The organism is Cryobacterium sp. TMT2-42-4 (assembly GCF_004402645.1).
Lineage (GTDB): Bacteria > Actinomycetota > Actinomycetes > Actinomycetales > Microbacteriaceae > Cryobacterium > Cryobacterium sandaracinum.
The window spans coordinates 1-57,414 of the sequence record NZ_SOFT01000042.1 but is presented as its reverse complement, the minus strand read 5'-3'; the positions used below and the strand labels follow the sequence as shown (position 1 = coordinate 57,414).

The 57,414-nt window shown below is 68.2% G+C and carries 51 protein-coding genes, 1 pseudogene and 1 riboswitch (1 of these 53 only partly in view); of the genes and pseudogenes, 24 read left to right on the top strand and 28 right to left on the bottom strand.

Going from position 1 to position 57,414, the window contains the following annotated elements; genetic code table 11:
• Positions 1 to 331 carry the 3' portion of a GtrA family protein gene (locus E3O18_RS14250; protein ID WP_134395249.1) on the top strand. The gene continues 161 nt to the left of window position 1, outside the view, so only the last 331 of its 492 coding nucleotides appear in the window; its start codon lies off the left edge, out of view; it ends in the stop codon at positions 329 to 331.
• On the opposite strand, the gene E3O18_RS14245 is transcribed toward E3O18_RS14250, so the two are convergent.
• Both E3O18_RS14245 and E3O18_RS14240 read right to left on the bottom strand, forming a co-directional pair.
• Positions 328 to 885 carry a PH domain-containing protein gene (locus tag E3O18_RS14245; RefSeq protein WP_241976566.1) on the bottom strand — a complete coding sequence of 186 codons (558 nt, stop codon included), beginning with the start codon at positions 883 to 885 and terminating at the stop codon, positions 328 to 330. The two genes, E3O18_RS14250 and E3O18_RS14245, sit on opposite strands and share 4 nt — an antisense overlap.
• A 6-nt stretch (positions 886 to 891) precedes the next feature.
• Positions 892 to 1,734, bottom strand: a complete 843-nt coding sequence (locus E3O18_RS14240; RefSeq protein WP_134395250.1) for a biotin--[acetyl-CoA-carboxylase] ligase — start codon at positions 1,732 to 1,734, stop codon at positions 892 to 894.
• 195 nt (positions 1,735 to 1,929) lie between these two features.
• On the opposite strand from E3O18_RS14240, the gene E3O18_RS14235 reads away from it, so the two are divergent.
• Positions 1,930 to 3,534: an acyl-CoA carboxylase subunit beta gene (locus E3O18_RS14235; RefSeq protein WP_134395251.1), complete on the top strand. Its 1,605-nt coding sequence runs from the start codon at positions 1,930 to 1,932 to the stop codon at positions 3,532 to 3,534.
• Between the two features lie 9 nt (positions 3,535 to 3,543).
• Positions 3,544 to 3,867 (top strand): hypothetical protein, encoded by a 324-nt coding sequence (locus tag E3O18_RS16660; protein ID WP_241976567.1) that lies wholly within the window; start codon positions 3,544 to 3,546, stop codon positions 3,865 to 3,867.
• A 293-nt stretch (positions 3,868 to 4,160) separates the two neighbouring features.
• Here E3O18_RS16660 and E3O18_RS14225 read toward each other — a convergent pair whose 3' ends face one another.
• From E3O18_RS14225 to E3O18_RS14210, 4 genes are all read right to left on the bottom strand, one after another.
• Positions 4,161 to 5,201, bottom strand: coding sequence for a hypothetical protein (locus tag E3O18_RS14225; RefSeq protein ID WP_134395253.1), 1,041 nt, complete (start codon positions 5,199 to 5,201; stop codon positions 4,161 to 4,163).
• A complete protein-coding gene (locus E3O18_RS14220) occupies positions 5,198 to 6,496 on the bottom strand; it encodes an ATP-binding protein (protein ID WP_134418377.1) in 1,299 nt (432 codons plus the stop codon). Before E3O18_RS14220 ends, E3O18_RS14225 begins: the two co-directional genes overlap by 4 nt.
• Entirely contained in the window at positions 6,483 to 7,169 is a 687-nt protein-coding gene (locus E3O18_RS14215; RefSeq protein WP_104171437.1) for a response regulator transcription factor, read from the bottom strand. Before E3O18_RS14215 ends, E3O18_RS14220 begins: the two co-directional genes overlap by 14 nt.
• A gap of 79 nt (positions 7,170 to 7,248) precedes the next feature.
• The gene (locus tag E3O18_RS14210; RefSeq protein ID WP_134395255.1) at positions 7,249 to 8,562 is read right to left on the bottom strand and encodes a TRAM domain-containing protein; all 1,314 of its coding nucleotides are present in this window, start codon (positions 8,560 to 8,562) and stop codon (positions 7,249 to 7,251) included.
• Between the two features lie 45 nt (positions 8,563 to 8,607).
• Here E3O18_RS14210 and E3O18_RS14205 point away from each other — a divergent pair, with 45 nt between their 5' ends.
• Together E3O18_RS14205 and E3O18_RS14200 are read left to right on the top strand one after the other, a co-directional pair.
• Positions 8,608 to 9,261: a Maf family protein gene (locus E3O18_RS14205; RefSeq protein WP_134398840.1), complete on the top strand. Its 654-nt coding sequence runs from the start codon at positions 8,608 to 8,610 to the stop codon at positions 9,259 to 9,261.
• Positions 9,262 to 9,370: 109 nt separating this feature from the next.
• Positions 9,371 to 11,158: a biotin carboxylase N-terminal domain-containing protein gene (locus tag E3O18_RS14200; RefSeq protein WP_134395257.1), complete on the top strand. Its 1,788-nt coding sequence runs from the start codon at positions 9,371 to 9,373 to the stop codon at positions 11,156 to 11,158.
• 86 nt (positions 11,159 to 11,244) lie between these two features.
• On the opposite strand, the gene E3O18_RS14195 is transcribed toward E3O18_RS14200, so the two are convergent.
• Positions 11,245 to 12,681 (bottom strand): NAD(P)H-quinone dehydrogenase, encoded by a 1,437-nt coding sequence (locus tag E3O18_RS14195; protein ID WP_134395258.1) that lies wholly within the window; start codon positions 12,679 to 12,681, stop codon positions 11,245 to 11,247.
• Positions 12,682 to 12,872: 191 nt separating this feature from the next.
• On the opposite strand from E3O18_RS14195, the gene E3O18_RS14190 reads away from it, so the two are divergent.
• On the top strand, positions 12,873 to 13,706 hold the full coding sequence (locus E3O18_RS14190; RefSeq protein ID WP_134395259.1) for a purine-nucleoside phosphorylase: 834 nt from the start codon (positions 12,873 to 12,875) through the stop codon (positions 13,704 to 13,706).
• The gene (locus E3O18_RS14185) at positions 13,703 to 15,610 is read left to right on the top strand and encodes a phospho-sugar mutase (protein WP_241978200.1); all 1,908 of its coding nucleotides are present in this window, start codon (positions 13,703 to 13,705) and stop codon (positions 15,608 to 15,610) included. Before E3O18_RS14190 ends, E3O18_RS14185 begins: the two co-directional genes overlap by 4 nt.
• Positions 15,611 to 15,723: 113 nt before the next feature.
• Here E3O18_RS14185 and E3O18_RS14180 read toward each other — a convergent pair whose 3' ends face one another.
• From E3O18_RS14180 to E3O18_RS14135, 10 genes are all read right to left on the bottom strand, one after another.
• Positions 15,724 to 15,996, bottom strand: a complete 273-nt coding sequence (locus E3O18_RS14180) for a PTS sugar transporter subunit IIB (protein WP_104100338.1) — start codon at positions 15,994 to 15,996, stop codon at positions 15,724 to 15,726.
• Positions 15,993 to 16,457, bottom strand: a complete 465-nt coding sequence (locus tag E3O18_RS14175) for a PTS sugar transporter subunit IIA (RefSeq protein WP_134395260.1) — start codon at positions 16,455 to 16,457, stop codon at positions 15,993 to 15,995. Before E3O18_RS14175 ends, E3O18_RS14180 begins: the two co-directional genes overlap by 4 nt.
• Positions 16,458 to 16,498: 41 nt before the next feature.
• The gene (locus E3O18_RS14170) at positions 16,499 to 17,620 is read right to left on the bottom strand and encodes an adenosine deaminase (RefSeq protein WP_134395261.1); all 1,122 of its coding nucleotides are present in this window, start codon (positions 17,618 to 17,620) and stop codon (positions 16,499 to 16,501) included.
• Positions 17,621 to 17,717: 97 nt separating this feature from the next.
• Positions 17,718 to 19,031: a thymidine phosphorylase gene (locus E3O18_RS14165; protein WP_134418375.1), complete on the bottom strand. Its 1,314-nt coding sequence runs from the start codon at positions 19,029 to 19,031 to the stop codon at positions 17,718 to 17,720.
• Between the two features lie 2 nt (positions 19,032 to 19,033).
• Positions 19,034 to 19,471, bottom strand: coding sequence for a cytidine deaminase (locus tag E3O18_RS14160; protein ID WP_255570047.1), 438 nt, complete (start codon positions 19,469 to 19,471; stop codon positions 19,034 to 19,036).
• Entirely contained in the window at positions 19,468 to 20,697 is a 1,230-nt protein-coding gene (locus tag E3O18_RS14155; protein WP_241973497.1) for an ABC transporter permease, read from the bottom strand. Before E3O18_RS14155 ends, E3O18_RS14160 begins: the two co-directional genes overlap by 4 nt.
• Positions 20,698 to 20,759: 62 nt before the next feature.
• Entirely contained in the window at positions 20,760 to 22,028 is a 1,269-nt protein-coding gene (locus tag E3O18_RS14150) for an ABC transporter permease (protein WP_166784597.1), read from the bottom strand.
• Positions 22,025 to 23,545 carry an ABC transporter ATP-binding protein gene (locus E3O18_RS14145; protein ID WP_134395263.1) on the bottom strand — a complete coding sequence of 507 codons (1,521 nt, stop codon included), beginning with the start codon at positions 23,543 to 23,545 and terminating at the stop codon, positions 22,025 to 22,027. Before E3O18_RS14145 ends, E3O18_RS14150 begins: the two co-directional genes overlap by 4 nt.
• Before the next feature lie 177 nt (positions 23,546 to 23,722).
• Positions 23,723 to 24,817 (bottom strand): BMP family ABC transporter substrate-binding protein, encoded by a 1,095-nt coding sequence (locus tag E3O18_RS14140; protein WP_134395290.1) that lies wholly within the window; start codon positions 24,815 to 24,817, stop codon positions 23,723 to 23,725.
• 211 nt (positions 24,818 to 25,028) lie between these two features.
• Positions 25,029 to 26,150 (bottom strand): mannose-1-phosphate guanylyltransferase, encoded by a 1,122-nt coding sequence (locus tag E3O18_RS14135; protein WP_134395264.1) that lies wholly within the window; start codon positions 26,148 to 26,150, stop codon positions 25,029 to 25,031.
• 79 nt (positions 26,151 to 26,229) lie between these two features.
• On the opposite strand from E3O18_RS14135, the gene E3O18_RS14130 reads away from it, so the two are divergent.
• From E3O18_RS14130 to E3O18_RS14090, 9 genes are all read left to right on the top strand, one after another.
• A complete protein-coding gene (locus E3O18_RS14130) occupies positions 26,230 to 27,384 on the top strand; it encodes a glycosyltransferase family 1 protein (protein ID WP_134395265.1) in 1,155 nt (384 codons plus the stop codon).
• A 113-nt stretch (positions 27,385 to 27,497) separates the two neighbouring features.
• Positions 27,498 to 27,911 (top strand): succinate dehydrogenase, cytochrome b556 subunit, encoded by a 414-nt coding sequence (gene sdhC / locus E3O18_RS14125; RefSeq protein ID WP_134395266.1) that lies wholly within the window; start codon positions 27,498 to 27,500, stop codon positions 27,909 to 27,911.
• Between the two features lie 13 nt (positions 27,912 to 27,924).
• Positions 27,925 to 28,377, top strand: a complete 453-nt coding sequence (locus E3O18_RS14120) for a succinate dehydrogenase hydrophobic membrane anchor subunit (RefSeq protein WP_104100347.1) — start codon at positions 27,925 to 27,927, stop codon at positions 28,375 to 28,377.
• Positions 28,378 to 28,394: 17 nt separating this feature from the next.
• Positions 28,395 to 30,209, top strand: a complete 1,815-nt coding sequence (sdhA, locus tag E3O18_RS14115; RefSeq protein ID WP_134418374.1) for a succinate dehydrogenase flavoprotein subunit — start codon at positions 28,395 to 28,397, stop codon at positions 30,207 to 30,209.
• 55 nt (positions 30,210 to 30,264) lie between these two features.
• The gene (locus E3O18_RS14110; RefSeq protein WP_134395291.1) at positions 30,265 to 30,993 is read left to right on the top strand and encodes a succinate dehydrogenase iron-sulfur subunit; all 729 of its coding nucleotides are present in this window, start codon (positions 30,265 to 30,267) and stop codon (positions 30,991 to 30,993) included.
• Between the two features lie 97 nt (positions 30,994 to 31,090).
• The gene (locus E3O18_RS14105; protein ID WP_134418373.1) at positions 31,091 to 32,191 is read left to right on the top strand and encodes a YihY/virulence factor BrkB family protein; all 1,101 of its coding nucleotides are present in this window, start codon (positions 31,091 to 31,093) and stop codon (positions 32,189 to 32,191) included.
• Positions 32,192 to 32,200: 9 nt separating this feature from the next.
• Complete coding sequence (locus E3O18_RS14100; protein ID WP_134418372.1) at positions 32,201 to 33,127, top strand: exodeoxyribonuclease III; 927 nt, start codon at positions 32,201 to 32,203, stop codon at positions 33,125 to 33,127.
• 64 nt (positions 33,128 to 33,191) lie between these two features.
• A complete protein-coding gene (trpS, locus tag E3O18_RS14095) occupies positions 33,192 to 34,196 on the top strand; it encodes a tryptophan--tRNA ligase (protein WP_134395270.1) in 1,005 nt (334 codons plus the stop codon).
• Positions 34,197 to 34,293: 97 nt separating this feature from the next.
• Complete coding sequence (locus tag E3O18_RS14090) at positions 34,294 to 35,079, top strand: HAD family hydrolase (RefSeq protein ID WP_134418371.1); 786 nt, start codon at positions 34,294 to 34,296, stop codon at positions 35,077 to 35,079.
• A gap of 510 nt (positions 35,080 to 35,589) precedes the next feature.
• Here the strand turns inward: E3O18_RS14090 and E3O18_RS14085 are convergent.
• The 4 genes from E3O18_RS14085 to E3O18_RS14070 form a co-directional block, all read right to left on the bottom strand.
• Positions 35,590 to 36,480, bottom strand: a complete 891-nt coding sequence (locus E3O18_RS14085) for a hypothetical protein (protein WP_134418369.1) — start codon at positions 36,478 to 36,480, stop codon at positions 35,590 to 35,592.
• A gap of 341 nt (positions 36,481 to 36,821) precedes the next feature.
• Positions 36,822 to 38,336 (bottom strand): glycerol kinase GlpK, encoded by a 1,515-nt coding sequence (glpK, locus tag E3O18_RS14080; protein WP_134395273.1) that lies wholly within the window; start codon positions 38,334 to 38,336, stop codon positions 36,822 to 36,824.
• 68 nt (positions 38,337 to 38,404) lie between these two features.
• Positions 38,405 to 39,169, bottom strand: coding sequence for an MIP/aquaporin family protein (locus tag E3O18_RS14075; protein ID WP_134395274.1), 765 nt, complete (start codon positions 39,167 to 39,169; stop codon positions 38,405 to 38,407).
• A gap of 216 nt (positions 39,170 to 39,385) precedes the next feature.
• Positions 39,386 to 41,074, bottom strand: coding sequence for a glycerol-3-phosphate dehydrogenase/oxidase (locus E3O18_RS14070; protein WP_134395292.1), 1,689 nt, complete (start codon positions 41,072 to 41,074; stop codon positions 39,386 to 39,388).
• A 169-nt stretch (positions 41,075 to 41,243) separates the two neighbouring features.
• Between E3O18_RS14070 and E3O18_RS14065 the strand changes: the two genes are divergently transcribed.
• A complete protein-coding gene (locus E3O18_RS14065; protein WP_134395275.1) occupies positions 41,244 to 42,212 on the top strand; it encodes a sugar-binding domain-containing protein in 969 nt (322 codons plus the stop codon).
• 55 nt (positions 42,213 to 42,267) lie between these two features.
• Here the strand turns inward: E3O18_RS14065 and E3O18_RS14060 are convergent, their stop codons facing one another.
• The 4 genes from E3O18_RS14060 to dhaK all read right to left on the bottom strand — a co-directional run bounded on the left by E3O18_RS14060 (position 42,268) and on the right by dhaK (position 47,853).
• Positions 42,268 to 43,413 (bottom strand): glycerol dehydrogenase, encoded by a 1,146-nt coding sequence (locus E3O18_RS14060; protein WP_134395276.1) that lies wholly within the window; start codon positions 43,411 to 43,413, stop codon positions 42,268 to 42,270.
• Positions 43,414 to 43,751: 338 nt separating this feature from the next.
• Positions 43,752 to 46,202 (bottom strand): phosphoenolpyruvate--protein phosphotransferase, encoded by a 2,451-nt coding sequence (ptsP, locus tag E3O18_RS14055; protein WP_134418368.1) that lies wholly within the window; start codon positions 46,200 to 46,202, stop codon positions 43,752 to 43,754.
• 3 nt (positions 46,203 to 46,205) lie between these two features.
• Positions 46,206 to 46,850, bottom strand: coding sequence for a dihydroxyacetone kinase subunit DhaL (gene dhaL, locus E3O18_RS14050; RefSeq protein WP_134395278.1), 645 nt, complete (start codon positions 46,848 to 46,850; stop codon positions 46,206 to 46,208).
• 4 nt (positions 46,851 to 46,854) lie between these two features.
• Positions 46,855 to 47,853: a dihydroxyacetone kinase subunit DhaK gene (gene dhaK, locus E3O18_RS14045; RefSeq protein ID WP_134395279.1), complete on the bottom strand. Its 999-nt coding sequence runs from the start codon at positions 47,851 to 47,853 to the stop codon at positions 46,855 to 46,857.
• Between the two features lie 207 nt (positions 47,854 to 48,060).
• Here dhaK and E3O18_RS14040 point away from each other — a divergent pair, with 207 nt between their 5' ends.
• The 6 genes and pseudogenes from E3O18_RS14040 to E3O18_RS16650 form a co-directional block, all read left to right on the top strand.
• Positions 48,061 to 48,846, top strand: coding sequence for an IclR family transcriptional regulator (locus E3O18_RS14040; protein ID WP_134395280.1), 786 nt, complete (start codon positions 48,061 to 48,063; stop codon positions 48,844 to 48,846).
• A gap of 81 nt (positions 48,847 to 48,927) precedes the next feature.
• Positions 48,928 to 49,059, top strand: a riboswitch (FMN riboswitch).
• 98 nt (positions 49,060 to 49,157) lie between these two features.
• Entirely contained in the window at positions 49,158 to 50,174 is a 1,017-nt protein-coding gene (gene ribD / locus E3O18_RS14035) for a bifunctional diaminohydroxyphosphoribosylaminopyrimidine deaminase/5-amino-6-(5-phosphoribosylamino)uracil reductase RibD (RefSeq protein WP_241978199.1), read from the top strand.
• A gap of 7 nt (positions 50,175 to 50,181) precedes the next feature.
• Complete coding sequence (locus E3O18_RS14030) at positions 50,182 to 50,814, top strand: riboflavin synthase (RefSeq protein WP_134395281.1); 633 nt, start codon at positions 50,182 to 50,184, stop codon at positions 50,812 to 50,814.
• Positions 50,811 to 52,073 (top strand): 3,4-dihydroxy-2-butanone-4-phosphate synthase, encoded by a 1,263-nt coding sequence (ribB, locus tag E3O18_RS14025; protein WP_134395282.1) that lies wholly within the window; start codon positions 50,811 to 50,813, stop codon positions 52,071 to 52,073. The genes E3O18_RS14030 and ribB overlap by 4 nt, the downstream gene beginning before the upstream one ends.
• Entirely contained in the window at positions 52,070 to 52,549 is a 480-nt protein-coding gene (ribH, locus tag E3O18_RS14020; protein WP_134418367.1) for a 6,7-dimethyl-8-ribityllumazine synthase, read from the top strand. The genes ribB and ribH overlap by 4 nt, the downstream gene beginning before the upstream one ends.
• Positions 52,550 to 52,597: 48 nt before the next feature.
• Positions 52,598 to 53,037, top strand: a pseudogene (locus tag E3O18_RS16650) (hypothetical protein); the annotation flags it as partial.
• Between the two features lie 152 nt (positions 53,038 to 53,189).
• On the opposite strand, the gene E3O18_RS14010 reads toward E3O18_RS16650, so the two are convergent.
• The 3 genes from E3O18_RS14010 to E3O18_RS14000 are packed head-to-tail and all read right to left on the bottom strand — an operon-like array spanning position 53,190 to position 55,770.
• On the bottom strand, positions 53,190 to 54,014 hold the full coding sequence (locus E3O18_RS14010; RefSeq protein WP_134418366.1) for an ABC transporter permease: 825 nt from the start codon (positions 54,012 to 54,014) through the stop codon (positions 53,190 to 53,192).
• Complete coding sequence (locus E3O18_RS14005) at positions 54,011 to 54,847, bottom strand: ABC transporter permease (RefSeq protein WP_134398856.1); 837 nt, start codon at positions 54,845 to 54,847, stop codon at positions 54,011 to 54,013. The genes E3O18_RS14010 and E3O18_RS14005 overlap by 4 nt, the downstream gene beginning before the upstream one ends.
• Entirely contained in the window at positions 54,844 to 55,770 is a 927-nt protein-coding gene (locus tag E3O18_RS14000) for an ATP-binding cassette domain-containing protein (RefSeq protein ID WP_134418365.1), read from the bottom strand. Before E3O18_RS14000 ends, E3O18_RS14005 begins: the two co-directional genes overlap by 4 nt.
• A gap of 157 nt (positions 55,771 to 55,927) precedes the next feature.
• Between E3O18_RS14000 and E3O18_RS13995 the strand changes: the two genes are divergently transcribed.
• Positions 55,928 to 57,414, top strand: a 1,487-nt coding sequence (locus E3O18_RS13995) for an ABC transporter ATP-binding protein (protein ID WP_241976572.1), incomplete at its 3' end; no start/stop codon positions are given.

Sequence of the window (57,414 nt, the reverse complement as noted above, 5' to 3'; positions counted from 1 at the left end):
CTACGCCAAAGTCGTGTCGACCACGCTGGCCATCCTCGTGAACTGGATCGGCAACCGCTTGTGGACCTTCGGGGCCAACCGGCAGTCGCGCACGCTGCGCGAGGCGGCCGAGTTCTTCGCGGTCAGTCTCGTCGGGATGGCCATCGGCCTCGCCTGCCTCTGGGTCAGCCGCTACGGGCTCGGCTATACCAGCCTGCTCGCCGACAACATCTCGTCGAACGTGATCGGGCTGGGCCTGGGCTCGGCCTTCCGTTTCGTGCTCTACCGGCACTGGGTTTTCTCCCCGCGGCGCACGGCGAGGGCCGCGTCGGAGCGGGCGCTGGTTGCCTAGCGGGAGCCCCAGTGCGCGGTCTCGTCGGCGAGTGCTGACTGTTCCTGGCGGCGCAAGCCCATCAAGGTATGCGAGGACTCCATCAGGTCGTGCAACACCTGTTGCACCAGGGCGGCGTTAGGCACGTCTTTCAAGACGAGCGGATGCTCCAGCCCGGCGTTGATCAGAACGTCACCCGAGTGGGCCAGCGACTGCAGCCAGTTCTGGCGCACCGTCACGTCGTAGCCGCGGCTGTGCAGCAATTCCTGGCGGGTGCGCACGAAGAATCCGTGGCGGAAGATGATGCGCCGGGTGGTGATCGTGTAGCGGTTGTTCAGCCACGACGCCAGCGGCAGCAGCCAGAGCAGCAGCACGAGGGCGGCCGCGGCTGCCAGCAGTGCGATATTCTGCCACGGCTCCGGCAGGGAACCGTAGAAGTACCCGGTCGCCGCGGAAATGGCCAGCAGCGCCAGGGTGGGCCAGAACAGAACTCGGGCGTGCGGCCGGAGCCCGGCCACGACCGACTCGGCCGGGGGAAGCGCCTCGGCCGCCCCGAAGCCCGCTGTCTTTGTCATAACCTATTAATACCGCAGGTGGGTGACATCCCCGGCGGCGACAGCCTGCAGTTCACCGTTCGCCTGGTCCTCGACGATGAGCCGGCCGCTTCGGTCGAGAGCAATCGCGGTGCCGACCAGGTCGGTGCTACCGGGAAGTTCCACCCGCACGACCCCACCGAGTGTGCCGCACACTTCGGTCACCGCGTGCAGCAGCCCGCTTTGGACCGGGTCGCCCTCCGCGTCGAGGAATGCCCGGGTGAGCTGCCGCAGTTCGGTGAGGTAGCGGGCGAGCACGGCATCCGGGTCGGGGGCCGAACCGGTCACCAGCAGCAGCGACGTCGAGGTGAGCGTGGGCAGATCGTGCTCGTCGAGGGACACGTTCAGGCCGGCGCCGATAACCAGCCCCTGCGCGTCGGGCAGCAGCTCCGAGAGGATGCCCGACACCTTGTAGCCGTCGATCAGCACGTCGTTGGGCCATTTCAGGGTGACCTCGTGCCGGGGCGCCTCCTCGCCGGCATCGTCCACCCGGGCTGCCAGGCTCGCCTCGACGACCGCGCGCACGGCCCGGGTCATCGCGACTCCAGCGAGCAGGGGAAACCAGCCGAAATGGCCGATCGGGAGCGGGGCGGCCGAGGCCCTCGGGCGGAGTAGCACCGAGATGGCCAGCGACTTTCCGGTGGGGGCGAGCCAGGTGCGACCCAATCGGCCGCGACCGCGAGTCTGGGTGTCGGTGACGACCGTCGACAGGTCGGGCCAGGCTGCGGCATCCTCGCCCGCAGCGTGGGCGACGAGCACGTCGTTCGTCGACCCGGTCTCGGGCAGGTACTCGAAACGCGGCACGACCTCGCGGCTGAGCGGAAACTCCATCTGGTTCTCTCTCCCTGTGGCTAACTCCTGTAATTCTGGCGAATACGGGCGCAAATGGCACAATTTCCGGCCCGAATCCGCCAATCCTCAGGAGTTGGCCACAGGAAGGCAGACGCACCCGACCAGCAAACCGGCCGGTTTTTGTAGACAATCGTCAACGATCGGGAGCAGGGGCTGGCCGGTAGAGTGAACCGCGTGACTGAGAACTCGCCCCTTGCGGGCCCCGACCTGTACACGACGGCTGGAAAGCTCGCCGACCTCAAGCTGCGCTATCACGAAGCCGTGACCGCCAGCGGCGAGGCCGCGATCGAGAAACAGCACGCCAAAGGCAAGATGACCGCGCGGGAACGCATCGACCTGCTGCTCGACCAGGGCTCCTTCGTCGAGATCGACGAGTTCGTGCGACACCGCACGCACGCATTCGGCATGGAGAAGAAGCGGCCCTACGGCGACGCGGTCGTCACGGGCACCGGCACCATCCACGGCCGCCAGGTCTGCGTCTACTCGCAGGACTTCACCATCTTCGGCGGCTCGCTCGGCGAGGTTGCCGGCGAGAAGATCATCAAGGTGATGGATCTCGCCCTCAAGACCGGTGTGCCCATCATCGGCATCCTCGACTCCGGCGGAGCGCGCATCCAGGAGGGCGTCGTCGCCCTCGGCAAGTACGGCGAGATCTTTCGCCGGAACACGGCCGCGTCCGGCGTCATCCCGCAGATCTCGATCATCTGCGGCCCCGCCGCCGGCGGCGCCGTCTACTCCCCTGCCCTGACCGACTTCGTGATCATGGTCGACAAGACCAGCCAGATGTTCGTCACCGGTCCCGACGTGATCAAGACCGTCACCGGTGAAGACGTCGGCATGGAAGAGCTCGGCGGCGCGCTCACGCACAACACGATCTCCGGTGTGGCGCACTACCTGGCCAGCGACGAGCCCGACGCCCTCGACTACGCCCGCACCCTGCTCAGCTTCCTGCCGGACAACAACCTGGCCGACCTGCCCGTCTTCGACAGCGACATCGAGCTCGAGACGACGGATGGCGACCGGGGCCTGAACACGATCATCCCCGATTCCGCGCACCAGCCTTACGACGTGAAGACCGTGATCGAGCACATCGTCGACCACGGCGACTTCCTCGAGACGCAGCCGTTGTTCGCCCCGAACATCGTCGTCGGCTTCGCCCGCGTCGAGGGACGCTCGATCGGCATCGTCGCCAACCAGCCCAACGCCATGGCCGGCACGCTCAACATTCCGGCCGGCGAGAAGGCCGCCCGGTTCGTGCGTTTCTGCGACGCGTTCTCGATTCCGATCCTCACCCTGGTCGACGTGCCGGGCTTCCTTCCCGGCACCGACCAGGAGTGGACCGGAATCATCCGCCGCGGCGCCAAGCTGCTCTACGCCTACGCGGAGGCGACCGTGCCTCTGGTCACCGTCATCCTGCGCAAGGCCTACGGCGGCGCGTACATCGTGATGGGCTCCAAGCAGCTCGGCGCGGACATCAACCTGGCCTGGCCGACCGCGGAGATCGCCGTGATGGGCGGCCAAGGCGCCGTGAACATCCTGTACCGTGCCGAGATCAAGAAGGCCGAAGCAGCCGAGGAGGATGTTGCCGCCGTGCGCACCCGGCTGGCCAACGAGTACACCTACAACGTGGCGAGTCCCTTCCTGGCGGCCGAGCGCGGCGAACTGGACGGCATCATCGAGCCGGCCACGACCCGCGTCGCGGTGACCAAGGCCCTGCGCGCCCTGCGCACCAAGCGAGCGAGTCTGCCGCCCAAGAAGCACGGAAACATTCCGCTGTAGGCGGGTGCTATGACCGATTCATCGAATGTTGCGAATGACCCGAGCTCCCCGAGCTCTTCGAGCTCAACCGAGGAGACCGAGGAGACCGAGGAGACCGAGGAGACCGAGGAGACCGAGGTTCCCCCGGTGCCCGGGCTGCGTTTCCTGACCCGCGGCGTCTCCCCCACAGAGGCGGCCGCCGTGTCGGCCGTTCTGCACGGCCTCGTGCGCGAGGAGAGCGACAACCTGCGCCAAGCACCCGTGCGCGGCCAGAGCGCCTGGCAACGCAGCCAGCGCAGTGTCCGGGTGGCTCTGACCCCCGGCGCAGGCCGCTGGCGCGGATTCTCGGCCTGAACCTTCGGTTCCCAGCCGTCGGGGGCTCCCGGTCCCCCTAAATGCCGACTTTTTTTACCGAACCGGTTAGACCAGTGTTGTTATTGCTCGGTGATGCTCTCTAGAGTTCACAACTAAAGCCCGTCGACTAGGGTAAGCAGTCGGGTTTTGGGGGCGCGTCAGGGTGACATTCGGGTTGTCGCCCTGGCACGAAAGTCGAAAGGGATCAACCACGGTTGGTCCCTTTCGCATTTGCCGGCGTGACCCCGGCGTGGCAATGGCGTTGCCCGGGTGTAACCTCGCGTGCCGACCAGCTAGCCCGGGCTGGAGGACGTCAGGACCGGGTCGCGCGGGATCTCCAGCCACAGGTGCACCTCAGGCTCCGGTGACTCCTGGCCGAGGGCGCTCAGCTTCGCGTCTGCGCTGCTGAGACCCACCACGGTGACCGCGGTCGCGGACCCGTCGCCGGCGGTCCGGGCGATGATCGTGTCCGCCAGGGTGGAGTCGATCGCGGCCGCCAGAGTGTTGAGCACCGATTCCAGCTCCGCGCCGCGGATGTCGTCGATACTGCCCTCGTCGAGCAGGGTGACGATGGCGCCGCGGCGACGGGCGGCCATGACCGCGTCACGCACGGCGTCATTGAGCAGCTTCCGTCCGCGGATCTCGTCCCGCACTGCCGCCTCCAGGTAGCGAGACTCCTGACGCTGCTCGTCGTTCAGCATCCCGCCCTGGTCGATGATCCGGCGCAGCATCGGTGCCGCGAGCCGGATGGTCTGGGCGAGCCGCACCTGGCGCTCGTAGAGGTGCGCGTCCTGGGCGGCCTGCCACTCGGTGGCCTCCTGCTCGGCCAGGGCGTACTGCCGGGCGTCGCGACCCGCCTTGGCCAGCGCCCGCACCAGGATGACCGCGACCGCGACCCAGACCACACTGCCGATGACGCCCATGGAGCCCAGGGCCGCCGGGCCGGCCCAGAAAATCGTGTGCACGACCAGCGCCGCGGCGCCGACCCAGGCCAGGCCCGAGCGCCGGCGGGTGGCGGTAATGGTCATCAGGGTGCCCACGGCCGCGACATACCAGGTGGCGTAGCCGTTGTCGACGGAGCCGTCGAGCTGGCTCCCCACGAGCAGCGGCAGCATCGCACAGACAGCGACGTTGAAGAACGCCAGCCACACCGGCATCCGCATCGGGCTGGTCGGCCAGAGGCTGAGCACGGTCGCCACACCGTAGACGAGCAGCGCCAGGATCGTCGGCACCGGGCTGCGCGGCTGGCCCAGCGAGTAGAAGCCGAGCACGACGTGGTAGGCGGAGAACATTGCGGCCAGGGAGAGCACGAGTCCGCGCGGAACGGTGATCACTCGGGACCTCCTTCCGGGGCCGGCGGCCATTCGATGGTGATCGTCGTTCCGCGGCCCATCCCGGCGCGTACGCGCACGGATCCGCCGGCGCTGGCCACCCGGTCCTGGATCGAGATGCGCAGTCCGAGCCGTTCCGCCGGCACAAGCTGGGGGTCGAAGCCCACGCCGGTGTCGGCGATCGTGATCGTGCAGCCCCCGCGAGCGTTCCCGCTCATCGTGAGGGCACGGTCGGGCTCGAAGCTCGGCGTGCCGGCATGCTGGGCGCTGTTCACCATGGCTTGCACGCTCGCGGCGAGGATCGCCTCGCTCGCGTGGACCGGGAGGCGCAACCCGTCGATCTCGCACTCGTCGACGGTGAACGGCACCGGCAGCCGGTCGGCGGCGGCCCGGATCTGCGCGCTGAGCTCGCTGAAGGCAACCGTACTGTCGTCACCGGCAGGCACGATGGCGGCGTCGTTGAGCCGGGTGAGGGCATCAGAGGCCATGCCGGCGGCCAGCTCGGCCGCCTTCGGGCTGCCGGCCGCGGCCGCGGCGAGGAACGTGGCCAGCACGCTGTCGTGCACGATCGAGTCGACCTGCACGCGCTCGACCTCCGTCGCGTGCTGCCTCACGGCGTTCCCATACTGGTGCAGCGCGTTGGTCTGCGCGTTGTCGACCGCGAGGGCCGTCTGCCGCAGCATGAAGATGATGATCAGGATGACCTGGCCGAGGATTATCGCGTAGACCGTGTCCAGGGACGACAGTAGAACATCGGCGTTACCGCCGGACGGTGTCGACCGCACCACGCCGTAGACGATCGGCACGACCACCGTGTAGATGACGGCCGAGAACACCGGGAAGGCCAGAGCGGCGCAGGCCGTTGCGATGGTGCATATGTACCAGAGCCACGGTTTGCCGTCGAGCACGGCCGCGGGGTCACGCATCAGCATGGGCCAGGCCAGCAGCGCCGCCAGATAGAGCATCGCCACGGTTCCGGCGGATGCCCGCACCCCGACCTTGGTCACGGCGGCCACCACGACCGCCGCCAGCGACAGACCGAGCAGCAGCGGCGCGAGCAGACCCATCACCGGCACCCGCACCGGGGCCTGCGCGAGCATGATCGGCATCGCCTGGAGGGCGAAGACCACGCCGACGCCGGCGACGGAACGCGAGGCCACGACTTCGATCCGGGTGCGGCTGATCGGGTTGCGCGGCTGTTTGGGCCCCACGATCGGGTCGGAATCGAGCAGCTCGGCAGCCGAGTGCGCCGCGGTGGAGCCCAGAGGGCCGGAGCCCGCTGGCTTACCCGCGGGCATCTCCGCCATCCGGGTCGAGGCCCGGAAGGATTCCGTCTTCGACGGCGCGCCGGAGCAGGTCCACTTTGGTGGGTGCCGGACGGCCGACCTCCACGTATTTCACCCGAATCCGGTCGAGGTACTCACGGGCGGTCGAGTGAGCGATGCCAAGCTGCATCGCCACCATTTTCAGCGGGAGCCCCGACGCATAGAGGTGCAGCACGTCACGTTCGCGCCGCCCGAGCTGGGCCTTGGCGAAGTCGCGGTCGGCGTCGATGGCCGTGGCCCACTCGAGGTTGTTGAGAACGTCACCGCGGGCCACGGATGCGACGGCCGCCATGACCGTGGTGGTGGGGGACGATTTGGGGATGACGCCGGCCGCGCCCGCGGCAAGCGCCTCGCGCACCAGGGCGACCCGATCGGCGATGCTGTGCACGAGGACCGACGCGCCCGTGCTCTGGGCACGGTGCACATTGTCGGTGACGCGGGATCCATCGCCCAGCGACAGATCCAACACGATGACGTCCACGGCGCGGCCGTCGATGCCGTCCACGAGTTCCTGCACGGTGGGCGCGGTGAAGACGACCTCGTAGCCGACGTTCTCACAGGCCGCCTTGATGCCCAGGCGCACCGACTCGTGATCGTCGGCGATGCCCACCCGCACGGGATGGCCGAGTTCGAGGGCGCCGGGAATCCCCGGGGCCGAGGGGAGAGGTGTTGCTGGCTGGTTCACGGTTCCTACGTCCTCACGTTGTCGTACAGGTCAACGATAGCTACCGGGACAGGAGCGCGACGGCTTCGACATGGTGGGTATTGGGGAACAGGTCGAAGGCACGCAGCCGGCGCAGGGTGTACCCGTGTCCGGCGAGGAGGGCGATGTCGCGGGCCAGGGCGACGGGGTCACAGGCCACGTAGACGATCTGGGCCGGTTCCACGGCGCCGAGCAGGTCGATGACCTCCTTGCCGGCACCGGAGCGTGGCGGGTCGAGAATCACCGTGGCGGCCGACTGGCGAGCCTTCTCGGCGGCGCTCGAATCGCGCACGAGCGCGTTCAGGAACCGGTCGACGCGGGAGGTCTGCACGCTGGCCCCCACCCATTCGGCGAGGTTCTCGGCCGCGAAGTCCGTGGCCTGCGGGTCACTCTCGACGCTGGTCATGCGCACCGTGCTGCCGAACCGGTCTCCCACGGCGGCGGCGAGCAGGCCGACCCCGCCGTAGAGGTCCAGGTTCGCGGCCCGGGGGTCGAAGGCGTCCGCGTCGATGGTGTCCTGCACCGCGCGGTAGAGGGTTTCGGCGGCGCTGGTGTGCACCTGCCAGAACCCAGCGGCGTCGAGGCGGAACTCACGCTCGCCCACTACCTCGCGGATCAACGTTTTCGGGGTGTGCCGGCGTCGGCCTTTGTCGTCCTGCTCCGCCACCAGGATCTGCACGGTGCCCAGGCTCGGGGCGACGATGTCGACGGATGCGGCGCCGGGGAACATTTTGTCCAGCGGCGCGGCCGCCTCGAGCAGGCGGTCGGCCAGTGGCAGGTCACCGACCGGGATCACCCGGTGCGAGCGGGCGGCATAGGGGCCGACAGAGCCGTCCTCGTCCACGTGCAGGCGCACGCGGGTGCGCCAGCCGGTGCCGTCGGCGGCGTCGCCGGGCGAGGCGTTGGGGCCGACCGGGACCGGCTCGACCGTGACCTCGGACTCGATGCCGGCCATCCGTTTCAAGGCGTCGGCCAAAACCTGGCGCTTCAGCTCGCGCTGGAAACCGAGCTCGATGTGGCCGAACTCGGCGCCGCCGGCGCGGTCGACGGGGTCGCGGTCGAGGGCGGCGGCGGCCCAGATGTGCGGCTGACGCTCCGGTGCCGGGGTGAGCACTTCGACGGTCTCCGCCCGCCAGAAGCTTTTGTGGCTGGCCGAGGTCAGCCGGGCGCGCACGCGCTCCCCCGGCAGTGTGTCACTCACGAAGACCACGCGGCCCTCATTTCTCGCGATGAAGATGCCGCCGTGGGCTACGTTGGTGACGTCGAGTTCGAGTTCCGCGCCCACTTCTGCGGAGTGCCCGTTCGAATCTGCCTGAATGTCATTGCTGGTGCCCATCCTTCGATGATCCCACACCGCTTGCACCCCCATCGAAGGAAACCCATGCGCTTGTACCTGGCGTCCACGTCTCCGGCCCGGCTGATGCTGCTGCGCACCGCGGGGATCGAACCCGTCACGGTCGCGCCCGACGTCGACGAGGACCTGGTCGCCGCCGACGCGGCCCGGTTGGGCGGTGGACCACTGACTCCCCACCGGGTCGTGGAGTTGCTGGCGCGGGCCAAGGCGGAGGCCGTGTCCCGCGTGTTGACCGACAGCGGCGACATCACCGACGGCCTCGTGCTCGGCGGCGACTCGGTCTTCGTGATCGACGACGTCATCTACGGCAAGCCGCACACCGCCGCGAAGGCGCGCGAACGCTGGCACCTGCAGCGCGGCCGTACCGGGCAGCTGTATTCGGGCCATTGGCTGATCGACCACTCGGCCGGCGTGGCCGGGCGCGGTGTCGGCGCCGTCGCCGTCGCGGACGTCACCTTCGCCGACGACATCGGGGATGCGGAGCTGGACGCCTATATTGCCACCGGCGAGCCTCTGCTCGTGGCCGGGGCCTTCACCATCGACAGCCTCGGGGCGCCGTTCATCACCCACATCAGCGGGGATCCGTCCACCGTCGTCGGGCTCTCGCTGCCGACGCTACGCCGGCTGGTGACCGGTCTCGGACACGCGTGGCCGAGCCTGTGGAACCGCACCGACGACTGACAGATTGCCGGTTTTCGAGGCTGTTTGTAGGCATCCGCACCTTTCTCCGGCCTCTTTTTGTGGGAGAGAACCAAAAACCCGGTCGCTCTGCCCCATAAGCTAAGGCACTGTGCCCCCAATAACGAAGGTCCTCATCGCAAACCGGGGCGAAATCGCCGTCCGGGTGATCCGAGCCGCAAAAGACAGCGGCATTGCCTCGGTTGCCGTCTACGCTGACCAGGATCGCGACTCGATGCATTCGCATCTGGCCGACGAGGCCTACGGTCTCGACGGAACCACGAGCGCCGACACCTACCTCGTCATCGAGAAGCTGCTCTCTGTCGCCCGACGGTCCGGCGCCGATGCCGTGCACCCCGGCTACGGGTTCCTCGCCGAGAACGCCGACTTCGCCCGCGCCGTGATCGGGGCCGGCCTGATTTGGATCGGCCCCTCCCCCGACGCCATTGAGAAGCTCGGCGACAAGGTCTCCGCACGGCACGTCGCCGAGAAGGTGCATGCGCCGATGGCGCCCGGCACCCTCAACCCGGTGGCGGATGCCGCGGAGGTGCTCGATTTCGTCGACCTCCACGGCCTGCCGGTCGCGATCAAGGCGGCCTTCGGCGGCGGCGGCCGCGGCCTCAAGGTCGCCCGCACCCGCGAGGAGGTGCCCGAGCTCTTCGACTCCGCCACCCGCGAGGCCATTGCCGCGTTCGGCCGTGGCGAATGCTTCGTCGAAAAGTACCTGGACAAGCCGCGCCACGTCGAGACCCAGTGCCTCGCCGACGCATCCGGCACGGTCGTCGTCGTCTCCACCCGCGACTGTTCCCTGCAACGCCGCCACCAGAAGCTGGTCGAGGAAGCCCCCGCGCCGTTCCTGACCGACGCGCAGCGTAACGAGATGTATCGCGCGTCCAAGGCGATCCTCGCCGAGGTCGGCTACGTGGGCGCCGGCACCTGCGAGTTCCTGATCGGCCAGGACGGCACCGTCTCGTTCCTGGAGGTCAACACCCGGCTGCAGGTCGAGCATCCCGTGTCCGAGGAAGTGACCGGAATCGATCTGGTGCGCGAGCAGTTCCGCCTGGCCGAGGGCGGTCGTCTCGACTACCCCGACCCGGAGCCGATCGGACACTCCTTCGAGTTCCGCATCAACGGCGAGGATGCCGGCCGCGGCTTCATGCCGGCCCCCGGCCCGGTGCACGTCTTCAAGCCCTCCGGGGGTCCCGGGGTGCGCGTGGACAGCGGCGTCACCGCCGGCGACGTCATCTCGGGTTCGTTCGACTCTCTTCTCGCCAAGCTCATCGTCACCGGCGCCACCCGCGAGGAAGCGCTCGAGCGTTCCCGCCGGGCCCTGGACGAGTTCGAGGTCGCGGGCCTCCCCACGGTGCTGCCGTTCCACCGCCGGATCGTGCGCGACCCCGCGTTCGCTCCCGCCAACGGTGCGCCGTTCTCGATCTTCACCCGGTGGATCGAGACCGAGTTCGTCAACGACATCGAGCCGTGGAACGGCTCGCCGGAAGTGCTGACCGGCCCCGCTAAGCGCCACAACGTCGTCGTCGAGGTGGAGGGGCGACGGATCGAGGTCAGTCTGCCGGTGCGCCTGCTGCCCGGCGCCGCCTCCGAGAACACGGCCGGCCCGGCACCCCGTCGGCGCGGCGGCTCCCCGTCCGTCAGCTCGGCCACCGGCGACGCCGTACACGCCCCGATGCAGGCGACCATCGTGAAGCTGGCCGTGGCCGAGGGTGACCTCGTCGTCAAGGGCGATCTGCTGCTGGTGCTGGAGGCCATGAAGATGGAGCAACCACTGACCGCCCACAAGGACGGCATCGTCGGCAACGTGGGGGCGATCATCGGCGCGACCGTGGCCTCCGGCTTCCTGCTGATGGCCGTCATGGACGCCGTGGAAGCAGTGGACGCCTGACCCGCGTCACCGGCTGACACGTCAACGCCCCCGTTCCCTGAACGAGGGCGTTGGCTTTTCTTCGTTTGTGGTGTCCCTCGAAGGCGTCAGAGCACGATGTGCATGGCGCGGGCGGCATCCGTGATCGAATGCGTCAGCGACGGGTAGACCGGGAACGCTCGTGCGACCTCGTCGACGGTGAGCCGGTGCTCCACGGCCAAAGCGAGCGGGAAGATCAGTTCGCTGGCCTTGGGGGCCACGATCACGCCGCCGATGACGGTGCCGGTGGTGGTGGTGGCGAACAGCTTCACGAAGCCGTCCTTGATGCCCATCATCTTGGCCCGAGGGTTCGAAGCGAGCGGGAGCTTATAGATGCTGCCGCGGGTGAGGCCGTCCTCGATCTGCTTCTGGGTCCAGCCGACCGTGGCGATCTCCGGCTGCGTGAAGATGTTGGCCGCGACGTTTCGAATCTCGATCGGGTTGACCGCGTCGCCCATGGCGTGGAACACGGCCGTGCGGCCCATCATCGAGGCGACGGATGCCAGCGGCAGCTCGGTCGTGCAGTCCCCGGCCGCGTAGATGTTCGGCATCGACGTGCGCGCGACCCGGTTGACCCGGATGTGACCGGAGTCGGTGAGCTGCACGTCGGCTTCCTCGAGGCCGAGGCCCTTCGTGTTCGGCACGGACCCGACCGCGATCAGGCAGTGGCTACCCTCGACGGTTCGGCCGTCGGCCATCGTGGCCAGCACTCCGCCCACCGTGCGCACGACGGACTCGGCGCGGGACGTGCTGAGCACGACCATGCCGTTGCGCTTGAATACGTTCTCGACCACGTTCGCGGCGTCGGCGTCCTCACCGGGCAGCACGCGGTCCCGGCTGGAAATCAGGGTGACCTTGGCACCGAGGGCGCAGTAGGCGGAGGCGAATTCGGCCCCGGTCACCCCGGAGCCCACGACGATGAGGTGTTCGGGTACGGCCCGCAGGTTGTAGAGCTGCGTCCAGGTGAGGATGCGCTCGCCGTCGGGGAGCGCGGTGGGCAGGATGCGCGGGGTTGCCCCGACGGAGACGACGATCGTGTCGGCCTCGATCCGGTCGAAGTCCGTGCCGGAGCCGTCTTCGGCCGTGGACACGATCACGCCGCTGGTGCCGTCCAGTCGGCCGTGGCCGTGCACCAGGTTGACCCCGGCGCGCATCAGGGTGGACTTCATGTCTTCGGACTGCTGCCGGGCCAGGGCCAGGAGCCGCTTGTTGACCGCGGCGAGGTTGATGGCCACCTCGGGGCGGGCCGGCTTGCCCTTTTCGCCACGCACGAACAGCTGCACGCCGAGCTCGGTCGCGTCGTGGATCGAGTTGGTGGCCTCGGCCGTCGCGATGAGAGACTTGGACGGGACGACATCCGTGATCACGGCCGAGCCGCCGATGCCGACACGCTCGATCAGGGTGACCTCGGCGCCCTGCTGAGCGCCGGCCAGGGCGGCCTCATACCCGCCGGGACCTCCGCCGAGGATAGCGATGCGCTGCTTGCGTTCGAAGTCGTAGGCCATGCTCATATTCTCCTGCCCCGGCGCGCCCGCCGCCAAACCCGGGGCTCCGCTCCCCCGTCGACGAATCAATTCGACGGGGATTCTGCCCAAAATTGACGTTCCGTCCCCTCTTCGGCTGCTCATATGCAGAATCTCCACCACTTTCGGACAACGGACCGTGTACGAAATCGGGGGGCAATTAGAGTAGGGGGATGCTGAAGACCGACAATAATCCGCTTGACGCGCCAGAGACCGATCCGTTTGATGTTGCACGGACCGCCGCTTCTGAAATCGCCGAAGCCACGGGCGTAGCCCGCCACGACATCGCCCTGACCCTGGGCAGCGGATGGGGCAAGGCCGCCGATCTCATCGGCGAGACCACGCACACCCTCGACGCGCAGTACATCACCGGTTTCAGCGCACCCGCCCTGGCCGGCCACGCCGGCACGCTGCGTTCGGTGCTGCTGCCCAGCGGCAAGCGCGCCCTCCTCATCGGCGCCCGCACCCACTATTACGAAGGCCACGGTGTGCGCCGGGTCGTGCACAGCGTGCGCACCGCCGCCGCCACCGGCGCGACGACCATGATCCTCACCAACGGTGCCGGCGGCATCCGGGAGACCTGGAAAGCCGGCACCCCCGTGCTGATCAGCGACCACATCAACCTCACCGCCGACTCGCCCCTCGAGGGCGCGACGTTCGTCGACCTGACCGACCTCTATTCACGCCGCCTGCGCGACCTGGCCCGCACCATCGACCCGTCGCTCGACGAGGGCGTGTACTGCCAGTTCCGCGGCCCGCACTACGAGACGCCGGCCGAGGTGCAGATGGCCAAGGTCATCGGTGGCCACATCGTCGGCATGTCGACCGCCCTCGAGGCGATCGCCGCCCGCCAGTCGGGCATGGAGATCCTCGGTCTGTCGCTGATCACCAACCTCGCGGCCGGAATCCAGCAGGACCCGCTCAGCCACTCGGAGGTGCTCGAGGCCGGAAAGCTCGCCGAGCCCGTCATCAGCGCGCTCCTCGCCCGGATCGTGGCCGCACTGTGAGCCTCGACAACACCGACCCGCAGCTCACCGGCCGGCATTCCGCCGACGCCGACGCTGCTCCCGCGTCCGATGCCGGCACCGGCACCGGCGCCACCGAAACAGTCCTGCCCGACACGATGGTCATCAACACCATCGACGCCGACGACGACGCAGACACCAGCACGGATGCCGTGAGCGGCAGCGAGACCGGCACCGACTCCGCTCCGGCCGCTGCTGCCACGCCGACCGTGATCGCCGTGGCCAATGCCTGGCTCAGCCAGGACCCCGATCCCGAGACCCAGGCCGAGCTGCGCCTCCTGCTGCGCGGGGCCGGCGACGGCGACGCCGTCGCACTCGCGGAGCTGCACGCCCGCTTCGACGAGCGCCTCGCCTTCGGCACGGCGGGTCTGCGCGGCGCCATCGCCGCCGGCTCCAACCGGATGAACCGCGTGCTCGTCTGCCAGGCAGCCGCCGGCCTCGCCGCGTTCCTGAAGAAGACCACCGCCTCGGGCCGGGTCCCCTCGGTCGTCATCGGCTATGACGGGCGTAAGAACTCGCAGGTCTTCGCCACTGACTCGGCCGCGATCATGGCCGGTGCCGGGGTGCGCGCCATCCTGCTCCCCCGCCTGCTACCGACCCCCGTGCTCGCGTTCGCTGTGCGCCACCTCGACGTCGGCGCGGGCATCATGGTCACCGCCTCGCACAACCCTCCCAACGACAACGGCTACAAGGTCTACCTGGGCGGCGCCAACCAGGGCTCCCAGATCGTTTCGCCCGACGACGCCGCGATCGCGGCCGAGATCCTGCGCGTCGCCGCGGAGGAACGGGTTCCCGACCTGCCCCGGGCACCCTACGAGACGGCGCCCGAGTCGATCGTGCAGGCCTACATCGACGCGACGGCAGGTCTCGCCCGCCGGCCCCTCGCACAGGTCAACACGGTTTACACGGCCCTGCACGGCGTCGGCTGGGACACCACCCGCCGGGTGTTTGAAGCCGCCGGCTTCGACCTGCCCACGCTCGTCGACGCCCAGATCGCCCCGGATGCCGCCTTCCCCACGGTCTCCTTCCCCAACCCCGAAGAACCCGGCGCGATGGACCTCGCCTATGAAACGGCCCGTGAGACCGGCGCCGAGCTGATCATCGCCAACGACCCCGACGCCGACCGCCTTGCGATCGCCATCCCGCAGGAGGGGTCCCCCGACGGGTACCGGCGCCTCAGCGGCAACGAGGTCGGGGCGATCCTCGGCTGGCGAGCCGCGGAACTGGCCGCAAGCGCCACCGGTGACGGCGGTGCCACCGGCACCCTCGCGTGCTCCATCGTCTCCACCCCGGCGCTGGAGGCCGTGGCGAAGGCTTACGGGCTGCGGTTCACCGACACCCTCACCGGCTTCAAGTGGGTGTCGCGCGCGCCCGACCTGATCTTCGGCTTCGAGGAGGCCCTCGGCTACCTCGTGAACCCCGAAACCGTGCGCGACAAAGACGGCATCTCCGCCGCCGTGGCGCTGCTCTCCCTGGTCAGCAATCTGAAGGCGGAGGGCGTCACCCTCGCCCAGCACCTCGACCGTTTCAGCGAACGGTTCGGCCACTTCGCCTCCGGCCAGATCTCGGTGCGCGTCACCGACCTGACCGAGATCGAGCAGGTCATGGCGCGGCTGCGCGAGACACCCCCGGCCTTCGTCGGTAGCATCGCCGTCGACCACATCGACGACCTCTCCGAGGGCTTCAACGGCCTGCCGCCCAGCGACGTGCTGCGCATCCGGCTGACCGACGGCTCCCGCGTCATGGTGCGCCCGAGCGGCACCGAGCCCAAGCTCAAGGTCTACCTCGACACCAGCAGTTCCGTCGGCACGGTCGCCGAACGCCGGGCCGCCGCGGAGGCAACCCTGGCCGAGCTCGACCGGGGTATGCGCGTGCTGATCGCCTAGACCCGCGAAACGCGGTGCAGCATCCGTTCGCACGGCGCGCGGGTGTTGCGCCGCTGCGCGGGTGGCGTGTCACGCGCGCAAGGGCGCAGCTGCAGCGCACCGCCGCGAGGGCGTCAGCCCAGGGCGGTCTCCAGCTTGGCGGTGAGCTCGTCCACATCGAAGTAGTTGTCGATCACGACGATATCGGCATTGGTCTTGCCGATGGCGTCGACCAGCTCCGACGAGGTCAGGATGACCTGGGCATCCGCCCCGACCGTGCTCACCCCGGCGATGTCGGTGGCCGTGACGAAAGCCTCGATATCGAGGCGTTTGAGCGCGCGCTCGGCGTTGATTTTGAGGATGGCGGAGGTTCCCACTCCCACCCCGCAGAGTGCGACGATCTTCATGAGGGCTCCTCGGTTGCGGTCGGCACGCCGAGCAGGGCACGGATGGCGTCGGCATCCGTGGCCGCGGCGAGCGAGGGGATGACGTGCGCGTCGTTGAAGACGTTGGCCAGCTCGGCCACGAGCAGCACGTGCTCGTCGGAGCTGGTGACGGCGAGCCCGAGCACCACGCTGACCGGGTCGTTGTGCGGATGTCCGAACGCCACCGGGTCGGCCAGGGTCACGATGCTGAGACCCTCGGTGTGCACATCGGGTCCGGGTCGGGCGTGCGCGAGCGCCAGCCCGGGCGCGATGACCACGTAGGCACCGAATTCCTCGATGACGGCGATCATTCGCTTCGTGTATTCGGGGGCGGTTGCGCCGGAGCGCTCGAGGGCGTCACCGGCGGCGGCCACCGCGCCGCGCCAGTCGTCGACCTGGACGCCGATCGCGATGGCTTCAAGGGGCAGGGGCGGAAGGGGCATGGGAACTTTCACGGGGTAGGGGGTCGGCTTTCGCGAGTCGCTCAGGCGCTTTCGAAACCGGCGACGATGGCGTCCGCCAGCTCTTCGCGTTCGTCGAGCGGAAGGAACGCGGCCTGCGCCGCGTTGAGCTGGAAGACCTCGAGGTCGTCGATGTCGTAGCCGAACGCGTCGCTGAGCAGCGCGAGTTCCTGGGTCAGGGTGGTGCTGCTCATCAGGCGGTTGTCGGTGTTGACCGTGACCCGGAAGCCCAGCTGGTAGAGCAGGTCGAAGGGGTGGTCGAGCAGGTCCGCGCCCCACGCGGCGATTGCGCCGGTCTGCAGGTTGGACGACGGGCTGAGCTCGAGGGCGATTTCGCGGTCGCGCGCCCACTGCGCCACCGGGCCGAGCGTGACGTAGGTGTTCTCCGCGTCTTCGCGGCCGATCACGATGTCCTCGGCAAGGCGCACGCCGTGGCCCAGGCGCAATGCCCGGCCGTCGTAGAGCGCCCCGCGGATGCTCTCCAACCCGTCAGCCTCGCCCGCATGCACGGTGACGGGCAGGAAGGCCTTCGCGAGGAAGTCGAACGCGTCCCGGTGGTGGTGGGCCGGGAACCCCAGTTCGGCCCCGGCGATGTCGAAGCCGACAACCCCGATGGAACGATGCCGCACGGCGAGTTCCGCGATCTCCAGGCTGCGCTCGGCATGCCTCATGGCCGTGATCAGCTGGCCGATCCGAATGCGGGACCCGGCGCCCGCGACCAGCGCGATGCCGGCCTCGATGCCCTCCTGCACCGCCTCGACGCTCTGGTCGAGGGTGAGGCCGCGGGCCAGGTGCTGCTCGGGGGCCCAGCGGATCTCCCCGTAGATCACGCCGTCGGCGGCGAGGTCCTCCACGAACTCGCGGGCCACGCGCACCAGGCCTTCGCGGGTCTGCATCACGCCGACGGTGACGTCGAAAGTCTTCAGGTAGTCGACCAGGGTGCCGGAGTCGGCCTGGGTGCTGAACCAGGACCCGAGCGATCGGGCATCCGTCGCCGGCAGCGCCAGCCCGACCGCGTCGGCCAGCTCGATGATGGTCTGCGGGCGCAGGCCGCCGTCGAGGTGGTCGTGCAGGGAGATCTTCGGCAGTGCGTTGATGCTCGTGCCGGCACCGGGCAGCAGGTAGTCCTCAGGGCTCGTGTTCACCCCTTTAATCTACCGGCTGGGTGCTGAGAGTCACACTGCTGGGCCGAGCCGGCCCGCACATCCGTTCAGATGCACGGGCCGAGACCGGCCGGGCGGTTCAGCGGCCGATGCGCTCGGCGATCAACGGGCCGCCGTCCTGCACGGGCTCGTCGGGGTCTCCGATGCGATATGCGCCGTCCACGGCCTCCAGGGCCCGCACGAAGCGCTCGGGCTCGTCGGCGCTGAGGGTGAACAGGGGCTGGCCGGCGCGCACGGTATCGCCGGGCTTGGCGTGCAGATCGATGCCGGCGGCGTGCTGCACCGGATCCTGCTTGCGGGCGCGGCCGGCGCCGAGGCGCCAGGCGCCGATGCCGAATGGCAGCGCCTGCTGCTCGACGAGAACACCGTCTCGCAGGGCGGTGACGACGTGGGTCTCGCGGGCCACGGGCAGCGGGGCGTCGGGATCGCCGCCCTGGGCACGGATCACGTCGCGCCACTTGTCCATGGCGCGCCCGTCGATGAGGGCGGATTCCACGTCGACGTCGGTGATGCCCACCAGAGCGAGCATCTCCCGGGCCAGGGCCACGGTGAGCTCGACGACATCCGCCGGCCCGCCGCCGGCGAGAACCTCGACCGATTCACGCACCTCGTTGGCGTTTCCGATCGCGAGCCCGAGCGGCACGTTCATGTTGGTGAGCAGAGCGGATGTCGCCACGCCGGCGTCCTCGCCGAGGGCCACCATGGTGCGGGCGAGCTCCCGGGACCGTTCGATGTCTTTCAGGAACGCACCCGACCCGAACTTCACGTCCAGGACGAGGGCGCCGGTGCCCTCCGCGATCTTCTTCGACATGATCGACGACGCGATCAGCGGGATCGCCTCGACGGTGCCGGTGATGTCGCGCAGCGCGTAGAGCTTGCCGTCGGCCGGGGCCAGACCGCCGCCGGCGGCGCAGATCACGCCGCCGAATTCCTGCAGCTGCGCGAACATCTCCTCGTTGGTGAGGTGCGCACGCCAGCCGGGGATGGATTCGAGCTTGTCGAGGGTGCCGCCGGTGTGGCCGAGGCCGCGGCCGGACAGCTGCGGCACGGCCGCACCGAAGACCGCCACGAGTGGCATCAGCGGCAGGGTGATCTTGTCGCCGACGCCGCCGGTGGAGTGCTTGTCGGTGGTCGGCTTGCCGAGTCCGGCGAAGCTCATCCGCTCGCCGCTGTTGAGCATCGCCATGGTGAGATCCTTGATCTCCCGACGGTTCATGCCGTTCAGGAAGATCGCCATGGTCATGGCGGCCATCTGCTCGTCGCCGACGTAACCGCGCGTGTACGCGTCGATCAGCCAGTCGATCTGCGGCGTGCTGAGCTCGCCCCGATCACGCTTGGCATGGATCAGGTCCACGGCGTCGAAGGCCTCGATACGGTTCTCGTTGGTGCTCACAGCTACTCTTCCTGATATTCGGCGAGCTGCCTCGGCCCGAAGGCGTCCGGCAGCACTTCATCGATGGTGCGCACACCCGACACGGTCTCCAGCAGCATGCCGGGCGCGGAATGTTCGTACAACAGCTGACGGCAGCGGCCGCAGGGCATCAGCGTTCGGCCGTTGCCGTCGACGCAGGTGAACGCGACGAGCTGGCCTCCCCCGGTCAGGTGCAGCACGGAGACGAGGGCGCATTCGGCGCAGAGGGTGAGCCCGTAGGAGGCGTTTTCCACGTTGCATCCGCTGATCACACGACCGTCGGTGACCTGCGCCGCGGCGCCGACCGGGAACTTCGAGTACGGCACATAGGCCTGGGCCATCGCCGTCGTCGCGGCCTCCCGCAGCGCGGCCCAGTCGATGTCGCCGGCCGCTGGCGAGGCGCCATGGCTTACGCCGGTCACGATTTGATGTAGGGCTTGCCGGATGCCGCCGGTCCCCGCGACGTTCCGACGAACCCGGCAACGGCGGCGATGGTGATCAGGTACGGCAGCATGAGCATGAACTCGCTCGGCACCGGCGAGCCGATGACACTGAGCACGTTCTGCAAGTTGGTCGCGAACCCGAACAGGAGGGCGGCCAGCGTGGCCCGGATCGGATCCCAACGGCCGAAGATCACGGCGGCCAGCGCGATGAAGCCGGCTCCGGCGGTCATCTCCTTGCCGAATGCGCCCACCGAACCGAGGGTGAAGTAGGCGCCGCCGAGGCCGACGATCGCGCCGGCGAGCGACACATTCCAGAACCGGGTGCGGCCGACGTTGATGCCGACGGTGTCTGCCGCCTGGGGGTGCTCACCCACGCTGCGGAGGCGCAGGCCCCACCGGGTGTGGAAGATGCCGTAGTACACCAAGGCGACGGCCACGTACATGATGTAGACGATCAGGGTCTGCCGGAACAAGACCGGCCCGATGATCGGGATCTCGCTGAGCAGCGGGATGTTGATCCGCTCGAATCGAGGCGGCTGGTTGAGCAGGGCCGCGTTGGGCGCCATCACCTGGGAGTAAAGGAATCCGGTGACGCCGATCACGAGAACGTTGAGCACGACACCGACGATGACCTGGTCGACGAAGTACTTGATCGAGAACGAGGCGAGCACCATCGAAACGAGCACGCCGGCGAGCATGGCCGCGACGAGGCCGAGGATGGGCTGGTTGGTCAGGGACGCCACCATGGCCGAGGTGAACGCCCCGGCGAGCAGTTGCCCCTCGATGGCGATGTTGACCACGCCGACCCGTTCGGAGATGACACCGCCGAGGGCGCCGAAAATCAGCGGTACGGCCAAACTGAGCGAGCCGAACAGCAGCCCGGGCACCGGGATGGACTCGCCGGCGGCAGCCCAGACCAGGAATCCGATCAGGAAGAGCACCGCGTAGACGGAGATCAGCCAGATCGGCACCTGACGCCTGGACTGCACCAGCCACACGCTCACGCCCGTGATCAACAGCAGCAGCACACTGATGACGATGCCGGTCAGCCGGGTGGGCAGCAGGAGATCGGAAAGCTGGATCAGGTCGCTCGAGGTGGAGAGCCGCATGGTGCTGACCCCCTCGCGGCCGAAGGCCACGAAGAGCGCGAAGGCGACGACGGTGAAGATCGCCAGGGCGATGGGCGACTTCCAACTCTTCACGATTTCGAAGTCGGGGCGATCGTCGGCGGTGGATGATACGGGCTGGACGGCCGGGGCAACGGTGCTCACTGTGCAGCCACCTCCTGGGAAACGTTGGGCAGTGCCCGTCGGGGCGCGGAGCCCGGGGCCGGCAGTCGGAAGATGGCCCGCACGAGAGGCGGAGCCGCGATGAAAAGCACGATCAGTGACTGCACGACGAGCACGATGTCGATCGGCACACCCTCCGCCGCCTGCATCGAGAAACCGCCGGCCTTGAACGCGCCGAACAGGATGCCCGCGGCGAACACACCCCAGGGCTTGGAACGGCCCAGCAGCGCGACCGTGATCGCATCGAAGCCGATGCCGGAGTCGAGTCCGGCGCCGAAACCGCTGGTCGTGGTGCCGAGCACCTGGTTGATGCCGGCCAGGCCGATCAGTCCGCCCGAGAACAGCATCGCGTAGACGTAGATGCGCTTGACGCTGATGCCGGCGACGCGCGCCGCGTGGGGGTTCAGTCCCACGGCCCGGAACTGGAAGCCCAGGTTCGACCGGGACAGCAGCCACCAGGTGAAAACCGTGGCGGCGATGGCCAGGATGAAGCCGAAGTGCAGCGAGTACGTCGAGCCGAGAAGGTCCGGGAAGACCGCGGTGACCTTCGTCGCCGGGCTCTTCGGGTTGTTCGATCCGGGGGTCTTCAGGAAGCCCTCGCGCAGCAGGTAGCTGACCAGGTAGAACGCGACGTAGTTGAGCATGATCGTGGTGATCACCTCATGGGCGCCGGTGCGGGCCTTGAGCAGACCCACGATCCCACCCCAGAGGGCGCCACCGAGCACGCCGGCCACGAGGGCCGCGACCATGTGCAGGCCGTAGGGCAGGTCGACGGCGAAACCGACCCAGCCGCCGAGGGCGGCGGCGATCAGCATCTGGCCGCGACCACCGATGTTGAACATGCCCACCCGGAAGCCCAGCGCCACGCCGAGCCCCGCCATGATCAGCGGGGTCGCGAAGGTGAGCGTCTCGGTGAGCGGCTTGATGCCAGCGGCGAAGCTCGGCCGACGGAAGTTGTAGACCGACCCCTGGAACAGGGCCGAGTAGGCGCCGGACACGGAGTACCAGACTTCCCGCAGCAGGTCGCCGGGCCGGGAGAAGAAGTAGCCTGCGGCTTCCTGAACACCCTCGTTGGTGAAGGCGATCATGATGCCGCCGACGAAGAGCGCGAGCACGACGGCGAGCACGGAGATGATCGCGTTGCCGGTGGTGATCTCGCGGAACGCCTGGTTCCAGCGGGACGGCTGTTCGGGGGCCGGGCTTGACGGCGTTCCTGACGTGGTCGTGGGACCCTGTGTCGCGCTCACGCGGCAGCTCCTTCTCCGGCGGGCGTTTCGCCGGCCATCATCAAACCGAGTACGGCGCGCGGCGTGTCACCGGGGACGATGCCGACGATGCGACCGCGGTACATGACCATGATCCGGTCCGCGAGGGCTGCCACCTCGTCGAGCTCTGTCGAGATGACGATCACGGGCGTGCCGGCATCCCGGGTGGCCACGATGCGTTCGTGGACGAACTCCACCGAGCCGACGTCCAGCCCGCGGGTGGGCTGGGCGGCGACGAAGAGGCGCAGATCGCGGCCGAGCTCGCGGGCGAGCACGACCTTCTGCTGGTTGCCGCCGGAGAGCTTGCCGACCGGGGTCTCGATGCCCTGGGCGCGCACGTCGAACTCTGTGACTTTTTTTTCGGCGAACGCGGCGAGGACGGCCCGCTGCACGTTCCACCGTTTGACGAAGGGGAGCGCGTTCGAGCGGTCGAGCATCAGGTTCTCGGCGATGGTGAACTCACCGACCAGTCCGTCTTCGTTGCGGTCTTCCGGCACGAATCCGACTCCGGCGTCGAGTACCTGGCGCACCGAATGCCCGCGCAGCGACTTGCCGTCGAGGGTGATCTCCCCGGAGACCCGCGATTGGAGCCCCATCATCGCCTCGGTGAGTTCGGTCTGGCCGTTTCCCTGTACCCCGGCGATGGCCAGGATCTCGCCCTTGTGCACCTCGAAGCTGACGTTGTTGACCAGGATCTGGCCGTGCGGGTCGAGCACGGTGAGGTTCTTCACCGACAGAACCGCCTCACCGGGCAGTGCCGGGGACTTGTCCACGGTGAGGTCGACCGCACGGCCGACCATCTGGGTGGCCAGCTCGACGTTGCTCGCGGTCGGGGACGCCTCGCCGACGACCTTGCCCAGACGGATGACGGTGATCCGGTCGGCGACCTCGCGCACCTCGCGCAGCTTGTGCGTGATGAACACGATGGAGGTGCCGCTCGCCTTGAGCTGGCGCATGATGACCATCAGCTCGTCGGTCTCCTGCGGCGTGAGCACGGCGGTGGGCTCGTCGAAGACGAGCACCTTCGCGTCGCGCGAGAGCGCCTTGATGATCTCGACCCGCTGCTGCACGCCGACGGGGAGGTCTTCGACGAGCGCATCCGGGTCGACGTCGAACCCGAACCGCCGGGAGATCTCGCGCACGTGCTTGCGGGCCGCGGGCAGGTCGAGGCGACCGCCGGCCTTGGTCTCCTCATGCCCGAGCATGACGTTCTCGGCGACGGTGAACACCGGGATGAGCATGAAGTGCTGGTGCACCATGCCGATGCCGGCGGCCATGGCGTCGCCGGGGCCGCTGAAGTGCTGCACCACGTCGTCGAGGAGGATATCGCCCTCTTCGGCCCGGTACAGGCCGTAAAGAACGTTCATCAGGGTGGATTTCCCCGCGCCGTTTTCGCCGAGCAGTGCGTGGATTTCTCCGGCCTCGACGGTGAGGTCAATGTGGTCATTCGCGACCAGGGCACCGAATCGCTTCGTAATGCCTCGAAGTTCGAGCTTCATGTCGTCGATTCTATTCAGTGGCGAGCGAAAGTTGACGCTCTTGCTCATATGTTGGCGGGGTGGCACGGTTCGCTCGGGTGTGCAGGCATCACGGCCTGCGACATCCGCCCACTAACGCAGGAGGGGAGGCCCGCATGATGCGTGCCTCCCCGACTGCGTCTGAGTGCTGTTTCGGTGCTACTTCGGGGTCGCGGGCGACTCAACCTTGAGAGCGCCGCTGATGATGTCGGCCTTGATGGCCTCGATCTCGGTCATGACCGCGGGGTCGACCTTGGACTCCCAGTCGTGGAGCGGGGCGATGTCGACGCCCTCGTTCTCGAGCGTGCCGACGTAGGGGGTGGACGAGAAGTCGCCCTCAGCGTCGTCGAGGATGATCTGCTCGGTGGCATCCGTCATCTGCTTGAGCACCGAGGTGAGGTACAGCGAAGCGAACTCGGGCGTGGTCTCGAACAGGTCGCTGTCGACACCGATGATGGCGACGTCCTTGCCGGAGTCCTGAATGGCCTGCGCGGTGCCCTGGAAGAGCGGTCCGGCAACCGGGAGGATGATGTCAGCGCCGGCATCGATCAGGGTGGTGCTGAGCGCCTTGCCCTGGTTGATGTCGTCGAAGCCACCGGCGAACAGGCCGGTCTGGGTGGCCTTGTCCCAGCCGCTGACGGTGACGTCGGTGCCCTTCTTCTCGTTGTGGTACGCGACGCCGTCGACAAAGCCGTCCATGAAGATGGTGACCGACGGGAACTGGAGTCCGCCGTAGGTGCCGACGACTCCGGTTTTGGTGGTGCCCGCGGCCAGGTAGCCGGCCAGGAACGCGGCCTGCGCCGTGTCGTACAGCACCGGCTTCACGTTGTCGAGCGTCAGCGGGCTGAAGTCGTCATTGGAGAGCGCGGAGTCGATCAGCGCGAAGTTGGTGTCGGGAGCGGCCTGGGCGGCATCGCGGGTGGCGTTGGAGAGGGCGAAACCGACGGTGAGGACGAAGTCGCAACCCTGGTCGACCATGCTGGAGACGTTCGGGCCGTACTGGTCTTCCGACTTGGACTCGGCCTGCTGGAATTCGATGCCGAGGTCGTCGGAGGCCTTGGTGATGCCCTCGAAGCTGGACTGGTTGAAGGACTTGTCGTCGAAGCCGCCGAAGTCGGAGACGATGCAGGGCAGGTAGTCGGATTCGGCACCGCCACCAGCGGTTCCCTCATCGGTCGGCGCCGGCGCACAGGCCGCGAGAAGGGCCACGACGCCCAGCGTGGCAAGGCCGCTGAATGCGACCCGTCGTTTCATGATTGTCAAAATGACCTCCAATGGTCGCCCGGCGCGGGTTCGCAAGGGGCTGTATTGGGTTACACGCTATCGAATGATTCTCTGCTCAGAGGAGCAAAACGGGCCCGTGGGCGAAAGGTTATCAAGACGCGATACTGGTCCACGGAAAGCCTGCCGGACGCCCCGGCCGAATCGGGCCCGAAAATGCCCTCGATCGGGGGGTTTTATGCCCTTAGAGCACGTCGTTGCTGCCGGACAGCTTCAGCGCGTCGACGACGGCCTTGACCTTCTGCGCGTTGGCGCTGGTAGTGATGAGGAGGGCGTCCGGGGTGTCGACCACGACGATGTCCTCGACGCCGATCAGGGCGATCATGCGCCCGGTGTGGCTGACCACGATCCCGCTCGAGGAGTCGGCAAGCACCCGGGCACCGTCGCCGAGGATGGCGAGATCGCGCTTGCGGCCGTTGGCGTGGATTTTCGCGATCGATGCGAAGTCACCCACGTCGTCCCAGTCGAACTGACCGGGGATCACGGCGAGCTTGCCGCGGGCGGCCGCCGGTTCGGCGACCGAGTAGTCGATCGCGATCTTTTTCAGGCGGGGCCAGACGCGGTCGACCACGGCGCCGCGGCGCGGGGTATCCCAGGCCTCGGCCAGTGCGAGCAGCCCGGCGAGAAGTTCGGGCTCGGACGCCCCGATCTCTTCGAGCAGGCGGTCGGCGCGGGCGATGAACATGCCCGCATTCCAGAAATAAGTGCCGTTGGCCAGGTAGTCCTGGGCGGTGGCAAGGTCGGGCTTCTCCACGAAGGAGTCCACCGACAGCGCGCTGGCGGCGCCTGCAATGTGCAGCGCGCCGGCGGTCTTGATATAGCCGAAGCCGACGGCCGGCTCCGTGGGCTGGATGCCGATGGTGGCGATGTAGCCGGCGTCGGCGGCGCGCACGGCCTCGGCGACCGCCTGGCGGAACAGGTGGTGTCCCTTGATCACGTGGTCGGCGGCGAAGGAGCCGATGATGACGCCCGGTTCGCGTTTCTCCAGAATCGCCGCGGCCAGGCCGATGGCGGCGGTGGACTCGCGCGGCTCGCTTTCGAGCACCACGTTCAGGTCGGCGAGCTCGGGGAGCTGCTCCTCGACAGCGGCGCGATGCGCGCGGCCGGTGACCACCATAATGCGCTGCTCGCCGGACAGAGGTGCGAGGCGATCCCAGGTGGCCCGGAGCAGGGTCTGGCCGGAGCCGGTCAGGTCGTGCAGGAATTTGGGGGCGTCGGCGCGGGACAGCGGCCACAGCCGGGATCCGATCCCACCGGCGGGAATCACGCTGTAGAAACGATCGAGTGGTTCCGTGGAAGGCAGCATTCGGCCAGACTACCGCCCGGCCCACGCCGTTCACGGTGCGTTCACCTGCCCGCCGGAGGGCGTGCCTACGCTCACCCTCATGAGGGTTGCACTCATCACCGAAAGTTTTCTGCCTACGGTCAGCGGAGTCACCACGAGCGTGTGCAAGGTGCTCGAACATCTTTCCCGCACGGGCCACGACGCGATGGTCATCGCCCCGGCCGGCGCCCCGGCCGAGTACGCCGGGTTCCCCGTGCACGGTGTTCCCGCGGCACGCTACCGGCAGTTCCCGGTGGGAATGCCCAGCCCGCAGGTGCACCGGCTGCTGGCCGATTTCGCCCCGGACGTGCTGCACGCGGCGTCTCCGTTCCTGCTCGGCGCCCAGGGCATCGCGGCCGCGAACCGGCAGGACGTCCCCAGCGTCGCCGTTTTCCAGACGGATGTCGCCGGTTACGCCCGCCGCAACCGGCTCGGCCCGGCCGCGCAGTCCGCCTGGCGTTTCGTCAAGTGGGTGCACGAGGGAGCCGATCTCACCCTGGCTCCCTCCTCCGCGTCGATGGCGGACCTGCGCCGCATCGGCCTGCGGCGGCTGGCGCACTGGACCCGCGGCGTCGACCTGGTCGGCTACCACCCCAACCGGAGATCCGACCCGGAGGCGTCGGCGCTGCGGAGCCGGCTGGCCCCGAACGGGGAGGTCGTTGTGGGCTACGTCGGCCGCCTGGCGCCGGAGAAGCAGGTGGAGAGGTTCCGGGCCCTGCGCGGGCTGCCGGGCATCCGTCTCGCCCTCGTCGGCGACGGCCCGTCGCGGCCGGCACTCGAGCGGGAGCTCGCCGGGATGCCGGTGACCTGGCTCGGCCGCCTGGACGGGGCGGATCTCGCCCGGGCCTACGCGAGCTTCGACCTGTTCCTGCACGCGGGCACCGAGGAGACCTTCGGCCAGACCCTGCAGGAGGCGCACGCCGCCGGGCTGCCGGTCGTCGCACCGCGGGCCGGCGGCCCGATCGACCTGGTCAGCCACGGCGAAAACGGCTTCCTCTTCGTTCCGGACGACGAGAGCGACCTGCGCCGCTGCGTCGCCCGGCTGGTTCTGGACCCTGCGTTGCGGCGGCGGATGGGCGAGGCGGGACGCCGGAGCGTGCTCGGTCGATCCTGGGAAAACGTGTGCGGCGCGCTGCTGGCGCATTACGAGCAGGTCGTCGACGAACGAGCCGCCGTTCGCGCCATGGTTGCGGTTCCGCTGTCAATGCAGCGCTAGCCGGACATTCGCGTTTTATCTCGGCACAGAGACACTTATGATTGATTCACGTGCGCACGGCGCATTGTCGGCCTGATTCGTCGAGGCCGTTACTCAGCCAGGGAGGGTTGGTCATGCCAGAGCAGGCAGCGACACTGACATCCCAGCAGAAGACGACATCACGTCGCCCCGCCGGAACCCTGTATCGGGGCCGTGAGGGCATGTGGTCGTGGGTCCTCCACCGCATTACGGGTGTTGCGATCTTCTTCTTCTTGCTGGTTCACATCTTGGACACCGCGCTGGTGCGCGTCAGCCCGGAGGCCTACAACGCGGTCATCAGCAGCTATCAGACGCCGATCATGGGCCTCGGCGAAACCGCGCTCGTCGCGGCCATCGTGTTCCACGCCTTCAACGGGATTCGGATCATCCTGATCGACTTCTGGAACGCCAAGTATCAGAAGGCCATGTTCTACGTCGTGATCGCCCTGTGGGTGGTAACGATGCTCGCTTTCGTGCCGCGCCACCTGATCAACGTGTTCAGCCACTAGAACGGGGAGAGCCATGACATCCACAATCGAAGCTCCCCGAAGCCCCTACTCTCGCGCGCCGCGCTCCCGCGGCGTGAACTGGGAGAAGTGGGGCTGGATCTACATGCGCGTCTCCGGCGTCGTGCTGGTCGTGCTCATCTTCGGCCACCTCTTCGTCAACCTGATGGTCGGCGAGGGCGTCAGCGCCCTCAACTTCGCTTTCGTCGCCGGCAAGCTGACCACCCCGTTCTGGATGGTCTGGGACGTTCTCATGCTCTGGCTCGCCCTGATCCACGGCGGCAACGGCATGCGCACACTGGTCAACGACTACGCCACTCAGCGTCTGACCCGCGGCATCCTGAAGTCCGCCATCCTGGCGGCCGTCGTGATCCTGATCGTGCTCGGCACGCTCGTGGTCTTCACGTTCGATCCCTGCCCGGCCGGTTCGCCCGCCGATCTTCTTCCCTCGTTCTGCTCGGCCATTTAGGAGCTGCAAACACCCATATGACTACGGATGCTTTAACCGCGCCCTCAGAGTCCACCGTCGTCGACGGTGTGCACTACCACAAGTTCGACATCGTCATCGTGGGAGCCGGGGGTGCCGGTATGCGTGCCGCCATCGAAGCCGGCTCCGGCGCCAGCACGGCCGTAATCTCCAAGCTGTACCCGACGCGCTCGCACACGGGTGCGGCGCAGGGCGGGATGGCCGCGGCCCTCGCCAACGTCGAAGAAGACAACTGGGAATGGCACACCTTCGACACGGTCAAGGGTGGCGACTACCTGGTGGATCAGGACGCGGCCGAGATCCTCGCCAAGGAAGCCATCGACGCGGTCATCGACCTCGAGAACATGGGCCTGCCCTTCAACCGAACGCCGGAGGGCAAGATCGACCAGCGCCGGTTCGGCGGCCACACCAGCGACCACGGCAAGGCGCCGGTACGGCGTGCCTGCTACGCCGCCGACCGCACCGGCCACATGATCCTGCAGACGCTCTACCAGAACTGCGTCAAACGCGGCATCAACTTCTTCAACGAGTTCTACGTGCTCGACCTGGTCATGACACCGGTCGACGGGGTCGACCAGCCCTCGGCCGTCGTCGCCTACGACCTGTCCACCGGCGAACTGCACGTCTTTCAGGCGAAGGCGTTCATCTTCGCCACCGGCGGGTTCGGCAAGATCTACAAGACCACCTCCAACGCTCACACCCTGACCGGTGACGGCGTGGGCATCGTGTGGCGCAAGGGCCTGCCGCTCGAGGACATGGAGTTCTTCCAGTTCCACCCGACCGGACTGGCGGGCCTCGGCATCCTGCTCACCGAGGGCGCGCGCGGCGAGGGCGCCATCCTCCGCAACGCGGCCGGCGAACGGTTCATGGAGCGCTACGCGCCCACCATCAAGGACCTCGCCCCGCGGGACATCATCGCCCGTTGCATGGTCAAGGAGGTCGCGGAAGGCCGCGGTGCCGGTCCGAACAAGGACTACCTGTACCTCGACTGCACCCACCTCGGTGCCGAGGTGCTCGAGACCAAGCTGCCCGACATCACCGAGTTCGCCCGCACCTACCTGGGCGTCGACCCGGTCACCGAGCCGGTGCCGGTCATGCCCACCGCGCACTACGCGATGGGCGGCATCCCCACCAACGTGAACGCGGAGGTGCTGCGCAACAACACGACCGTCGTGCCCGGCCTCTACGCGGCCGGCGAATGCGCCTGCGTGTCCGTGCACGGCTCCAACCGCCTCGGCACCAACTCGTTGCTCGACATCAACGTCTTCGGCAAGCGGGCCGGCAACAACGCCGTCGCCTATGTCGCGACGGCCGAGTTCACGCCGCTGCCGACCGACCCGGCCCGGGGTGTGCGGGAGCTGCTGGAGGGCATCCGCACCTCGACCGGAACCGAGCGCATCGCAGTGCTCCGCAAGGAGCTGCAGGAGACGATGGACGCCAAGGCGCAGGTGTTCCGCACCGACGAGTCGCTCTCCGACGTCACCAACGTGATCCACGGCCTGCGCGAGCGGTACAAGAACATCGGCGTGCAGGACAAGGGCCGCCGGTTCAACACCGACCTTCTCGAGGCCGTCGAACTCGGCTTCCTGCTCGACCTGGCCGAGGTCGTCGTGTTCTCCGCACGCAACCGCAAGGAGAGCCGCGGCGGGCACATGCGCGACGACTTCCCCCTGCGCGACGACGCCAACTACCTCGTGCACACCATGGCCTACCTGACCGGAGACCCGCTCTCCGCCGACGCCGCCGACCACATTGCGCTCGACTGGAAGCCGGTCACCATCACGCGCTACCCGCCGATGGAAAGGAAGTACTGAGTTGAGTACCGCAACCGCAACCGCTACCGCACCGACAACGGCGAGTGCCCCGGTCGTGCCGGAGGAAATCCAGTCCTTCACCGTGACCCTGATCATCCGCCGGTACAACCCGGAGGTCGACGACGAACCGCACTGGGACGACTTCGACGTGCAGATGTACCCGACGGACCGCGTACTCGACGCTCTGCACAAGATCAAGTGGGAGCAGGACGGCTCACTGAGCTTCCGCCGCTCCTGTGCGCACGGCATCTGCGGCTCGGACGCCATGCGCATCAACGGCCGCAACCGCCTGGCCTGCAAGACCCTGATCAAGGACCTCGACATCACCAAGCCGGTGTACGTGGAGGCGATCAAGGGCCTGCCGCTGGAGAAGGACCTGATCGTGGACATGGAGCCGTTCTTCGAATCGTTCCGTGCCGTGCAGCCGTTCCTGGTGGCGAACAACGCCCCCACCGACGGCAAGGAGCGGATCCAGACCGTCGCCCAGCGCGAACGCTTCGATGACACGACGAAGTGCATCCTCTGCGCCGCATGCACGTCGAGCTGCCCGGTGTTCTGGACCGACGGACAGTACTTCGGTCCGGCCGCGATCGTCAACGCGCACCGCTTCATCTTCGACTCGCGCGACGACAACGCCGCCGTACGCCTCGACATCCTGAATGACAAGGAAGGCGTGTGGCGCTGCCGCACGACCTTCAACTGCACCGAGGCCTGCCCCCGCGGGATCCAGGTCACGCAGGCCATCTCCGAGGTCAAGCAGGCCATGCTCCGCGGCACCGTGTAGCCGGTCCAAACCCTGGCCGGTCTTGTCACGACCTTTCGTCGTGGCGAGACCGGCCTTTCGCTTTCTCCGTCGCCCGGCTGCCGCTTAGGCTGAGCGGGTGAATACTCCCACGGCGATCGACCGGACCAAGACCCTCATCGCGCGGGTCATGCGCTCGCGCCCGGTGCGGGTCTTCACCCGGTTCGGGGAAAGCGGCGGCGGCATCCTGGCCGGCGGCATGTCCTACCAGGCCATCTTCGCGACCTTCGCGGCCCTCTGGCTGACCTTCTCCATCGCGGGACTGTGGATCACGTCCAATCCCGACCTCGAGCTGACGCTCTACTCCTTCATCAACCAGTCCGTCCCCGGGCTGATCGGCGAGGAAGGCGTGATCGACCCGAGCGTCCTCGCCGACGCCAGGGTCTTCGGCTGGTCCGGCGTCATCGCACTGGTCGGCCTGCTCGCGACCGTGCTCGGCTGGCTCTCGACAACGGCGCAGGCGGTGCGCACGATCTTCCGGATGCCGCCCGACAAAACCTTCATCCTCCTCGTCAAGCTGCGGGAGCTGGGCCTCGGAGTTTTGTTCGCGGTCGTGCTCGTGCTGTCGGCGTTGATCTCGATCGCGAGCACCGAGGCGCTCGGGGCCCTGTTCGGGCTTGTCGGGGTGTCCCGGGATTCGTTCTGGTTCAACGCCGCCGCACGCGCGGTCGGCCTGCTCCTCGTGCTCCTGATCGACACGATCACCCTCGCCGCACTGTTCCGGGTGCTGTCGCGGGTGCGGATCCCCGTCCGCCAGCTCATCACCGGCTCCATCCTGGGCGCGGTGGGCCTCGGCGTCCTCAAAGTCCTCGGCAGCACGCTGCTCGCCGGCGCCGGCCGCAACCCGCTGCTCGCCGCATTCGTGGTGATCATCGGACTGCTGATCTGGTTCAACCTGACCAGCACCCTGACACTGCTCGCGGCATCCTGGATCGCCGTCGGCATGGACGACGCCGGGTTATCACCACGACGGATCAGCGCGGACGAGGTTGCCACCGAGAAGCGCCGGCAGGAGGAGGAGGCCTTCCGCGTGGTGTTGCAGGCCGAGCTTCGGGAGGCCCGCCTCGCGCACGACACCGCGAGCTGGCCCCGCCGGCTGCTGACGGGACGGCGCCTGCACGCCGCCGAGAAGCGAGCCGCTGGGCTGACGAACGACGGCCCCCGGCCTGAGCCAAAGTAGAATCGAGGAATGCCTTCCGCCTCGACTGCCGCTTCCACCCCGGCCGCGTCCGACCCTGCCTCCTCCGCCGCCTCCGCCGATTCCGCTGTGGTCGCGGCTTCCGCTGGCGAGCGCCTGCGGATTGCCAGCGTGAACGTGAACGGCGTGCGCGCCGCCTTCCGCAAGGGAATGGGCGACTGGCTATCCGAACGCGACGTGGACATCCTCGCCCTCCAGGAGGTGCGTGCCTCGACCGAGGACCTCGAAGGTCTGCTCGGACCGGAATGGAGCATCCTGCACGACGCCGCCACCGCGAAGGGCCGGGCCGGGGTGGCCCTGGCCAGCCGATCGACCGCGGCCATCCACCGGGTCGAGCTCGGCGCCGCCGAATTCGACAGCGCCGGCCGCTGGCTCGAAGCCGACTACGAGGTCAACGGCAAATTGATCACCGTCGTGAGCACCTACGTGCACTCCGGCGAGGTGGGCACCCCGAAGCAGGTCAAGAAGTACACGTTCCTCGACGCCATGCTCGAACGACTGCCCGAGCTCGCCGCACACAGCGACCGGGCCGTCGTGCTCGGTGACCTGAACGTCGGGCACCGCACGTTCGACATCAAGAATTGGCGCGGAAACGTGAAGCGCGCCGGGTTCCTGCCCGAGGAGCGCGCCTACTTCGACCGCATCGTCGGCGCCGAAGACGCCCCGGACTACAACGCCGGGGCCGGACTTGGCTGGGTCGACGTGGGGCGCCGGTGGGCCGGCGAAGTGGACGGGCCGTTCACCTGGTGGTCGTGGCGCGGCCAGGCGTTCGACAACGACACCGGCTGGCGGATCGACTACCAGCTGGCCACAGCGGCGCTCGCGGCATCCGTCACCGGCTACGTCGTCGACCGCGCGGCCGCCTACGACCAGCGCTGGTCCGACCACGCCCCCGTGGTCGTCGACTACACCATCTGACCTCCCCTCCATCTCGCGCCTTCGGCCCGGCCGGCGGCCACACGCTACGAAAAGATCTGATCCCATGACCAAGCCCCGCCTCTACTCGGGCATGCAGCCGAGCGCCGATTCCCTGCAGATCGGCAATTACATCGGCGCCCTCCTGAACTGGAAGGCGCTGCAGCAGACCCACGACGCGTACTTCTCCATCGTCGATTTGCACGCCCTGACCGTGGCGCAGGACCCGGTGAAGCTGCGGGAGAACACCCGCCGCACCGCCGCCCAATACATCGCGAGCGGCATCGACCCGTCGGCGTCGACACTGTACGTGCAGTCGCATGTCGCAGCACACGCCCAGCTGGCCTGGGTGCTGAACACGATCACCGGTTTCGGCGAGGCCAGCCGGATGACCCAGTTCAAGGACAAATCCGCCCGGCAGGGATCGGACGCGACGACCGTGGGACTGTTCGCCTACCCGATGCTGATGGCCGCGGACATTCTGCTGTACGACACCGAGATCGTGCCGGTCGGCGAGGACCAGCGTCAGCACGTCGAACTGACCCGCGACCTCGCGGCGCGCTTCAACGCCCGGTTCGGGCAGACGTTCACCGTGCCGGAGGTCGCCATCGTCACGGAGACCGCCAAAATCTACGACCTGCAGAACCCGACGTCGAAGATGTCGAAGTCGGCCGAGTCGCACGCGGGCGTGATCTGGCTGCTCGACGAGCCGGCGGTGACGAATAAGAAGATCATGCGCGCGGTCACGGATGCCGAGGGCGGTGTGGTCTTCGACCGCGAGAACAAGCCGGGCGTGGCCAACCTGCTGACGATCTACTCGGTGCTGGCGGAGCGCTCGGTGGGTTCGATCGAGGACGAGTACGTCGGCCGCGGCTACGGCGACCTGAAAAAGGGTCTCGCCGAGGTGGTCACGGGCACGTTCGGGCCGATCCGGGCGCGCGTTCTCGAGCTGCTCGACGACCCGGCCGAACTCGACCGTCTCCTCGCCCTCAACGCGGACCGGGCGGCGGCGGTGGCCAACGAGACGCTGGCGCGCGCCTACGACCGCGTCGGCCTGCTACCGCGGCGGTAGGGCGGTGGTGTCGATCGTGCTGAGCTCGCTGCCGATGGGGCGGGGCCGGCCCGTTGACGTCGTCGTCGTCGTCGTCGTCGTCGTCGTCGGGTAGCGGATGTCCGCGCCCGGGCCCGACGTCGTTCTGTTCGACCTCGATGACACCCTGTTCGCCCATCGCGGCGCCGTGGCCGACGGCCTCCGCGCCTACCTCGACTCTCTGGGCGGCACTTACACCGACGCCGACCCCGGCAAGGCGCTGGCACTCTGGGACGACCTGGAAGATCGGCATTACCACGCCTACCTCGCCGGCAGTCTGGACTTCGCGGGGCAGCGCCGGGAGCGGGCCCGCGACTTCGCGGCGGCGCACGGCGTGACCCTGACCGGGCCGGCGGCGACGAGCTGGTTCGACGCGTATTTTCTGCACTATCGGGCGAGTTGGCGCCTCCACACCGATGCGCTCCCCTGCCTCGACGCGCTGGCCATCGCCTTTCCGGGCGTGCGGATCGGGCTGATCACCAACGGTGAGTCGACGCCTCAGGGGCACAAACTGGCGGACACCGGGCTCGACGTGCGGGTGGAGCACGTGATCGCATCCGGCAGCCTGGGCTTAGCCAAGCCGGATCCTCGCATCTTCCGGCATGCCTGCACGGTGTTCGGGTCGGAGCCGGAGCAGGCCGTCTACGTGGGCGACCGGCTGCGCACGGACGCGATCGGAGCCGCCGCGGCCGGGCTGACCGGAGTCTGGCTGGACCGAACCGCGGCCGGGGCTGGTGGTGCTGGGGCCGGGGCCGATGCGGCCGAGGCCGCTCGGCTGGGCGTCATCCGGATCGCCAGCCTCGCCGCGCTGCCCGGGGCTCTCGCGGCCCGCAGCCACACCCCACTGACCGCTGGCCCCCGCTGACGGTGCCGCTGGGGTCCCCGCTGACGGTGCCGCTGACCGCTGGCCGGCCCTTGTGTGGCCAACTCAGGACATCCGTCGCATGCGTTCCTCTTCGCACCGGAAACACGCGGCTCTGATGCTGCGATCCGGCCGATCTCCTGAGTTAGCCACACGAGGGTGGGTCTCGACCACATGGAGGTCGGGCCCGCGGGCGGGCCGCCCCGCTGCGCGCGCCGCCCGGCCACGCTGACGGCAACGCCGGGCTCGAAGCAGGCACGGGCCCTGCCTGCGTGGCCAACTCAGGACATCCGTCGCATCCGTCCCTATTTACCCCGCAAACACGCGGCTCTGATGCTGCGATCCGGCCGATCTCCTGAGTTAGCCACACGATGGTGGGTCTCGACCACATGACCGGCAGGTTGGGTGACCGCCGAGCCGGACCCGGCAGCCCCGCGGGATCGGATGTCGGCTTGCCGGGAACCGACTAGACCATGAAGGTGCTGGAGCGGATGTCGGCTTGCCGGGAACCGACTAGACGATGAAGGTGCGGTAGTGACTGGTCGACGCCAGAAGGCCGATGATCGCGGCGATGACGCGCTCCGGGTGGTGGATGATGTCCCGGTAGAGCACCCGCAGAGTCAGGTACCCCCGCATGGCGAGGTCGCAGTCGCGGGTGCGGTCCAGCGCGTGCGCCTCCCAGCCGTCGTGAAACTGCCGGCTATCGGCTTCGACCGCTATGCGCCCCTCGACGATCATGTCGACGCGACCGACGCCCCCGATCTCGACCTGGATCTCGACGTCGAAGCCCGCTCCCGTGATCACGAGGCGGAGCACGGTCTCCTGGCGGGATTCGCTGCGACAGTCGATGAGCGGGCGCAGGGACTGCAACTCCGCGGGCAGGGCTGCGAAGATCTGGGCCACGGCCTGCTCCGCAAGCAGTCTCTTATACAAGGCATTATCGAGTGAGGCGATCGCGAATCTCGGCTCCTGGCACCGGAAAACCTGGACCAGCGCATCGGCCAGCCCGATACGGAACTCGGTGCCGCCGCGGGGGTCGAGCAGTTGACCCCAGTGGAGTTCCACACCGTCTCGGTTGTGAGCGTTGAGCTGTTGAAATCGGTCGTGCGGCGCCCTCAACCGGGAAGCGGTGGGGTCGACATGGATGTGCGCGAAGGTGCTGTCCAGGGCGAAGATCCCGGCATTCGCAACCGCGGAGACGCAGGCGAGTCGCCCACCCAGCCGCACCGCTTCGAGGATGTGCGCATCCGTATCGGGAAGCGCATAGTGCCCTCGACGTGCCCTCACCAGATATCCACTCTTCACGGCCGCCCTCAGCACCCGCCAATTGGCGCCGGCGGCGTTCAGCGCCCCGGTTTCGGCGATCTGCACATTGTGCACGCGGAAGTACTCTGCCCAAGTCATGTCGACAGTGTGGACAGCGCGGGTTCTGTCCGCCGCGTCGGCCGCCCACCTGTGGCCTGCTCCGGTCAGCCTGTGCTGTGGAGGACCCGCGGTGGCGCCGCCGACCCGTGGCTAATTCAGGAGAAACGGCTGTGAAGCGAGGGACAAACTGCACCAGTCCGGCATCCTTCGGCGCCGCCTGGGTAGATCTCCTGAGTTAGCCACACACACCACCCACGGGAGCTGCCCACCGGGACGCGCCACGAAGGAACTGGCCGACGGGGCACGGATGCCGAGACCCGGCGGCCAGGTGCGGCCGCCGGGTCTCGGTGGGGTGCGTCGTGTGCGGAGGGGGGTGAGGGCTAGATCACGTCGGCATCGACCCAGTCCAGGGACTTGGTGACGGCCTTCTTCCAGTTGCGCAGCAGTCGGTCGCGCTCGGCGATGTCCAGGCTCGGCTCCCAACGTGCGTCTTCCTGCCAATTGGACCGCAGCTCGCCGAGGTCGTTCCAGAAACCAACCGCCAGGCCGGCCGCGTAGGCGGCACCGAGGGCGGTCGTCTCCGCCACCACCGGGCGCACGACGGACACGCCGAGGATATCGGCCTGGAACTGCATCAGCAGGTCGTTGGCCGAGGCCCCGCCGTCGACCTTGAGCTCGGTCAGCGGCACACCGGAGTCGGCGTTGACCGCATCCAGCACCTCCCGGGTCTGGTACGCGATCGCCTCGAGTGCGGCGCGGGCGATGTGGCCCTTGTTCACGTAGCGGGTGAGGCCGACCAGGGCGCCACGGGCATCCGCACGCCAGTACGGCGCGAACAGGCCGGAGAAGGCCGGCACGAAGTAGGCGCCGCCGTTGTCCTCGACGGACAGGGCGAGCGCCTCGATCTCCTCGGCCGTGTTGATGATGCCCAGGTTGTCGCGCAGCCACTGCACAAGCGAGCCGGTGACCGCGATGGAGCCCTCCAGGGCATAGTGCGGTTCGGCGTCGCCGAGCTTGTAGCCGAGCGTGGTGAGCAGACCGTTCTTGGAGTGGATGATCTCGGTGCCCGTGTTGAAGATCAGGAAGTTGCCGGTGCCGTAGGTGTTCTTCGCCTCACCCTGGTCGAAGGCCGCCTGACCGAATGTGGCGGCCTGCTGGTCACCCAGGATGCCCGCGATCGGGGTTTCGCGCAGCAGGCTGTGGCCGCTCGCGATGCCGTAGACCTCGGACGAGGAACGGATCTCGGGCAGCATCGACTTGGGCACATCGAACGCCGCGAGGATCTCGTCGTCCCACTGCAAAGTTTTCAGGTCCATGAACATGGTGCGGCTGGCGTTGGTGACGTCCGTCGCGTGCACGCCGTCCTCGAGGCCGCCGGTCAGGTTCCAGAGAACCCAGGTGTCGGTCGTGCCGAACATGAGGTCGCCGGCCTCGGCCTTCTCGCGGGCCCCCTCGACGTTCTCGAGGATCCAGACGATCTTGGTGGCGGAGAAGTAGGTCGCCAGCGGCAGGCCGACCTGGGCCTTGAACCGTTCGACGCCTCCGTCGGCGGCGAGCCGATCCACGATGGGCTGGGTGCGGGTGTCCTGCCAGACAATGGCGTTGTAGACGGGGATGCCGGTGTGCCGGTCCCAGACGACGGCGGTCTCGCGCTGGTTGGTGATGCCCACTGCCGCGATGTCGTGGCGGGTCAGGTTGGCCTTGGCCAGAGCCTGGCCGATGACCTCACGGGTGTTGTTCCAGATCTCCATCGGGTCGTGCTCGACCCAGCCGGCCCGGGGGAAGATCTGCTCGTGCTCGAGCTGACCGGTCGAAATGATCGACCCGGCCTTGTCGAAGATGATCGCACGGGAACTGGTGGTTCCCTGGTCGATTGCGATGACGTACTTTGCCATTGTTAACTCCTTTGTCAATGCTGGGTTCACGGTTGTTCAGGAACGAGAAGAGGAGAAGAGCGCGCCGCCTAGGCGAGGATCGGCAGGAGGAACGCGGAGGTCCAGCCGGCCAGCAGGCCACCGATGACGGGACCCACGACGGGCACCCACGAGTAGGCCCAGTCGGAGGAACTCTTGCCCTCGATCGGAAGCAGGAAGTGCGCGATGCGCGGGCCGAGGTCACGGGCGGGGTTGATCGCGTAGCCGGTCGGTCCACCGAGCGAGGTGCCGATCACGATCACGAGCAAGGCCACCGGCAGGGCACCGAGGGCGGCCAGGCCGCCGTTCTCGCCCTGGCGTCCGCCGCCGAACGCGATGACGACGAAAACGAGCACGAAAGTGCCGATGATCTCGGTGACCAGGTTCCAGCCATAGGAACGGATGGCCGGGCCGGTCGCGAACACGCCCAGCTTGCTGGCCGGATCCGGTTCCTGGTCGAAGTGCTGCTTGTAGGCGAGCCAGACGAAGGTGGCACCCAGGATGGCACCGACCATCTGGGCCCCGATGTACGTCGCCACGGACACGGCGTTGACCGGGACACCCGAGCCGAATTCGGTGGCCCCGGACGACACGAGTCCCAGGGTGACGGCGGGGTTCAGGTGAGCGCCCGAGTTATAGGAGACGATCACGCCGGCGAAGACCGCGAGGCCCCAGCCGATGGTGACCATCAGGAATCCGCCGCCGAAGCCCTTGTTCTTGGTCAGGGCGACGTTGGCGACCACCCCGCAGCCCAGCAGGACCAGGAGAGCGGTTCCCACCACTTCCGAGAGAAATACGATACCGAGATTGTCCACGTTGACATCCTTTTAGATCATTGAAATGAAGAAAGCGAAAGAAACGGATAGTAGAAAACCTAGCGACTCGAGACCGCCGATGGTCCTGAGCGTGCTGCACGTTTGTGCAGATCAGCCTGTAAGTCTGTGGGTACGGAGCCGAGCCGGGGCCGAGCCGGAGGTCAGGCTGAGGCAGGCGACCGCAGCGGCCGCCCGTCGAGTAGCCGCGAGCAGTCCCTAAACGGCCGTCACGGCCGGCGTCTCCACCGGGGCCAGGTGCACGCCGTACATGTCGAGCAGTGTGTTCGCCGCGGTGTCGACCTCATGCGCGCTCCGGGCGGCGTCCCAGCCGAGAACCGGTGCGAGCACGCCGGCCAGCTCGGTGAGCAGTGGCAGAGTCACTTCGCCGCGGAAAGCGATGCTGGTGCGGCGCAGCAGCAGGTCCATCAGGTGCATGACCGATTCCGCCCGGGCGATGAGCTCGATTTCGCGCCGGGTGTAGCCGGGGTGCTGCGTGAGCGGTGCGTCCGGTTCGGCGGTGAGCCAGGCGATCACCTCGGTGGCGCGCGTGCCGTATCGGGTCAGCAGCACGTCGGCACGCTCGGCGCCGACCTCGTCGCCGTTGGCGGCCACCCAGACCCGGCGTGCGGCATCCGTCGCCGGGAAGTCTCGGCCGCCGCCGATGGACAGGCCGACCGTCGAGACGGTGCGCGGCACGCCGAGCAGGGTCAGGATGTCACCGCTCAGGTGCTCGGCCAGGGCTCGGAAGGTAGTCCACTTGCCGCCGACCAGGCTCAGCAGGGTGCCGGGCCGGGCGCCGAGCGGGCGCGATTCGATGCGATAGTCGCGCGAGACGAAACCGGGCGCCTCGTCATCGTGGCGGGGCAGCGGGCGCACGCCGGCGAACCGGAACACGATCTGCGACCGGTCGACGGCCACCTTCGGGAAAACGTGGTTGACGAGTTCGAAGAAGTAGTCGACCTCGGCCTCGGTGCAGCGCGCCGGCTGGGTCATGTCGTGCTCGAGGTCGGTCGTGCCGACGAGAACGCGGCCCGCGAGCGGGTAGATCAGCACGATGCGGCCGTCCTTGTGCTCGAAGAAGATCTCGCGACCGCCGGTCGCGGCGAGCAGTTCGGGGTTGTCGAGCACGACGTGCGACCCCTTGGTGCCGCCCATGTAGGTGCTGGCCTGGCCGAGGGCCGTGTTCGTGAGGTCGGTCCACGGTCCGGATGTGTTAACCACGATGTCGGCCTCGAAGCTGAATTCGGCGCCGGTGACCGTGTTGCGCAGACGCACGCCCGCAGCATCCATACCGACGGCCTCGATGTAGTTGGCGCTGCGGGCATGGGGGCCGGCGGCCAGGCCGTCAGACAGCACATCGAGGGCGAGACGCTCCGGGTCGTGCATGGAGGCGTCGTAGTAGGTGGCCGTGTACTTGAGGCCCGGATTGATCTGCGGCAGCACCGTGAGCGACGCTTTCTTGCCGAGGAACTCGTGCCGGGGCACATTGCCACCGTCGCGGGAGAAGGAGTCGTAGAGCATCATGCCGATCTTGATCAGCAGAGCTCCGCGCTCCTGGGCCGCGCCCTGTTTGTGGGTGAGGAACCGCATCGGCGCCGACATCACTCCGGAGAAGGTGGAGTAGATCGGGATGGTCGTCTTGAGCGGTTTGACGTAATGGGGGGCGATCTTGAGAAGGCTGTTTCGCTCCTCCACCGACTCCTTGACCAAGCGGAATTCGCCGTTCTCGAGGTAGCGCACACCGCCGTGGATCATGTGCGAGGAGGCCGAGGATGCTCCGGAAACGTAGTCGCCCTTGTCGACGATGGCGACGTCCACGCCCTGCAGGGCCAGATCGCGAAAGGTCGCGATGCCGTTGATGCCGGCTCCGATAATGAGAACCTGGGCGCGGGGGCGGTCCTGGATGGCGGCCTGGGCGGCGGCGCCACTGGACGTGGCCGGTGCGGAGGAAGACTGATCGGGTGTGGACAGCACTGTTCGCTCACTTCTCTGCGGGGTTTGAGGGGATTGCTTCCACCCTGCTAGGTTCTACACAAACGGTCAAGCGGTTTGAACATATGTGCAAGGAGTCAGAATGACCCATCCGGACGATCCGTCCCTGTCGGACCGAACGAGTGACGCTCTCACGGCGGCCCACCTTTATTACATGCAGGACCTGACCATGGAGGCCATCGCTCGGGAGCTGCACACCTCCCGCTCCTCGGTGTCCCGCCTGCTCAGCCAGGCCAGGACCAGCGGGTTGGTCGACATCCAGATCCGGTCCCCGCTCGACGCGACGAGCCGGGTGGAGAAACTCATCCTGGACCGATTCCAGGTCACCGCGCACGTCGTGCCGGTGCCCGACCACGCCAGTGACGTCGACCGATTGGAGCGGGTGGCCCTCTCGGTTGCACGCATTCTCGGCGAGTTCTTTGATTCGAACATGATCATGGGTATCGCCTGGGGTTCCACCATGAATGCGGTCAGCCGCCACGTGACCCCCAAGCGCACTCACAACGCACAGATCGTGCAGCTGAATGGCGCCGGCAACACGCGCAGCACTGGCCTGGACTACGCCAACGAGATCTTGCAGCGGTTCAGCAACGCGTTCGGCGCCCGCCTGGAACAGTTCCCGGTTCCCACCTTTTTCGACGACCCGGCCACACGCACGGCGTACTGGCGGGAACGCGGCCTGCGCCGGCTCCTGGAGATGCAGCGGAACATGGACGTCGCTCTCTTCAGCGTGGGTTCGCCCTTCTCCAACGTCCCCAGCCACGTCTATGTCGGCGGTTACCTCGACGATGACGAACTCACGGAGCTCAGCGATGCCGGGGTCGTCGGCGACGTCGCGACGGTCTTCTACCGCGCGGACGGATCAACCGACGGCATCCCGCTCAATGATCGCGGCACCGGCCCGGAACTGTCGGTGCTGCGCCGCACCCCCCGGCGCATCTGCGTCGTCTCGGGCAAGTCCAAGGTGGACAGTCTCCGTGGTGCGCTGGCCGCCAACCTGATCACCGACCTGTTCATCGACGAGAGCACCGCCCGGGAACTGTGCGAGTGAAAAGACGCAGGCCCGCCGGCGCCACGAAAGTTCGTGGCGCCGGCGGGCCGACAAGTCAGTGCTTCTGCACGTACTTGACGGGGGCAGGCAGGCCGCGTGCCACGCGAACGGAGCGCGAGAGCCGCTCGATCGACTTGAGGGCGTCGAGGACGTCGTCGGCAGTGACCACGAACGGCATGTTGTGGATCGTCTCACCCGGCAGGGTTGACGCCGCGGCGATGGCCCTCAGCTCCTTCTCGTCGTCCAGGCTGAGACCGATCTCGGTCAGCGTGGTGGGCAATCCGACGAGAGTGGTGAACTCGATGAAGTCTTCCACCTCGGCCCGTGGCGCGCCCTCAAGGACCAGCTGGGTCAGCGAGCCGATGTTCACCTTCTGACCGTGGGTGAGCCCGTGGGTCTGCGGGGCCGCGGTCAGGCCGTTGTGGATGGCGTGGGCGGCGGCCAGACCGCCCGACTCGAAACCGAGGCCGGACAGGAGCGTGTTCGCCTCCACCAGCTTCTCGAGGGCAGGAGTGACCAGGTTGTCACGCACGGCGTCGAGGGCGGGAAGAGCGTTCTCCCAGATGACGTCCCACGACAATTTGGCCAGCGCGGTGCCGGTCTGGGTCGGCAGCCCCCCGGCCATCGTGGTCGCATGGGCAGCCGCCGTGGCCCGGGCTTCGAGCCAGGTTGCCAGCGCATCGCCGACTCCGGCGATCAAGAACTCGACCGGCGCGTTGGCCACGATCTGGGTGTCGATGAGCACGAGGTCGGGGTTGCGCGGGAAGAACCGGTACTCGACGAACTCGCCCTCATCCGTGTAGATCACCGAGAGTGCGGAGGTGGGAGCATCGGTCGACGCCACCGTGGGCACGCTGACCCAGCGAATACCGGCCAGGAAGCCGGCGGCCTTGGCGGAGTCGATCGTGCTTCCGCCACCCACGCCGATGATCACGTCGGCCGCGGTCGCGCGGATCTTCTCGACCAGCGCGTCGACCGCGGATGCGGTTGCGAAGCGGCCGAAGGCGACCCGTTCAACGCGGAGGCCGGCAGCAGCGAAGCTCGCCGAGACCTGCTGCCCTGCGAAACCCCACACGACGTCATCAGCGACGATCAGGGGGGCGGAGCCGATCTGGGATACGAATTCGCCGAGGCGATCGATCGCTCCCTTGCCTTGGACGTAACGTCCGGGGCTCATGACTGTGCGGATTGGAGTGGTCATCGTGGACCTTCTTCCTGGTCGAACTGCGTCTACATCTTTGTCGGACGGCGGCGGTGAACCGGTCTTCCGGGGCACAGATTTCACACTACATCCGCCGATTCGACCGATACCGGATGCTGTGCAGCGGGCGACCGTGCAACCGCACCCTCCGCGCGCTGCCCCGCACGTCCGCCCAACCCGAGGCCCCGGATTCGAGAGGAGATCTGGCGCACGAACAGGCGTCTCGAGACCTATTTCTGAATGCTATTCAGGATTAGCGGGACATACATTGCTTTTTCTGAAGACACGCGGTGCACGTCTGTGCAAATCCGATGCTCGGGCGGACCCGGCACCGGCAGCTAGGCCGGCGCCGGCTCCAGCAGGAGCGCGGCGGCGGACCGGGCAGCACCGGCGCTGCCGGCGGCGACCGCGGCGATCGCGGCGTCCCGGCACTGGGTTACCGTCACGCCGCGCAGGAACTCCGCCACACCGCCCAGGGCGCGCGGGGACATCGACAGGCTGGTCGCCCCGAGTCCCACCAGGATGGCGGAGAGCATCGGATCGGCCGCGGCCTCACCGCAGACCCCGACCGGTTTGCCGGCCGCCAGACCGGCCTGGCAGGCCTCCCGGATCATCCTCAGGACCGCGGGCTGCCAGGGGTCGTTGAGCAGGGCGAGCTCCCCCATCAGCCGATCGGCCGCCATGGTGTACTGGGCGAGGTCGTTGGTCCCCAGACTTGCGAAGTCAACCCGTTCGAGGATGGGGCCCGCCGTGATGGCGGCAGCGGGAGTCTCGATCATCACGCCCACATTGTGCAGGCCGTGCGCGGCACAGCGGGCCGCGAAATCCACGGACTCGTCGACGGTCGCGATCATGGGGGCCATGACGCCGACGTCGGCGTTTTCCGCGGCGGCCGCCGCTGCGATGGCCTGCAGCTGGGTGTCCAGCAGTTCTGGCCGCTGCCACGCTGTGCGATACCCCCGGATGCCGAGGGCAGGGTTGACTTCGTCGGCCGCCGTGACGAAGGCCAGCGGCTTGTCGGCCCCGGCATCCAGCGTTCGGATCGTGACCTTCTTCCCGGGGAATCCGGCGAACACCTGCCGGTACGCGGCGACCTGTTCGTCGAGTCCCGGAGCCTCGGCGTGGTCGAGGAAGCAGAATTCGGTGCGGAAGAGGCCGACACCCTCGGCCTTCGCCTCGATCGCGGCGGCAACACTGTCCGGCGACGCCACGTTCGCGAGGAGCTGAACGCGGTGCCCGTCCCTGGTCTGTCCCGTGCCGTCGAAGGTGATCACCCGGCTGTGCTGTTCCTCGGCTCGCGCCACCTGGTCGTCGGAGGGATTCACGACGATCTCACCGGTCGTGCCGTCAACGATCACCACGCTTCCCTCGGGCAGGTCCATCGCGTCACGAGCCGCCACCACGGCAGGCAGGCCGAGCGCCCGCGCGAGGATGGCCGTGTGGGAGGTGGGGCCGCCTTCGACGGTGACGATGGCCCGACACACCGTGGGGTCGATCAGGGCCGTGTCGGCGGGGGCCAGGTCCCGGGCCACGAGCACATACGGCTCCACACGATCCGGCAGCCCCGGTGCCGGTCGGCCGAGCAACTCGGACACGATGCGGTTGCGCACGTCATGCAGGTCCGGGATGCGTTCGGCGAGGAGCCCACCCTGCTCCGTGAAGGCCGCCGTGACCTCGCCCACGGCCGCCCAGACGGCACGCTCCGGAGTGTGGCCCTGCCCGGTCACCCGGGAAACTGCAGCGTCGATCAGCCCGGGATCCGCCGCCATCAGCGCCGTTGCTTCCAGGATGCCCCGCGCCGCGCCCGACACCCGGGCCGCCTTGTCCCGCAGTGCCCGGGCTACGGATGATGCGGCGGCCACGATCCGCTCCGCGGCCGCCTCCCGCGCGCTCACCGGGAGTGCGGCTGCCGGTCCCGGTTCATCCAGTGTCTCCGGCATGCGCACGATCGGACCGACGGCCAGGCCGGGGCTCACGCCCAGGGGCCCGCTCGACGGCGCTCCGCTGGATGGCTGAGCCTGCGGTTGGGACAGGGACAGCGCGGGCTCGGGCGCGCGAGCGGAGGCGGCCCCCAGCTCCCCGAAGCCCTTCCCCACGAGGTCGCTCACGGCCTCGAGCGCCTCCACGGCCTGCCGCCCGGCCGCGGCGACGGAGATCGTGTCGCCCTTCCGGGCGTCGACGGTCAGCAGGGCAGTCGGGCTGTTGGCCGGCACCGGGGGCCGCCCGGTGCGGAGGTTGGCGACCGTGACCGTGGCCTCGAAGGCGCTGAGGGCGGTCACGAGCATCGACACCGGTCTCGCGTGCAGGCCGTCGGGGTTCGGCAGCGTCACCTCGATCGCGTGTTCCGCCGCCGAGCCCGAGTCGGCCGGCAGATCGGCCGGGTCCTCGTCGCCCAGGTGACTCTGCTTGGCGCGGAGAGCACCTCGGGCCTCACGTTCCACTTCGTCCAGGGTGGCGCCACCCGCCGCGCGCACCACGGCCGCCATCAGGCCCTCCACGAACGGGCCGCTGCTGAGCCGGACGGGCAGGTCGGGGTCGTCCGAGAACTCAAGCGCCATTTCGGCGCTCATCACAGCCGATCCCAGATCCATCATCACGAGCACGCCTTCGGGAGAGGCAACCTCGGCGATGGCCTCGGCGACCTTGAACGCATCCGTTCCGATCACGCCCTCGCCGGCACCGGCTGCGATCGCGATGTCCGGGCCGTTGACCCCGACCATTTCCACTGCGAGGTCCACTGCCGCCTGCGCGAGACGGGGGCTGTGCGACACCACGACGATTCCGATCACGGTCTACTCCTCGCCGAGGATCTCGGCCAGAGCCTGGAAAAGCAGCGCCGTCGATGCGGCTCCCGGGTCGATGTGGCCGATGCTGCGTTCCCCCAGATAGCTGGCCCTGCCCTTGCGGGCGACCAGGGGTGCGGTGGCATCCCGCCCGGTTTGCGCGGCGGAGTAGGCGGCACGGGCCGCCGAGGAGATATCGGAAGAAATGACGAGTTCGGCATCGAACGCGTCGAGCGCGGGAGCGAGGACGTCGAACATGGTCTTGTCGCCGGCCTCGGCCTTGCCGCGGGCAACAACGCCGCCCAGCCCTGCACGGAGCGCGGCCGCCAGGCCGGGCGCGTCCAGGGTGCCGACCGGTCCTGCCGAGGTACCGATCCGCAGGAAGAAGGTGCCGTACAGGGGGCCGCTGGCGCCACCCACGGACGTCACCAGGGTCATCCCCACGCCTTTGAACAGTTCGTCGACGGCGCCGGCCGGTGAGGCCTGGATTTTCTCCAGTACCGCACCCATTCCGCGGGTCATGTTCGAGCCGTGGTCCGCGTCGCCGATGGCCGAGTCCAGCTCGGTGAGGTAGGAGACCTGCTCGGTCACCAGGTTGCGAAAGCGGGTGAGCCAGCCGGTGAACTGGTCAAGGCTGATCGTGTCATTCGTCATGGTGCTAGATCCCCCACCGCAGTCCGGAGGTGTTCACCGGCGCGTCCCACAGCTGAAGCAGATTCTCGTCGGCCTTGAGGATCGTGACGGAGCAGCCCGCCATGTCCAGCGCGGTGATGTAATTGCCCACGAGTGAGCGGGCGACCGTGATGCCGGCGGCGCCCAGGATCTTCCTGACTTCGGCATACATGACATAGAGCTCGATCAACGGGGTTCCGCCCAACCCATTCACCATCACGATCGTCGGGGCGCCGGTGTAATCCAGGTCGGCGAGGATCGGCTCAACGAGCAGACGAGCGATCTCGGCGGCGCCGGCCAGCGGCACGCGGCGGCGTCCCGGCTCCCCGTGAATGCCCACGCCGATCTCCATTTCGCCCTCGGCGAGTTCGAAGGTCGGCTTCCCGGCCGCGGGAACCGTGCAGCTGCTCAGGGCCACGCCCATGGAACGGCCGGACTCATTGACCTGGCGGGCCACCGCGGCGACGGCCGCGAGGTCGCGGCCTTCCTCAGCCGCCGCACCCGCGATCTTCTCGAGCAGGACAGTGGTGCCGACGCCCCGGCGGCCGGCGGTGAAGGTGGAATCCTCGACCGCGACGTCGTCGTCGACGACCACGACGGCAACCTCGATCCCGGTCTCCGCCGCGGCCAGTTCCGCGCCCATTTCGAAGTTCATCACGTCGCCCGTGTAGTTCTTGACGATGTGAAGCACGCCCGCTCCACTGTCCACGACCTTCGTGGCCTCAAGCATCTGGTCGGGTGTCGGCGAGGTGAAGACCGCCCCGGCGCAGGCCGCGTCCAGCATTCCCACGCCGACGAAACCACCGTGGAGCGGCTCATGGCCGGTTCCTCCACCCGAGAGCAGCGCGACTTTGCCGGCTCTGGTCGGGTCTGCTCGGTAGATGATGCGGTTGACGTGGTCGACGCGAAGTTCCGGGTGTGCGGCCGCCACGCCGACGAGGGAATCGGCGAGAACCGTCTCCGGGGAATTGATCAGTTTCTTCATGGTGAGACCTCCAGGATTATCTTCATGTTTGCTCTCCGTTGAACTTTTCGAGCTGGATCCGCGAGCACCTTTCCTCGCGACTCAAAGAAATACAGAACGCAATTCGATAATGTCGAATATCCTCCGGAGAGATGGTCGATGTCAACACGGTGCAGGAAGACTTGTCGGGGACGCGGCATACTGAAGGGATCAACCGGAGAGGCAGCTGTGATTCAAGCCATCGATCGTGCGGCGAAAGTGCTGTCGTCGTTGCAGGGCGCACGCCACCTCGGCATCACCGAGCTCGCCACCGAACTCGGGCTGCCGGTCTCGACCGTGCACGGCATCGTCAAATCTCTGCAGGGCCACGGTCTTGTCGCGCAGGAGCCCGGCGGCAACCGGTACATGCTCGGCCCGGCCCTGCTCAAACTGTCGAATGTCTACCTCGACACGCTCGATGTGCGCGCGCGGGCCATGCGCTGGACCCTCGAACTCGCGCGCAGAACCGGACTGTCCACACGTCTGGGGGTGCAATTGTTCGACGAGGTCATCATCATTCACCACAATCAGCGGCCTGACGGCAGCCAGCAGATGCCCGAAACGGGCCTCTCCATCCCGGCCCACGCCTCGGCAATGGGCAAGGTTCTCCTCGCATACAGTCCGGAATACGCCTCCGGACTGCTGGGGAGGCCCCTGCGCAGTCTCACCGGCGCCACGATCATCGACCCGGCTCAGCTGGCCATCCAGTTCGCGTCGATCGTGAGCAACGGCATCGCCACCGAAGAGGACGAGGCCGTGCTGGGCGAGTCGTCGATCGCGGCGCCCGTGGTCGACACCCGCGGCAATGTCATTGCCGCGGTCGCCATCGTCGTACCGTCGAGCGAGTGGCCTCCCGACTCCAGCGTGCTGAACGGACTGCGTGAGACGGCCCGGAACATCTCCCGGGAACTCGGCGCCAGCACCTGGCCGCCGCGGGCCCCCCAACCGGCCGTCGCCGCGCATCCGCAGTCGTGAGCACCACCCGCAGGCCGCACTCTCGAACGGGAATTTTTCTGTGGCCGACGCGTTGGGATATAACTAGTAGTAGTTATATGAAACGTGCTCCGGGGTCGGTGTAAGTCCGAACCGGCGGTGAAAGTCCGCGACCCGTGCCACTCCCAGAGCGGAACGGTTGAGCTGGTGTAATTCCAGCACCGACGGTTAAAGTCCGGATGAGAGGCGCACGAGTCGATGGACCATTCCGGTCGGTCGGCGGGTTTCGCAACCCACATGGTGTTCGCCGCACCGAAAACCCGGAGTTCGTTGCACCAACGGACAGGACGGGAATGACGGACCAAGCGACGCTCGAGGCCACCATGCGGCGTGCGCTCGCGTTGGCCGCGAATGGGCCCGCCACAGGCCCGAACCCCCGCGTCGGCTGTGTTCTCCTCGACGATTCCGGGCAAGTCCTGGCCGAAGGCTGGCATCGCGGCGCCGGAACCCCCCACGCCGAGGTTGTCGCCCTGAGCCGACTCGCCGCCGGCGCGGCCCGCGGTGCCACCGCCGTCGTCACCCTCGAACCCTGCAACCACACCGGCCGCACCGGCCCCTGCTCGCTCGCCCTGATCGACGCCGGCGTCCGCCGGGTCGTCTACGGCGTCGCCGACCCCGGTGTCGACTCCTCGGGCGGGGCCGACCGGCTCCACGGCGCCGGAATCGACGTCACCGGCGGGCTGCTCGCCGGCGCGGGAGAGGCGTTCCTCGCCGACTGGCTCGTCGCCGCCCGTCTTGGGCGCCCGTTCGTGACGCTCAAGTGGGCGTCGAGCCTCGACGGGCGCGCGGCGGCCGACGACGGGACCAGCCGCTGGATCACCGGACCGGAGGCCCGGCAGGACGTGCACCGGCGTCGCGCGGCAGCCGGCGCCATTCTCGTCGGCACCGGCACCGCGCTCGCCGACGACCCTGCCCTGACCGCCCGCGACGCCGCTGGAGAGCTTCTGCCCACGCAGCCGGTGCCGGTCGTGATCGGCACCCGCGGCATCCCCACCGACGCCGTTCTCCGCGCCCACCCGCATCCGCCCCTCTTCTTCGCCACCGACGATCTGCTGGCCGTGCTGCACGACCTGCACCGGCGCGGCATCCGTCACGCCTTCATCGAGGGTGGGCCCACTCTCGCCAGCGCGTTCGTCGCGGCCGGCCTGGTCGACGAGTACCTCGTGTACCTCGCGCCCACGCTGCTCGGCGGCGCCCGGCTCGCCCTGGGCGACATCGGGGTGGCCGGCATCACCGACCAGCGCCGCCTGGCCATCGACCACTACGACCGACTCGGCGACGACCTCCTCGTCGTCGCCCGGCCGAGATAGGACACCCATGTTCACCGGAATCATCGAGGAACTCGGCCAGGTCGAGAAGGTGGAGCGATCCACGGATGCCGCCCGCCTCACCATCCGCGGCCCGCGAGTCGTGGCCGACGTCGGCCACGGCGACTCGATCGCGGTCAACGGCGTCTGCCTCACCGTGGTGGAGCGGACCGGCGACACCTTCACCGCCGATGTGATGGCCCAGACCCTCCTGATGTCCACCCTCGACGCCGCCCGCGCCGGCAGCCCGGTCAACCTCGAGCGCGCCGCCCTCGTCGGCGACCGCCTGGGCGGCCACATCGTGCAGGGTCATATCGACGGCACCAGCACCCTGCTGGCCGTCACCCCCGGTGAGGCCTGGCGGGTGCTGCGATTCAGCCTCTCCGCCGAACTCGCCCCGCTCGTGGTGGGCAAGGGCTCCATCGCCGTGGACGGCGTCTCGCTGACCGTCAGCAACATCAGCCCGGCGAGCGAACCGGACCAGTGGTTCGAAGTCTCGCTCATCCCCGAAACGCTCACCGTCACGACGCTGGGACAGCGCGCGATCGGCGATCACGTCAACATTGAAACCGACATCCTGGCCCGCCACGTCGAGCGCATGCTCGCCCTAGCGGACGCCGGATCGAAAAGGAGCCACTCATGAGCCTCGCCGACATTCCCACCGCACTGGCTGCCCTCCGGCTCGGGAAACCGGTCATCGTCGCCGACGACGAGGGCCGTGAGAACGAGGGCGACGTGATCATCTCCGCCCAGATGGCCACCCAGGAGTGGATCGCCTGGACGGTGCGGTACTCCTCCGGCTTCATCTGCGCGCCGATGACCAACGACCTCGCCGACAAGCTCGATCTGCCGGTAATGGTGCCGAACAATGAGGATCCCCGCGGCACGAATTACACGGTGTCGGTCGACGCGGCCGACCGGCTCAGCACCGGGATCAGCGCGGCCGACCGCGCGCACACCCTGCGCGTGCTGGCCGATCCGGCCTCCAGGCCGTCGAGCTTGCACCGGCCCGGCCACATCATGCCGCTGCGCGCGAGGGATGGCGGTGTGCGCGAGCGGGACGGCCACACGGAGGCGGCCGTCGACCTGATGAAACTGGCCGGCCTCGTGCCGGTCGCCGGGATCTGCGAGATCGTCGCCGAAGACGGCGAAATGATGCGCCTGCCCGGGCTTCTCGCCCTCGGCGAGCGCGAGGGCGTGCTGGTGATCACCATCAAGGACCTGATCGCGTACCTGCAGGAGTTCCACACCGACACCGCGCTGCCCACAGTCAGCCCGATCCTCGAATCGCCGCGGGTGGACTTCGAGGTGGAGACCACGGTGCCCACCCGGCACGGCTACTTCCAGGTGCGCGCCTACCGGGACCGGATGACCGGCGCCGACCACGTGGCCATCGTCTCCGGCACCCCCGCCGACGGCGCGATCGTGCGGGTGCACTCCGAGTGTCTCACCGGTGAGGCGTTCGGCTCTCTCAAATGCGAGTGCGGGCCGCAGCTGGATGCCGCCCTGGAGACCATTCAGGAGCTCGGCGGCGTCGTGGTCTACCTGCGCGGCCAGGAGGGCCGCGGCATCGGGCTGATCAACAAGCTGCGCGCCTACAAGCTCCAGGAGGAGGGCCTGGACACCTTCGACGCCAACGTGGCGCTGGGCCTTCCCGCCGACTCCCGCGACTACGGCGCCGCCACGGCCATTCTGCACGACCTGGGCCTGTCCGGCGTGCGGCTGCTGACCAACAACCCGGAGAAGGTGCGCCAGCTCGAGGCGCACGGCATCACCGTGACCGAGCGAGTGCCGCTCGTCGTCGGCGTCGGCACGCACAATCAGGGCTACCTGGCCGTCAAGCGCGACCGGATGGGCCACCACATCGCAGAAGCAGACATGCTGAAAGGAATCGCACTATGAGCGGAGCAGGCTCCCCGGAGATCGAGATCGACGGAACCGGGCTGGACATCGTGATCGTCGCCGGACGCTGGCATGACGTGATCACCGACGGGCTGATCGCCGGTGCGACCCGGGTGCTCGAGGCATCCGGTGCCCGCTACTCGCTCGTGCGGGTTCCCGGCAGCTTCGAGCTGCCGGTGGCGTGCAAGGTGGCCCTCGACAACGGCGCCGACGCGGTCGTCGCGCTCGGCGTGATCATTCGTGGCGGCACCCCGCACTTCGAGTACGTGTCGTCGGCGGCAACGGATGGCCTCACCCGGGTGGCGCTGGACACCGGCAAACCGGTGGGTTTCGGCGTGCTCACCCTCGACGACGAGCAGCAGGGTCTGGACCGAGCGGGCCTGCCCGGCTCGAAGGAGGACAAGGGCGAGGAGGCGGCCGCGGCGGCCATCGCGACCGCTCAGCTGCTGCAGAAGCTGCAGAAGCTGCGCGAGTAAGACACGACCGTGGTGCGCGGCGGTATCCGTATCGCTACCTGACGGCGGCTGTCACAAACGGCCGCCGTCCTCGTCTTCCCGCACCTGTTCCTCCCGACCGGCCACGAGACCACGGCGCTGCTCGCGTCGTTCGCCGTCTTCGGCGCGGCCATGGTGGCCCGCCCCATCGGCGCCCTGCTCTTCGCGACCTTCCTGATCGGGTTGCTGCCCACCGACGCCATAATGGGTTGGCTTGCGCCGGCCCTGCTCGTGGTCCTGCGCGCCTGGTCGAATCCGACGCGTTCACGAGGGTCGTCGCCACCAAGCGGGTGGAGCAGCTGCCGCTCGCGGCCGTGTTCACGTCGCACTGGCGCCAGTTGATCCTCGGCACGTTCATCATGCTGGCCACGTTCACACTTGGCTACGGCCGCGGCGCGACGGATGCCCCGGTGCCCGGCCTCGGGTACAGCTACGACGACTTCATCCTGATGATGATCGTCGGCGTGCTGCCGGTGTAGCGCACGCTGGTCGGGAACAGTCGCCGCGGCATCCGTCTGCCGGGCGCCGGGCGCCGACAACTGTTGCCGAAGCGGACGACTGTTGCCCGTGTGCCGGCAACAGTCGTCCGAACGGGCAACAGTTGCGTCGGGCGTGCGCTCCGTCAGTCGAGGAACAGGGTGCGCAGGCGCCGGGTCGTGAAGACCAGTCCAAGCAGGATCATCACCAGGTAGTAGAGCACGTGCCAGAGCATCCCGGCGTCGACCTGACCGGCGGTCAGGCCGCGCACCAGCTCCACCCCGTGCCAGAGCGGGAGCGCCTGGATCACGTACTGGATCGACTGCGGGTAGACGCTCAGCGGGTAGAACGTGGCCGAGAACAGGAACATCGGCAGCAGCAGGAACGTGATCCAGTCCATCTGCTGGAACGTCTTCATGAAGCTCGTCACGGCCATCCCCACGCTCGCGAAGCCGAACGCGATCAGGAGCACGGCCGGCAGGGCCAGCAGTGCCCACCAGGACAGGTTCAGCCCGAGCGCCTGCATCACGACCAGGAAGCCGGTGGCGTAGAGCGCCCCGCGGAGCAGCGCCAGCGAGATCTCGCCGAGCGCGATATCCAGCGGGCCGAGCGACGTGGACAGCATGCCCTCGTAGAGCTTGGCGAACTGCATCTTGAAGAACACGTTCCAGGTGGAGTCGTAGATGGCGCCGTTCATCGCGGCGACCGCGAGCAGGGCCGGCGCGATGAACGCCGCGTATGGCACCTCCTGGCCCGACTCGGTCGTGATCGTGCCGACCAGCGCGCCGAGGCCGAGGCCCATCGAGAGCAGGTAGAAGATCGGTTCAAAGAAGCCGCTGACCACGACGAGCCAGTTGGTGCTCCTCGTTGCCTGCCAGCCCCGGAACATGACGCTGCGGGCGTTGCCGGCGTAGAGCGCGCCGAGTGGGCGGGATGCCGGGGCATCCGTTTGCCGCTCGGTTCCGGTCATTTGTTCAGCCGCCTCGCCGTGATGCGCCGGGCTGCGACCCAGCCGGCAGCGAGCAGCACGGCCAGGTAGAGCACGTGCACCACGCTCAGCCAGAGCGGTTCGTTCGCGCCGTAGGCGAACACCCGGGCCAGTTCGGTGCCGTGCCAAAGCGGGGAGATCCAGCCGATCCACTGCAGCCAGATCGGCAGCACGCCGAGCGGGAAGAAGGTGCCGGAGAACAGCGTCATCGGCAGGATGACGAAGCGCATCACCATGGCCAGCTGGCCGGTGTCCTCGGTGAGGGTGGCCGTGTACGCCATCAGCAGGGCGCCGAAGCCGAGGCCGGTGAGCAGGGCGACGAACACGGTGACGAACCCAGCAGCTGCCGAAACCGCGCCGAACAGCAGCATGAACCCGTAGAAGATGCCGCAGGTGACGACCATGCGCACGGCCACCGCGATGACGATGCCGTTGATGATCTGGCCCGGCTGGATCGGGGCGGCATTCATCGCGAAGAACACCGGGTTCCATTTGAAGCCGAGCATGATCGGGTAGGTGAACTCGTCGCTCGCCACGGCGATCGCCGCGCTGCAGAGCAGGGCGGGGGCGACGAACGGCAGGTAGCTGACCCCGCCGACGGCATCCGTGCCCAGGTTGGCGTCGACGAGGGTGGCCAAGCCGACCCCCATCGCGTAGAGGTAGATGACCGGGTTGCCGATCGCGGTCACGACCACCGTCTGGGCGTAGGCGCGCAGCGACAGGAAGCGGTGCTCGGCGACGTACCAGGAGCCCCAGCGCCGGGTGCGCCGGGTGGAACGGATGGCCCGGTCGCCGACGGTCTCATCGACGGTCATTCGATCAGGGTCCGTCCGGTCAGGCGCAGGAACACGTCTTCCAGGCTGGAGCGCCGCACCAGGCTGGTGATCGGGGTGAGTCCGGCCTCCACGATGCGCACCAACTCGGACTCGCCGTTCTCGCTGTAGATCAGGATGCGGTCGGGCAGCACCTCGATGCGGTCGCCCATGCCTTTGAGGCGCGCGGCCACGTCGGCGTTGAGATCGGAGCCGTACCGCACCTCGAGCACCTCCCGGGAGGAGTAGGTGCGGATCAGCTGAGCCGGGGCACCCTCGGCCATGATCACGCCCTTGTCAATCACGACCAGCCGGTCGCAGAGCTGCTCGGCCTCGTCCATGTAGTGGGTGGTGAGCAGCAGGGTCGTGCCCTGCTCCTTGAGCCGGAACAGGCGGTCCCAGAGGATATGCCGGGCCTGCGGGTCGAGGCCCGTGGTCGGTTCGTCGAGCAGCAGGATGCTCGGGTCGTTGATCAGGGCCCGCGCGATCGTGAGGCGCCGCTTCATGCCCCCGGAAAGCGCGTCCACCTTCGACTTCGCCTTGTCCTCGAGCTGCGCGAACGCCAGCAGCTCGTCGGCGCGGCGGGCCACCTCGGCCCGCGGCAGGCCGAAGTAGCGGCCGTAGACGAGCAGGTTCTCGCGCACCCGCAGCTCGGTGTCGAGGTTGTCGGCCTGCGGCACCACGCCGAGCCTCGAGCGGATCTCCGGGCCGTACCGGTTCGGGTCGAGGCCCAGAATGCGGAGGTCGCCGCCGGTGCGGGTGGAGACGGCGCCCACCATGCGCATGGTGGTCGACTTGCCGGCCCCGTTCGGGCCGAGCAGCCCGAACGATTCGCCCGGTGCCACCTCGAACGAGATACCGTCGACGGCGGCGAAATTCTTGTACTTCTTGACAAGATTCTGGGCAACGATGACTGGCTCCGGCACAGTTCCTCACTGTAGACCGCCGGGCCAATCCACCGCAGGATGCGGTTAAGCTCATTTGGTGAGTACCCCCAGCAATCCCCGTTCCACCGCCCGCCCGACCACCAGCACGGACTTCCGCACGGCCGGTCGCACGGCCGGTCGCGGTCGCCTCGGCCGGATGGGGCGCCGCGACGATGCCGGCGGCCCCCGCGCGACGTTCAGCCAGCTGGTCCCGTACCTGCTCGAGCACAAGAAGGTGCTCGGCTTCGTCGTCGTACTCAGCATCCTCGGCGCCCTCGCCAGCCTCGCCCAGCCGCTCCTGGTCAGCCAGGTCATCACTATCGTGCAGGAGGGTGACGCGCTCGGCGGCCTGGTGTGGGCGCTGGTCGCACTCGTCGTCGTCTCCGCCCTGATCAGCGGTTACCAGCACTATCTGCTGCAGCGCACCGGTGAGGGCGTCGTGCTCTCCAGCCGCCGCAAACTGATCGGGCGGATGCTGCGCCTTCCGATCAGCGAATTCGACACCCGTCGCACCGGTGACCTGGTCTCCCGGGTGGGGTCGGACACCACGCTGCTGCGGGCCGTGCTCACCCAGGGTTTGGTCGAGGCGATCGGCGGGTCGCTCACGTTCGTCGGCGCGCTCATCGCCATGCTCGTGATCGATCCGGTGCTGCTCGGCCTGACGGTACTGGTGATCGCCGTGTCGGTGGTCACCGTCACACTGCTGTCGCAGCGCATCCGTGCCGCCAGCCTCGCCGCGCAGGCCAAGGTCGGCGACCTCGCCGCCAGTGTCGAGCGCGCCATCAGCGCGGTGCGCACCGTGCGCGCCTCCAACGCCACCGACCGGGAGATCGCCGCCGTCGAGGAGGACGCCAAGGGCGCCTGGCGGATGGGCATCCAGGTCGCGAGGATCTCGGCCCTCGTCGTGCCGATCGCCGGCATCGCCATGCAGGTGTCGTTCCTGGTCGTGCTGGGCGTGGGCGGCTTCCGCGTAGCCAGCGGCACCATCACGATCGCGGACCTGATCGCGTTCATCCTGTTCCTGTTCCTGATGATCGTGCCGCTCGGCCAGGCGTTCGGCGCGATCACCTCCGTGAACTCCGCGCTTGGCGCCCTCGGCCGCATCCAGGAGATCATCGACCTGCCCACCGAGGACCAGTTCGACCGCGACATCGCGCCGCTGGCCATCACGGTCGGCGCCGCCAACGAGTCGGTGCGGCCGGATGCCCCGGCGATCTCGTTCGAGAACGTGCAGTTCGGCTACCTGGTCGCCCCGGCAGCGACGGATGCCGCGGGTGCGGGCGCGGAGGCAGGGTCGGAGGCAGGTGCTGCCGGTGTCGGCCGTGGTGCCGGAGCCGCAGCCGGTGCGGGCGCTATCGGCTCTGCTCCGGCCGCGCCGGCGGATGCCAGCGCTCTTTCCGGTGCCGGGCGTTCCGCTCACACGGCTTCCGACGCCGAGCTTGTCGCCGCCGAGAACGCGCTGATCGAGACCGCCGTCGCGGCTCCGTTCGTGCTCGAGACCGCCATCGTGGTTCCGGCCGTGATGGAGGCCGTGCTGGCCGAACCCGACCTCGTCGAGGCAGATCTCGCTGCCGCTGACCGCGCCGCCGCGGCTCGGTCCGAGGCCGCCGCCGGCCGGGCGACCGCGCACGCCGCCGCCGCGGC

Excerpts from the sequence above, each read along its gene's own strand:
- E3O18_RS14220 (WP_134418377.1), bottom strand. The coding sequence starts at position 6,496 with ATGCCCGCGGGTAAGCCAGCGGGCTCCGGCCCTCTGGGCTCCACCGCG.
- E3O18_RS14205 (WP_134398840.1), top strand. The coding sequence starts at position 8,608 with ATGCGCTTGTACCTGGCGTCCACGTCTCCGGCCCGGCTGATGCTGCTG.
- E3O18_RS14140 (WP_134395290.1), bottom strand. The coding sequence starts at position 24,817 with ATGAAACGACGGGTCGCATTCAGCGGCCTTGCCACGCTGGGCGTCGTG.
- E3O18_RS14210 (WP_134395255.1), bottom strand. The coding sequence starts at position 8,562 with ATGGGCACCAGCAATGACATTCAGGCAGATTCGAACGGGCACTCCGCA.
- sdhA (WP_134418374.1), top strand. The coding sequence starts at position 28,395 with ATGACTACGGATGCTTTAACCGCGCCCTCAGAGTCCACCGTCGTCGAC.
- E3O18_RS16660 (WP_241976567.1), top strand. The coding sequence starts at position 3,544 with ATGACCGATTCATCGAATGTTGCGAATGACCCGAGCTCCCCGAGCTCT.
- dhaK (WP_134395279.1), bottom strand. The coding sequence starts at position 47,853 with ATGAAGAAACTGATCAATTCCCCGGAGACGGTTCTCGCCGATTCCCTC.
- E3O18_RS14190 (WP_134395259.1), top strand. The coding sequence starts at position 12,873 with ATGCTGAAGACCGACAATAATCCGCTTGACGCGCCAGAGACCGATCCG.
- E3O18_RS14085 (WP_134418369.1), bottom strand. The coding sequence starts at position 36,480 with ATGACTTGGGCAGAGTACTTCCGCGTGCACAATGTGCAGATCGCCGAA.
- E3O18_RS14175 (WP_134395260.1), bottom strand. The coding sequence starts at position 16,457 with ATGCCCCTTCCGCCCCTGCCCCTTGAAGCCATCGCGATCGGCGTCCAG.
- E3O18_RS14120 (WP_104100347.1), top strand. The coding sequence starts at position 27,925 with ATGACATCCACAATCGAAGCTCCCCGAAGCCCCTACTCTCGCGCGCCG.
- E3O18_RS14245 (WP_241976566.1), bottom strand. The coding sequence starts at position 885 with ATGACAAAGACAGCGGGCTTCGGGGCGGCCGAGGCGCTTCCCCCGGCC.
- ribB (WP_134395282.1), top strand. The coding sequence starts at position 50,811 with ATGAGCCTCGCCGACATTCCCACCGCACTGGCTGCCCTCCGGCTCGGG.
- trpS (WP_134395270.1), top strand. The coding sequence starts at position 33,192 with ATGACCAAGCCCCGCCTCTACTCGGGCATGCAGCCGAGCGCCGATTCC.
- E3O18_RS14030 (WP_134395281.1), top strand. The coding sequence starts at position 50,182 with ATGTTCACCGGAATCATCGAGGAACTCGGCCAGGTCGAGAAGGTGGAG.
- E3O18_RS14100 (WP_134418372.1), top strand. The coding sequence starts at position 32,201 with ATGCCTTCCGCCTCGACTGCCGCTTCCACCCCGGCCGCGTCCGACCCT.
- glpK (WP_134395273.1), bottom strand. The coding sequence starts at position 38,336 with ATGGCAAAGTACGTCATCGCAATCGACCAGGGAACCACCAGTTCCCGT.
- E3O18_RS14180 (WP_104100338.1), bottom strand. The coding sequence starts at position 15,996 with ATGAAGATCGTCGCACTCTGCGGGGTGGGAGTGGGAACCTCCGCCATC.
- ribD (WP_241978199.1), top strand. The coding sequence starts at position 49,158 with ATGACGGACCAAGCGACGCTCGAGGCCACCATGCGGCGTGCGCTCGCG.
- E3O18_RS14135 (WP_134395264.1), bottom strand. The coding sequence starts at position 26,150 with ATGCTGCCTTCCACGGAACCACTCGATCGTTTCTACAGCGTGATTCCC.
- E3O18_RS14240 (WP_134395250.1), bottom strand. The coding sequence starts at position 1,734 with ATGGAGTTTCCGCTCAGCCGCGAGGTCGTGCCGCGTTTCGAGTACCTG.
- E3O18_RS14065 (WP_134395275.1), top strand. The coding sequence starts at position 41,244 with ATGACCCATCCGGACGATCCGTCCCTGTCGGACCGAACGAGTGACGCT.
- sdhC (WP_134395266.1), top strand. The coding sequence starts at position 27,498 with ATGCCAGAGCAGGCAGCGACACTGACATCCCAGCAGAAGACGACATCA.
- E3O18_RS14145 (WP_134395263.1), bottom strand. The coding sequence starts at position 23,545 with ATGAAGCTCGAACTTCGAGGCATTACGAAGCGATTCGGTGCCCTGGTC.
- E3O18_RS14010 (WP_134418366.1), bottom strand. The coding sequence starts at position 54,014 with ATGACCGGAACCGAGCGGCAAACGGATGCCCCGGCATCCCGCCCACTC.
- E3O18_RS14060 (WP_134395276.1), bottom strand. The coding sequence starts at position 43,413 with ATGACCACTCCAATCCGCACAGTCATGAGCCCCGGACGTTACGTCCAA.
- E3O18_RS14195 (WP_134395258.1), bottom strand. The coding sequence starts at position 12,681 with ATGGCCTACGACTTCGAACGCAAGCAGCGCATCGCTATCCTCGGCGGA.
- dhaL (WP_134395278.1), bottom strand. The coding sequence starts at position 46,850 with ATGACGAATGACACGATCAGCCTTGACCAGTTCACCGGCTGGCTCACC.
- E3O18_RS14005 (WP_134398856.1), bottom strand. The coding sequence starts at position 54,847 with ATGACCGTCGATGAGACCGTCGGCGACCGGGCCATCCGTTCCACCCGG.
- E3O18_RS14090 (WP_134418371.1), top strand. The coding sequence starts at position 34,294 with ATGTCCGCGCCCGGGCCCGACGTCGTTCTGTTCGACCTCGATGACACC.
- E3O18_RS14130 (WP_134395265.1), top strand. The coding sequence starts at position 26,230 with ATGAGGGTTGCACTCATCACCGAAAGTTTTCTGCCTACGGTCAGCGGA.
- ribH (WP_134418367.1), top strand. The coding sequence starts at position 52,070 with ATGAGCGGAGCAGGCTCCCCGGAGATCGAGATCGACGGAACCGGGCTG.